Source organism: Peribacillus sp. FSL P2-0133 (genome assembly GCF_037975445.1).
In the GTDB taxonomy this organism is placed as follows: domain Bacteria; phylum Bacillota; class Bacilli; order Bacillales; family DSM-1321; genus Peribacillus; species Peribacillus simplex_E.
Genome location: NZ_CP150254.1, coordinates 3281757 through 3339427, shown reverse-complemented (window position 1 = coordinate 3339427; position 57671 = coordinate 3281757). Strand labels below are relative to the sequence as shown.

The following is a 57671-nucleotide window of genomic DNA, read 5'->3' as shown; positions in this document are numbered from 1 at the left end:
ACACCGAAGAGTATGCTTCGTAATCAAGTGATGGCTTCTACAGCAGGAGAATTCAGTGAAGGCTCTTTTGAATCATTCGTAGAAACCAAAGCTTTGGGCAAAAAACCTAAATCGGTTGAACGCATTGTTTTTGCATCAGGTAAATTGGCGGTTGAACTTCGTGAAAAAGCGGCAACTGAAAAAAATACAGATTGGTTGCAAATCATCAGTATCGAGGAAATTTATCCATTCCCATTCACTGGAGTTCAAGAAGCCCTGAAAAAATATACAAATCTTAAAGAAATCTTCTGGGCTCAAGAAGAACCTAAAAACATGGGTGCTTGGACATTTGTTGAACCACGCCTAAATGCAGCGGCTCCTGGCAATCTTTCAGTAACATATATAGGAAGGAAGCGCAGATCAAGCCCGGCTGAGGGAGATCCACTTGTCCATAAAAATGAACAACAACGGATTATGACTCAAGCAATTACACGCAATAATGAGGGGGAGAAATAAAATGGCTGAAGTAAAAGTACCTGAATTAGCAGAATCAATTTCTGAAGGATCTATTGCGCAATGGTTAAAACAACCCGGTGATCACGTTGAAAAAGGAGAATATGTCCTTGAACTTGAAACGGATAAAGTGAACGTAGAAATCATTTCAGATTATACTGGTACACTTTCGGAACATTTAGCAGAAGAAGGCGATACTGTCCAAGTTGGACAGGCTATCGCCATCGTTGATGAAAATGGATCAGCTGCTGCAGCTCCAAAAGCGGAAGCTCCTAAGGTTGAAGAAGCTAAAGCAGAACCAGCTAAGGCTGAACAATCGGCTCCTGCTAAAGAGGCTCCTAAAGCTGAAGCGAAAGAAGCATCATCCACTCAACAAGTTATTGCATCACCAGCTGCAAGGAAATTGGCTCGCGAAAAAGGAATTGACTTGACTCAAGTGCCTGTAGCCGATCCACTAGGTCGTGTACGTGTACAAGACGTAGAAGCAGCAAGTAATGCACCTGCAGCACCTGCGGCAGCTCCTAAACAAGCTCCTGCCGCTAAAAAAGCAGCAGCACCTGTTGAAGTGAATGATGACCGCATTGAAGTGGTTAAGATGACACGCCGTCGTCAAACCATTGCCAAACGTCTAGTTCAAGTACAATCCGAAGCAGCCATGCTTACTACTTTTAACGAAGTCGATCTTTCTGCAGTCATGGAATTGCGTAGCCGCCATAAGGATTCTTTCGTGAAAACAAATGATGTTAAACTTGGTTTCATGTCATTCTTCACTAAAGCGGTCATTGGCGCATTGAAAAAATATCCGTTATTGAATGCTGAAATCCAAGGCGACCATATCCTGAAAAAGAACTTTTATGATATCGGTGTAGCTGTATCCACTGATGAAGGTCTTGTTGTTCCGGTAGTAAGGGATGCTGACCGCAAAAGCTTTGCTGAAATCGAGAAGAACATTTCGGATTTAGCTGTTAAAGCGCGTAACAACAAACTGGGACTTTCAGATTTATCAGGTGGTACTTTTACTATCACAAACGGCGGGACTTTCGGTTCCCTATTATCTACACCAATTTTGAATGCCCCTCAAGTTGGAATCTTGGGCATGCATACAATCAAGACTCGTCCGATCGCTGTTGGAGATCAAATCGAAAACAGGCCAATGATGTACCTTGCATTATCTTATGATCACCGTATCGTTGACGGAAAAGAAGCTGTTGGTTTCTTAGTGGCTATCAAAGATATGCTGGAAGATCCAGAACAACTTTTACTTCAAGGCTAATAAAATAATACGAACCCCCATGTCATCATGACATGGGGGTTTTTTTTGTGTGAAGAACTGAAAGGATATTTTCATAGAAAAAAGATAAAAGAAAGGTCATATCTATCTATCTAAATGAATGTTTTTGAAGGTATTTTTGAATGAATTTGAGTATTTTTAAACGTTTATGATTGATTATTGCTTCGTTTTCATATATGATGATGATATTAAAGTGAGGTGGGCGAATTGTTGACAACTGAAAGGCACCAGTTCATCTTATCGATCCTTAAAGAACAAGGAACGGTAAAGCTGCAAGAGCTTGTAGATCAGTTACAAGCCTCGGAGTCGACCATTCGGAGAGATTTAGTGCAACTCGAAGAAATGAAGCTCTTGAAACGCGTGCATGGTGGGGCCTCTTTACTTCAAAGAAAAGGCCTTGAACCAACAACTATGGAAAAGCAATACAAAGCAAGAGCTGAAAAACAACTTATAGCAAAGCTGGCGGCTTCATTCATAGAGAAAAATGATTGTATATATCTTGATGCAGGCACGACAACTGCGGAAATGATTCCTTATTTAAAGGATAAAAATATAACGGTGCTGACGAATGGTCTTATGCATATTCCAAAACTCATCGAATTGGAAATCAAAACAGTGTTAGTGGGCGGAACGATAAAATTTTCGACAAATGCTGTTATTGGAAGTAATGCTGTACAGTTTCTGAATGAATACCGTTTTGATAAATGTTTCTTGGGAATGAACGGCATCCATCAAGATCTGGGTTTCACAACACCCGACCCGGAGGAAGCTCTACTGAAGAAGATGGCATTACGCCTCTCTAACGAGACATACGTGCTTGCTGACAGTTCAAAACTGAATGAAGCTACTTTCGCTAAGGTGGCAGATGTAAGCGATGCCATAATCCTCACTGACAGCAATGATGAAGAGGCTATTGCTCAACTCCATAAAAATCCAAAGATAAAGGTCGTGACCATTTAATGATTTATACAGTGACACTAAACCCATCCATCGATTACCTGGTCGAGGTGGAGAGTTTTCAAATGGGCAAGGTGAATCGAACCAGTTATGATGCAAAATTCCCAGGAGGGAAAGGGATCAACGTTTCCCGAGTGCTTAAAAGGCTGGGAAATAGTACGACAGCGTTAGGATTCATCGGTGGACAAACTGGTGAATTTGTAAAAAGGTTTTTAAGACAAGAAGAGATTTACACGGACTTTACAGAGATAGCTGGAGATACAAGAATAAACGTTAAATTGAAAACAGGGCTGGAGACAGAAATAAATAGCCAAGGGCCAATCATTTCAAAAGGGAATTATCAACAATTATTTAGTCAAATCGAACAGATGAATAATAATGATATCCTCATTTTGTCAGGAAGCATCCCTCCAAGCGTTCCTTCGGATGTATACGAAGCCATGGCAAGGTCTTGTTCCCATAACGGCATTAAAGTGGTGGTGGATACGAGTGGCAAGGAATTACTGAATGTCCTTGCACACCGGCCATTTTTAATAAAGCCCAATCATCATGAACTGGGTGAGCTTTTTTCAACCGAAATAAGAACGGTTGATGATGCTAGGGAATATGGCGCTAAATTGGTTGAAGCAGGAGCACAAAACGTTATTGTTTCAATGGCGGGACAGGGGGCCGTGCTTTGCTCCGGTGGAGAGTCATATTCCGCAAATGTTCCAAAAGGGAACGTCATCAATTCAGTGGGTGCCGGTGATTCCATGGTCGCAGGTTTCATCGGGACATATGAAAGTACAGGGGATATTCTATCTGCTTTCCGCTTCAGTCTTGCAGCAGGAAGTGCTACAGCCTTTTCATCCGATCTCGGTACATTGGATAAAATTGAAGAGTTATTACCGCAAATTGCCATCAATCATCTAACAGGAGGCTGACTCTATGAAAATTACAGACTTGTTAAAATTGGATACAATCATCATCAATCTGCAAAGCGTTACAAAGCAAGCAGTCATTGATGAACTATCAGGAAAGCTAGCCGATGCAGACAGGTTAAACGATGTGGAGGGTTTCAAAGCTGCCATCTTAAAACGTGAAGAGCAAAGCACCACAGGGATTGGTGAAGGGATAGCCATACCACACGCAAAAACAAGTGCTGTAAGGGTACCTGCCATCTGTTTCGGCAAATCTGTCAGTGGTGTGGATTATGAATCGCTTGATGGGCAGCCGGCTCATTTGTTCTTTATGATTGCAGCAAGTGAAGGAGCGAATGCAGATCACTTGGAAACCCTTTCCCGGCTTTCTTCATTACTGATGGATGATAAATTCAGAGCCCAATTGATTTCTGCTACTTCTGGTGAGGAAGTGTTGGAGATAATCAATCAAAAAGAAATGGAAGCCGATGAAGAAGAAATAGAAGAGCAGCAATCAAGTAATGCTGCCAGTGGTAACAATAAAGGAGGTAAAATCCTAGCCGTTACAGCTTGTCCAACAGGAATTGCCCATACTTATATGGCTGCCGATGCGTTAAAGGCTAAAGCTAAGGAAATGGGAATCGATTTCAAAGTCGAAACAAATGGTTCCACAGGAATCAAAAATGGATTAACCTCCGCAGAAATTGATGAGGCGGATGCGATTATCGTTGCAGCTGATAAGCAGGTGGAAATGGATCGATTTAATGGAAAACATGTCATTGTGGTCCCAGTAGCCCATGGAATCCGGAAGACCGAGGAGCTGTTAACCAGAGCCTTGAATCAGGATGCCCCTGTTTACAAAGGAACAGGAAACGATAAAAGTGATGAAGGTGATTCAGCAAAAGGAGGATTGGGGATTTACAAGCACTTAATGAATGGCGTAAGTAATATGCTTCCATTTGTCGTCGGGGGCGGAATCTTGATTGCGCTTTCTTTCTTTTTTGGAATCGAGGCAGCCGATCCAGCAAATCCGGATTATAATCCCATTGCCAAAGCATTAAGTGATATTGGCGGGGGAAATGGTGCCTTCTTCTTACTTGTCCCTGTCCTGGCTGGATTCATTGCTTCAAGTATTGCCGACCGTCCGGGTTTTGCTCCTGGTATGGTAGGGGGATTATTGGCAGCACAGGCTAATGCCGGTTTTCTTGGCGGACTGATCGCTGGTTTCCTTGCAGGTTATGTCGTCTTACTTTTAAGAAAATTGTTTTCCAGATTACCGCAAACACTCGATGGCATTAAACCGGTTTTACTCTATCCTGTATTCGGTATGTTAATTACAGGGTTTATCATGTTATTTCTCATAAATGAACCAGTAACCGCAATTAACATGGGCTTGACCAATTGGCTGCAAGGTTTATCTGGTACGAACGCAATATTCCTTGGCTTGATTCTTGGAGGGATGATGGCTGTAGATATGGGTGGCCCCCTAAACAAGGCTGCCTTCACATTTGGGCTAGCGGCCATTGAAGCACAAAGTTTCGGACCGCACGCTGCTGTAATGGCTGGTGGAATGGTTCCTCCTCTAGGGATTGCCTTTGCCACTACACTTTTTAAAAGCAAATTCACTGAAATGGAAAGAAAATCAGGATTCACTAATTACTTCATGGGTGCTTCGTTCATTACAGAAGGAGCGATTCCTTTTGCGGCAGCGGATCCATTGCGTGTTATCGTCAGTAGTGTTGTCGGTGCAGCGACTGCGGGAGCACTGTCAATGGCTTTTAACGTGACTCTCCCTGCACCACATGGTGGAATATTTGTCATCCCACTTGTCAATCACCCATTTTTCTATTTGTTGGCCATTTTAATAGGATCCCTCATCACCGCCTTACTATTAGGGTTCTGGAAAAAGAAACGGATATAAAAAAAACTGAAAGAAAGCGGGTCCAAGTGCATTGGATCCGCATTCAGTTTGTAGACAAAAAGGTTTCGGAATGGCATCATTCCGGAACCTTTTTGAATTTTATTGGATGGAAGCAGTTATAAATAGAGGATCTAAGATGACTATCATGCGTATTTACTGCTGCCGCATGAAACGAATAGGCAAACTGTTTTGTTCTCTTGCACATAGTAGCTACTCTCAGGATCAGTTGCCTTTCTTTAATCTCCTTGTTTTCTTCCTTGATGGCACCTGTTTCCTTATGATAGATGTTTCACTATATCTAAAAATTAAAACCAACTCAAATAATTGTCGAGTTTTTTTTGCTACACCATTGAATCATTGCACCCAGCCTTTTAAACCACTGTGATAATTATTCATTCTGGGTGTGGTAGAGTCCTTTAACACCTTTTGTACCATCTGGTTTAAAGCGACAAGGTTCCAATCCTTTGCTTATTCCAAACGAAGAAAAAGTCATTTAAGCATCTTGGCAGAGCGGATTGTCCGATATCAATTTAGTGCCGATCGAGCTTTGGCTAATTGGGGTTTCACAATATTGAAGTGATAATATATCTATAAGAAAAATCATTGTAGATAGCTGTTTATTACCGTTAACGAAACTTATCAGTCATTAAGAACGTACAATATAGTAATGTGACCTAAAAACAGGGAGGAAGTAATTATGGACTTGACCCCAAAACAACGAAACTTTTTGCTATCATTAACCACTGATTGGCAGACACCGATTCAAATTGCTGGCCGTCTTCCGAAAGAATGGGGAAACCTATCCTGTGTAAATCAGACTCTTAAAGATTTAGTGCGTGAAGGATTGGTGCAAGCTAATCCAGTGATGTTCGGTCTATTCCGATTAACCACGGATGGCATGACCATAAAGGAGTTAGAGTTGGGTGAGAACTAATGATATATGGTCAACTTACACAAGAGGATAAAATTCATTTTATTCGATTAGCTGTTATTTCAATCGTAATTCAACAATGAAAATTAACATAGCCTAAAATAAAAAAACTAAAGACAAACTCGATTTTCATCGAGTTTGTCTTTAGTATGAAAGCGCATCTAATTACAGCGCATCCGCTTTTCTAGTATCCAATCCAAAACTTCAGTCCGGTTGCCGAAAGGGTGATACAAAAATGCGGTTCGCTTCAGGAAACCTCGCTCACTTTAAAAGATATATGATTAATTATTAAATGTGGCTAGAAGCCTATAGCCATCTGATTTTCAACTATCAGAGCTGGATGGGATTTTTCGCGCAGTCCTCAATTGATCGATCCGGATTCAAACCACACTCGCCCTTAGCATTTTAAGGTTGCAGGTTTCTTTTTTAAATAGAATTTCCGTGAAAAACTTCCTCAATCGGTCCACTTTATATGCAGGAGTGGCTAATTGGAAATGTTGACTTAAAATCCCCCCCTCATTCCTTAAATATTAAAACAAAATAATTATAATAAGGTTTGCTAATCTTAATATCGACTGGTTTATTAAAGCATGAATTTTTATGTTTATGGGTAATGGAATATAAAATCGAACAAAAGGAGTGAACGTACATGCTGAAGAAAAATACCTTAAAAACTACGAAAAGAGATGATATGATTGATGTTACGACAGAAGTACAGGCATTCATCAAGGAAAAGGGGATTCAAGAGGGGATAGCTCTTATATATTGTCCACATACGACAGCAGGGGTCACGATTAATGAAAATGCCGATCCCGATGTCAAAAAGGATATGCTAAGAAGACTGGATGAGCAATACCCATGGAATCATACATTGGATTTACATATGGAAGGAAACACGGCAGCCCATTTGAAATCAAGTACGGTTGGCTCTTCACAGCAGGTGATCATCCATAAAGGGAGCTTGATACTTGGCACTTGGCAAGGTGTATATTTTTGTGAATTCGATGGTCCCAGAGATAGGCAATATTTTATTAAATTATGTGTCGACAGGTAAATTGGAAAGTACGGTGCAAGGTTGAAGTGGGAGGAAGCGGATTGGACGATGTTTGGATTGAAGGAAGTAAAGTAATATTGAGGAATGTTAAACAAGCCGATTTAAAACGTTTATGGAGCCTGAAATATGGAGAAGCCGATCCAGAATGGAAAAAGTGGGATGCACCTTATCATCCACTTGAACTCATTGATTTCCAAACATATATCGATAAAGAAGCGAAGCATAGAACCTATGATGAAAAAATGGGGGCTTACTCTGAGCTATTACTGGAAAAAAATGATCAAATAATAGGATCTGTTGTATATTACTGGGAACATGAACCTTCCCGTTGGCTTGAAATCGGAATTACGATATTTGAGCCCAAGTATTGGAATGGCGGTTATGGAACAGAATCGTTAATGTTATTCATAGGCTATTTATTCGAAAAAATGGAGATTGAGCGGGTGGGTCTGACGACATGGTCAGGTAATGAACGCATGATCGCAGTTGGAGAAAAGGTAGGTATGCAAGTAGAGGGAAGAATGAGAAAATGCCGTTATCATGATGGTTATTATTATGATTCAATCAGAATGGGAATGCTACGGGAAGAATGGGAATCATTAAAATTCTGAAGTTAATAGACCCCCGTGAAAATTTTTCCTTCATTTCCTTGGAAAAAATTTAGCACTGTTTTCTCCCATATGGTCTGTTATCCTTGGAAGATGCTTAACGAGGAGGTTACAGGATGAAATTATCAGTATTATTAACCGTGATAATGACTCTAAGTGTCATCATACTTGGGATAGCTTTTCCTAAGGGAACGACCAGTAAAGCTTCGGATGGAGCAACCAAACATGTCATTAAACAAGGTGAATCGATATGGGATATTGCGAAGCAGTACGGTGTTCCAATCGGAAAGTTGAAAGAAGTCAATAATAATGTAAATAATGTTGCCGAGCCCGGTAAAACATTAATTATTCCACATGTAATGAATGAAAAAGATAAAGAATTATTAGCAAGGCTTGTGCATGCAGAAGCTAAAGGGGAGCCATACAGAGGTAAGGTTGAGGTGGCAGGAGTTGTTTTGAATCGTCTTGATAGCGATGAATTTCCTGATACGGTACGGGAAGTGATTTATCAAAAAAACCAATTCTCGCCTGTTGGTGATGGCAGTATAAATAAACCAGCAGGAGATGATGCCAAGAAAGCTGTCAATGAAGCATTGGCGATTCATGGGTATACAAATGATGCCTTGTATTTTTGGAATCCTAGTATTTCGGACAGTGAATGGATGAAACAATTAGATGTAATAAAAATTATCGGCGGCCACCATTTTGCCATATAAACTATATCATAAGAACCGGCTTTCCAAAGGGGAGGCCGGTTTTTTATTTTTGAAACCTTCCGTTAAACGATATCAGCCCACATCTCGCGGGGATTCAATTCATAAATGCTGTTTTCACGGTACATGATACTCCCGATAATTAGTTCACGTCTTATTGTTGCATAATCATCATGGAAAGACTGGATGAATTCATTCAATTCTTTTTCTGGATATTTCCGTCCCTTTTCCAAAAGGCTGGCTATATGATGAAGAACGATCATTTTCTTTTTTCTCTGTGCAGGTATGGTTTTTAATCGACCATCTGGCATCAAAAAGTTTTCAAGGATCTTTTTGTGTTCTAAATTCAGCTTTTGATTATCCATTTTATTGGAATCCCCCTTAGTTGAAACCATTTTAGGTAATGCTGATGAATAATGCTTCAGGACATCTTCATTCAAAAAATAATATACCGTATTTTTTTCCCTTCGATCCTTCACTAAATTAATGTCCTTCAATTTAGTTAAATGGTGTGAGATTGTCGGGGCCGTCAATTTTAATATTCCGGCAAGTGCCTGTCCGTGTTTTGGACCATTTGCCAGGATGGATATAATTCTAATCCTTGTTACATCACCAATCGTTTTATGGAAAGCGACCAATTTTTCTAGTTGCACTTTAATCCCTCCCTTAATTAGATTATCATCTAATTAGATGATAATCTAATTAAGGGGTGATAATCAAGTTAATATTCACTTTTCTATATTGCTTGGAAGATCTAATGTATACTTTAGTTGAATACTAAAAAATTAATGCGGAATTAAGGAGCTGTAACATGGCTAATACACATGTTTATACAAAAAAAGAAGAAGTGGTCAATGCGATAACCCACGGTGTCGGCGTTTTGTTAAGTATTGCAGCACTTGTGTTTTTAATCATATTCTCAGCCCAAACAGGATCGCCTTGGCATATAGTCATTTCAGTCATTTATGGTGTTTCCATGCTACTTTTATACGTCTCTTCCACTTTAGTGCATAGTTTTCCAGAGGGCAAAACAAAGGATATATTTGAAATCTTTGATCATTCAGCCATATATATATTCATTGCAGGAACATACACGCCAATCATGCTTCTTGTGATCCAAGGGTCACTAGGCTGGACACTGCTGGGTATAATTTGGGGAGTTGCCATAGTTGGGGTCGTCTTCAAAGCTTTCTATGTGAAAAAATTCCTCTTCCTTTCGACGATTCTCTATATTGCAATGGGGTGGATGATCGTTATCGTTTGGGGACCACTTACAGCAACGATGCCAACAGCTGGTATCCAGTTACTGATTGCAGGTGGATTGCTTTATACGTTTGGAGCCATATTTTATGTTTGGCGCGGTTTTCCGTTTCATCACGCGGTTTGGCATTTATTCGTGCTTGGGGGATCTGTCACACACTTTTTTGCCGTATTGTTTTATATCCTTCCACTATGATCACTTGGTCGATTTAATGTATATGAGGAAATCTTGAGTTTTATTTGACCTCTATTAGGAAATAGATAAGGTATACAGACTAAAGGAGGAAAAACTCATGAGGAGATCAATCAAAATATTATCAGTGCCGTTTGCCGCTGTGCTTGTTTTGGCTGGATGCGGCGAAGAAAACGATGAAGTGAAAAACCCGCCGGTTCAGGAAAATGAAAATCAAGCTGAAAATAATCCTGAAACAGGAACGGATAATAATGAAAAATTGCCTTTCACTTATAAGGATTTTCAATTGGAAGCGGATTATACAGGCAATGATAACGAATACGAAGCTGAATATGATACCATGGGAGCTCAAACAGAAGCTTCGATCAAGGACAAACTTAACAAACATGAAGTTCACGGTGATGAAGCAATGAAAGAATTGACCCCGATTCTAGAAAAATTGACATTCACCAAAGATTCATCAGAGGAGGAGGTCATTCAAGAAGTGACAAAAGCTTTTAATTTGAAGGATGACTATCAAGAATTTGATTTAGAGGTCGTTTTCGAAGATGGTACGAAAAAAGAATATAAAGTGAATAATAAGTAACTAAAGCCGTTACTATATATCCTTAAGTAATTAAATGGCAGCATGTTCATGTGTGTCCTCAATAGTTGTCAAATTACTGTTACTATAGTAAAATGATTACGGTTAGCAAAGGGGATAATATACATTTGCTATTTATATTCGGACTTATGGGGATAGGACCGCAATAATTACTTGTAAAAAAGATTCTTTTTTAAGAGTCTTTTTTTTGTGCAAGTGTTCGGGAATTTGAATATAAATGAAAGAGAGGGTACCACAAGCAGTACCCTCTCTTTCATTTACCCATCATTGGGAAAGTGGTGCATTTTTTTTTGGTAGCATATTAGCCGAGGCTAACCTTGAACGGATTGTAATGCCAAGCCATGATGCAAGGAATGCCTTTAAAACGCCTACGATTATAAATGGAGCAAAACCGCTGGCAAATGCCACTGGCCAAGATAATGAACTCATATATTTTAACCAAACCGTACCGATGACTAAAGTAATTATCATCCCGATTGTATTGGCAAGGAAAGCCATTGCAACTGAGAAACGGTTTTTTTCCAATATCAGCCCCGTTATATATACTGTCGGGATATAGGATAATAAATAACCGCCTGTCGGACCGAATATCTTAGCTAATCCTCCAGACATTTCAGCGAATACCGGCACTCCCGCTGCCCCTATGAACAAGTATAATAAAACGGAAGAAGTTCCATAACGTGAACCGAGTATCGTTGCTGCCAGTCCGACTGCTAGAGTCTGTCCTGTAATCGGTACTAAGGGCAGTGGAATTGTAATTTGGGCAAGTATTCCTATAAGTGCTGCAAATAAAGCTGTAACCATCATCATTCTTAACTTCTCATGACGCTCCTTCATTGTGCTTCCCCCTAATGTAAACCTATTTATATGACGAGTTAACATATAAAGAATTTTAATATGTTAACTAAACACTGTCAATGATATTATGGATTTTAATTCATTAATGATTTATTAGACTACATTGTTTGTAAGTGAACACAAGGGTAAAATTCAAAACTTGGAAAATAAATGAAACTTTTTTAATGCATAGTTCGTATGAATGGTAAGCGAAGAAAATGGAGGGGATTATAACAATAAACTATCAATGTTGGTAAAACGCTTATCCCAGGTCCTTAAAATAGTATGCGGCTTGGAAAAAATCGAATTTAAAGGATGAAAGAGATGGAGTTATTTGGGGTTCCATTAGAAACAGTCTATTTATATGGATTAATTATATTCGGGGGGCTAACATTCTTATTTATCTTGTTTAATGATATATTTTCCGGCCTTGAATTACCGGATATATTTAATCCTACACTCATTTTTAGCTTTTTGACCGTGTTTTTTGCGAGTGGGTTTTTACTTGAATCTCTTTCAGGACTTCATGCTGGATTGAGTGCCGGCATTTCCCTGATCATTTCATTTACCATCGTCACTTTACTGAATGTATTTGTTTTGCTTCCCATCTCATCAGCGGAAGAAAGTTTGACATTTCATGATAATGATCTGAGAGGGAGGGTCGGCAGGGTTCTGACATCAATCCCGGTTGACGGGTTTGGGGAAGTCCTTATTGAAAGCATCAGTGGAAGCATCGCGAAAACTGCGGCCAGTTATAAGAATGAAGGAATTGTTTCGGATTCAAAGGTCTTGATCATCGAAGTTAAAAACGGGGTTGTCTATGTTATGCCCCACCAGGATTAAAAAAGGTAGGAGGTAGTTTATGTTTAATTTGATTTGGATTGTCGTCGCCATTGTAGCATTTTTACTTATCGCACTTATTGCTGTCTTTATTACGAAATACCGCACGGCTGGTCCTGATGAAGCATTGATCGTGACTGGAAGCTACTTAGGAAGCAAAAATGTTCACATCGACGAATCAGGAAATAAAATAAAAATCGTCCGCGGAGGTGGCGCTTTCGTTCTCCCGGTGTTCCAGCAAGCGGAACCACTAAGCTTGTTGTCAAGCAAACTTGAGGTCTCAACTCCTGAAGTATACACAGAACAGGGAGTTCCAGTCATGGCAGATGGTGTATCGATAATCAAGATTGGCGGTTCAATCACCGATATTGCCACAGCAGCGGAGCAATTCCTTGGTAAATCCAAAGATGACCGTGAACAGGAAGCACGGGAAGTCTTAGAGGGACATCTTCGTTCCATCCTTGGGTCGATGACAGTCGAGGAAATTTATAAAAACCGCGAAAAGTTTTCCCAGGAAGTACAGAGGGTAGCCTCGCAGGATTTAGCTAAAATGGGACTCATCATCGTATCGTTCACCATTAAAGATGTTCGGGACAAAAATGGATATCTTGAATCCCTTGGTAAGCCAAGAATCGCACAAGTAAAGAGGGATGCCGATATAGCTACCGCAGAAGCAGAGAAAGAAACGCGAATCAAGCGCGCAGAAGCATCGAAGGAAGCACAGCGAGCTGAACTTGAAAGGGCAACAGAAATTGCGGAAGCCGAAAAAATCAACAAGCTAAAGGTTGCGGAATTCCGTCGCGAGCAGGATATTGCCAAAGCACGAGCTGACCAAGCTTACGATCTTGAAACGGCTAGATCTAAACAGGATGTAACAGAACAGGAAATGCAAATCAGGATCATTGAACGTCAGAAGCAAATTGAGCTGGAGGAAAAAGAAATCCTTCGCCGTGAAAAGCAATATGATTCAGAAGTGAAGAAAAAGGCGGATGCCGACCGTTATGCGGTAGAGCAGGCAGCCTCCGCTAACAAGATGAAACAGATTACAGAAGCGGATGCCGATAAGTATAAAATTGAAGCCATGGCGAAAGCGGAAGCGGAACGTGTTCGTATGGACGGTCTTGCTAAAGCGGACGCACAAAGGGCACAAGGTACGACAGAAGCGGAAATCATCCGGTTAAAAGGGGTAGCCGAGGCCGAAGCCAAGCAGAAGATTGCAGAAGCCTTTGAACAGTTTGGGCAAGCGGCTGTAATGGACATGATTTTGAAAATGCTGCCGGAGTATGCAAAACAAGTGGCAAGCCCGCTTAGTAATATCGACAAGATCACTGTAGTGGACACGGGTGGAAGCGGTTCGAATGGCGGGGCTAATAAAGTGACCGGGTATGCAACGGATTTAATGGCAACATTGCAGGAGTCATTAAAGGCATCTTCGGGAATTGATGTCAAAGATTTGCTTGAGAATTTCTCAGGAAAGCGAAATTTACCATTTTCCACCATTAGCCAGGAGAATATCGAATCGAACATGAATATGGCAGCAGGCAAGGAAGAGTAACAGAGAAAAATAAAATGAAGAAAGGTAAGAGCACTTATATGCTCTTACCTTTTTTTTGAATAGTGCTCGTTTAAAAAGGCTGGATCAGTTTAACTGGCCTTTTATACTTAACAAATATGTTCGTCATACTCGGTTTTCAAGTAATTTATCATCTTTTGTTTTTGGTGGGGATAATGAAAGCAATTAAAATAAAAGGAAAAGTCGTCAAAAAAAGTGGATTTTTATCATCGAAACCATAAGAATTTAAAATTATGATAGGGCTTCTTATGAAGCTCCTATAGTTAGTGGAAAAGTGAAGAACGCGAAGGTGTTACATTAATAATCCTCAGTTATTTTACTAAAGCTCCCGTGAACCCAAAAAGAAAAACGTCCCCACATCTTGCAGAAACCATAATAAACATTTACTTTTCTGCCGAGATTATTAAGAGCATGGGTCTATGAAGTTCTTCTTTCATTTCGGGAATACTCTTTAACATTTCTTCGGAAGGAATTGGTCTCTGGAAGTAGGAGAAAACCTCATCGTTTTCACACCAGAGAAACCGGGAACCTACATGTGCAGCTGCTGGATGGGAATGATCCGCGGTGTGATCATTGTGAAAGAAACATAGGAGGAAGTAAAGGCTCCATAAAAGAAATCATCTGTATCCAATGGGGGTAGCTGGTTTTTTAAAAAAAATAAAAAATCAAGTTGACAGTCACCATACTACGTGTTACAGCATACCTTGTAGTAAGTAACACTGGATACCAACAGCACTGAATAGTGAAGTTGCAAAAATATTTTTAAGAAAAAGTTGACACCTCTGCTACTCGGTGTTACAGTTTAGAAGTAATAAGTAATACTAAATAGCGTGATTTCCCAATAGCTATTCAGTAAAAATTTCCCTCAATACTAAGTATATAAGTCACAAAATAGAGGAGGCTCTGAACATGGAAAATTTAACTGAAATGCTGAAGGGTTCACTGGAAGGCTGCGTGCTGGAAATCATCAGCCGCCATGAAACATATGGCTACGAGATTACCCGACGCCTGAACGAGCTTGGGTTTACTGAAGTCGTAGAAGGGACGGTATACACCATCCTCGTGCGATTAGAAAAGAAAAAACTGGTGAACATAGAGAAGAAACCGTCAGATATGGGGCCGCCCCGCAAGTTTTACTCACTTAATGAGGCTGGCCGCCAGGAACTTGAATTATTTTGGGAAAAATGGGATTTTGTATCGTCGAAAATCAACGTCTTAAAGTCAATCTAGCTTCATAAGATATTCCGTACGATATTTTTGGAGTGACTTGTTCAGCTTTATAAAAAAGGAGGAAAAATAACATGATGGAATTGTTCAAAAAAATGATTGGTGATAAAAAAGAGTATAAAATGATGATGGCACGGGTTGAAGCCCTGCCAGAGGACTACCAGTTTGTATTTAAGAAAATTCAAAACTACATGTGGAATTTCTCAGCAGGCAACGGGATGGATATGCTGCATATGCAGTATGAATTAATCGAGTTGTTCGAAGCCGGTGCGGCGGAAGGCAGACAAGTGCTGGAAATCACTGGGGACGACGTGGCGTCCTTTGCCGACGAACTAGTGGCAAACGCTAAAACCTATGTCGCCAAGTATCGTGAAGATTTGAATCAAAGTATCATGAAGCGATTGGGAAAAAATAAATTCAATAGATAATACTGACTGAATAGCTGGTTACAAATGTGAATTGCCACCTTCGCTATTCAGTTATATTTTCACCTCAGTAATAAGTAATACTGATTATCAGTCAGACTAAATAGAAGAGTAGAGGCAATCTAGCTCCGCAAGGCGCTCGACCAGATAATTATGGATCTCGCAAGCGGCCTTGCTGCGCTATTTATAAGGAGGAAAAAAGTATGAGCAATGCAGCGATTTCTGTAAAAGGGTTAAAAAAATCTTTTAAAGACAAGGAGGTCTTAAAGGGGGTGGATTTTGAGGTGCGGCGTGGCGAAATTTTCGCACTGCTGGGCTCAAATGGAGCGGGCAAGACGACGACGGTCAACATCCTCTCGACACTGATGAAGGCCGATGGCGGCGAAGTAGGTATTTGCGGCTTTGACGTCCAGCGTCAACCGGATCATGTTCGCCAGAGCATCAGCCTGACAGGGCAGTTCGCAGCTTTAGACGGCATGCTCACCGGGCGGGAAAACCTGATGATGATCGCCAAGTTGCGGGGAGTTTCCAATCCCGCTCAAATCGCTGATAATCTGCTTGCAAGATTCAGCCTGACCGATGCGGCCAACCGCCGGGCGGACAAATATTCCGGCGGGATGAAGCGCCGGCTTGACATCGCCATGAGCCTGATCGGGACGCCAGCAGTCATTTTTCTCGACGAACCGACGACAGGGCTTGACCCCGAAGCGCGGATTGAAGTATGGAATACCGTCAAGGAGCTTGCCGGCGGCGGCACAACCATCTTGCTGACGACCCAGTACCTGGAGGAAGCCGAACAACTGGCGGACCGTATCGCCATCCTGAATGGCGGAAAAATCATATCGACCGGTACCCTTACCGAACTTAAGGAGATGTTCCCGCCAGCGAAAGTGGAGTACATCGAGAAGCAGCCGACATTGGAGGAAATTTTCCTCGCAATCATCGGCAAAAAGGAGGAGATGTAAATGAAAAGCAAAACAGGGGTACTACTAGGGCGTTTAATGCGCAACATCATGCGCAGCCCGGATACAATTATCACGGTGGCGATTACGCCGATTATGATGCTGCTGCTGTTTGTCTACGTATTTGGCGGCGCCATAGAGACAGGCACGGACAACTACGTCAATTATTTATTGCCGGGAATCTTGCTGATGGCTATCGCATCCGGTGTCGCTTACACTTCCGTGCGGCTGTTTACGGATGTAAAGAGCGGGCTGATGGCGCGTTTCATTACCATGCCCATCAAGCGCTCGTCGGTATTGTGGGCTCACGTGTTGACCTCGCTTGTTTCCAATGCGCTTACTGTCATGGTGGTTATCCTCGTCGCGCTCTTGATGGGCTTCCGTTCCAACGCTGATATCCTGGATTGGCTCGCGGTAGCTGGGATACTCGGGCTGTTTACGCTGGCGCTGACATGGCTGGCTGTCATTCCCGGATTGACAGCGGGGTCTATGGAAGGGGCGACAGCCTACTCGTACCCGCTGATTTTCCTGCCGTTTATCAGTTCGGCCTTTGTCCCCACCGAAACCATGCCTAAAATTGTCCGTGCGTTCGCTGAGAACCAGCCCGTGACTTCAATCGTGAATGCGATTCGTGCCCTCTTGTATGAAGGGTCTGTTGGCAAAGATATCTGGATCGCGCTTGCCTGGTGCGTCGGCATCATGGTCATCGCTTACTTCTTCGCCAGTAAACAATTTAAACGCCAGTTAGGGTAAGTACACCATTATGGGATTAGCCATATCAATAGTCAGCCGCTGAGATGAATGCATTTGCAATCACATGGAAGGCTGTTTAAATGCCGGGGCAACCATCGATGAAATCATTGAAACCCTCAAAATTGGTGTGATTGGTGGCGGTTCGATCACTTATCCCAACGCGAGGTTTGCCATGCATGCTTTAGAAGAATTTACAGCGGGTAGTGCTCTTTCGCAGGAGGAGAAATTAAAAGAAGAAAGTGCATAGATATAATTGACTGTAAAAGTGTAGATTCCGAGGTAAAATCGCTTTGGTAAATAATGTGATTAACTTAAGGAACTATGGATTACATTTCAGTTGGAATGTAATTCATAGTATTTTTTCGATTGAAGGAAAAAATTTTAAGGTAGCACGAAAAGAGAGAATTTTTCTCCCTTAAATCGGATTTCGAATCCTTCCAAGTCCTCTGAATGAGGGCTTTTTGCCTCACAGTTTGTGTCAACTCTGCGATAAGTCTTATAGCAAATCATGTTTGAGGTAAAACTATAATCGAAATACCTAAATGGTTTATGCAATTACCACTGTTACCAGTTTTAAAAAGTTGGACGGGGGTTAATTTGCGTACAAGTGGCAAGCCCGCTTAGTAATATCGACTAGATCACTGTAGTGGATACAGGTGGAAGCGGTGTGAATGGCGGAGCTAATAAAGTGACTGGGTATGCAACGGATTTAATGGCATCGTCGGGAATTGATGTCAAAGAATGGCTTGAGAATTTCTCAGGAAAGAAAAATTTACCATTTACCACCATCAGCCAGGAGAATATCGAAGCGAACATGAATATGGCAGCAGGCAAGGAAGAGTAACAGGGGAAATTTTAAGGAGGTAAGAGCTACTTGTATGCTCTTACCTTTTTTTGAATCGTTTTCGTTTAAAAAAGTCTGCCCTAATATAATTAATAAATATGTTCGACATATTTCTGTGAACTCTATGGAATATTCATATTCGAAGGTTACCAAATTTAACAGTAACCTTTTCAGTTTTAGGTTTAGCTTTTTTTTCCACTGGTATTGCTTATCTTCTTTATTTTTATCTTAAAAAAAATGTGGGTCCAACCTGGATAGTAAGCGTTACTTTATTAGTTCCTATATTTGGAATGATTTTTTAGGGGCTTATTTTTAAATGAACACACTAAAATAAGTACTTATCTAGGATTAGCAATAATTATGACAAGTATATTTTTTGTGTTAGGTGTTACGACACTTATGTGTGCACCAATGGGACCAATTCGTGAAAGCGATGGCGGCAGAGACTTTATTAGAAATTTGTTTAAAGAAGCAACAAATATTATGAGAGCGTGTAATCTATTACGAGGTTAGTGGGGGAAGCTCACTCATATAAACAACTCCTTCAGAAAGTAATTACATAGATTTTATTTAGGCCCAACAACCGTTCTGATCATATTCTAAACAAAAGAGGTTCAAGGACAATCGATCCGGTCCTGAGGTATGGGTTCTATACCAGGTAGCGGCCGATAAAAGTACAAATCTTAATCAGGTAAATCAGTGGCTAACGAAAGTACCGTATAGTCCAAAAGATGATTTGGATAAAATGGGAAATTTAATTCTTTCTGGACTAGAAAATCTATAAGGGAGTCTGCCGTCAAAACGGGGATATAATACGTTAAGTCAGTCTAAAAGTCGATTCACTTAATATTCATTTTTTTATCATGGATTTTACCATTTCCGAGCCTATTCTGATTTTCCTAAAATATTCTAATGTTCAAACTTTCACAAATTGTTCACAACAACAATGAAAACGCTTACGATTTTCGTTATATAATATACATATCTTAACTGATTTCATAGTATTGCACCAATTATCATACAATTTTTAATAAATATTTGAATAGACAGAAAGGAGATAATCAGATGATCTTGAAATCGTTGAAAAAAAAGGGCATAACGACCATCATTTATTATAAAGAAGGAGTATTAAAAACATGTAAGGGTCAATTGCATAAACTTAACCTCAATGAACAAACCCTTTCCTTAAAGGATGAAAATCAAAAGATTTTCTCTATTCGTTTATCTCGTATTATGGAAATATACTAACTTAATTACTTTCATTTAACTAATTAAAGTTACAATATATTTATTAATCCCGAATCTTTAGTATATTACTAGAGGTTCTTTTTTCATATATGGAAAGCTAAAGGGGCGTTTAGCATTCCTGTAGTTAGTAATAAAGGAAACTGCCTCGATAATGCCTGTGTAGAATCGTTCTTTTCACATTTTAAAACAGAAATGTTGTATCAAATTGATTGTAAAAAAGAGGAAGAGTTAATACAAGCTATAGAAACATATATGTATCATTACTATTATAAGTGATTCCAAAAACGACTAAACCACCGTGCTCCAGTAGAATACCGAATCATGGTGGCTGCATAGTCTTTTTTAGCACTGTCTACTTGACAGAGGTAAGTTCTCTACCTTGGCCAGAGGTGCGGTCTTTTCTGGGTATTAAACCCTCACGCTGATGATTCATGTTCCATCTTGCTAGATCGCCAAAAAAAGCTGGTTAAATGAAAATAGACAAACCAACAGAACCGTCTGTCCTGGTGGTTGTTTAGTTGCCTTTACTCCTCTTCATAGAGCGTAAGAAAGGAATCCGGCTCGGCACTTCCCTCTGCGATCGCGTTTACCCTGTCGACGAACTCCGGTCGAATCAGATGACGCAACGGCTGGTCTACTTGATTCAATTGTTTGAATGCCTCCCCAGCCAACTCATCCCATTCCTTGTAGCGATACAGATAATCATCCGGCATCACTACGGTGCTAGAAGTCCCTTCCTCCGGTTCACACTCAAAAGGTTCGTCTAACCCGAGCGTAGCATAGTCGCATGTGATTTGCTCTCCGGGAAGAATATCCCTCGACGCCAATTCAATCTCATAGACCGTCGATACCACATTTGGACTGAAGCTATGATTCATGTATCTGGCATGATCCCAGCACAGCACGTAGTTATCGTCATCGTTGAGGTAGGCATATTTATAGACGATTTCCCTTCGCACGAGATCAAGCGATTCAATTTCATCTTCCTCGAGAATGATGTCCAAATCATCCAATGCCCAGATGATCGTTCCTTTGGGGATCATTTTTGTGGCAAAAACACCCACACCAATCTTTTCATTGACAAACCGAATCTCGGTATCTGGATGTATCATCGATTCTGTTCACCCTTTCTCAAAACTTACTATTACTATATACAGCAGTTTCGTTTAAGTGACCGGTCGTTCGCGTATTTTAGCCAAGTTCAATCAGCGGAATGCCCCCCTGGAAAACGAGAAAGCTCTTTTATTTTTGTTCCACAATCGGGAGCTTTTTTACATTCAAAAATCATCCTGCCATAAACGATATCTTTTGAATGCCGAATACACCTTCAAAATATGTTTCTTCAATGGTATAACCCCTTTCTATTTAACTACTGCCATCTTAGTTGAAAAAGCACTTATTCTAAATCTCATATTATTAATTCTAACATCTCTCTTATTCATAGACAGAAGCACATACGTAGCGATCATTAGAATCATATATTGTTTAAGAAATCCTTGCACATGTTTCACGTGCAGCATTAATTGGCGAAAGGAGTGATGAAATGTTAAATGGGACAAGTTCATTGTCCATTTCTATATTAGGCAGCAGTGGAGGTGTTGCAAAAGCGGTATTGGCCATTCTAAATCAATCCGCCCAAGATAAAAATGACCCTATGTACCCCATCATTAGCACTTCCCAGCTTCATCTAATTGATGTTAAACAAAAGGATAAAGAGTATTACGACCAATTATTCCCTAATCTTGCCGATAAAATAAAAATTTACCAGCTTGACCTCACAGTTTTAAGTCACTTTCAGAAACATTTAAAAAAGACAAAAACGAAAGTAGTCATTGATGTTTCATGGGCCGATACAATTGAGATGATGAAATGCTGTAACGAATTAGATGTTTTTTACGTCAATTCTGCCCTCGAGAATACCGAGGTTGATGAGGACGAAAGTCTATATGGTTTCCCATTGACAGAGCGGTATATTAGATTTGAAGATAGCAAAAAAAATCTTACCAATATAAAGGCGATTGTTGGCTCGGGGATGAATCCTGGTGTAGTGCAATGGATGGCCATAAAACTCATAAACGAAAATCCGGATCAAAAACCATTAGCCTGCTACATTGTGGAGCATGATGATTCCTTTTTTAAAGACAAAACGTTAATCAAACCTAACACACTCTATACTTCTTGGTCGGTCGAATGCTTCCTGGATGAAGCGATATTAAGCTACCCTATGTTTGTCCATCATCATTTGCCACAATATTTTTATGAAGAAGTTTATGCAATGGAGTATAAAGTAAGGTTAGGGCAAAAAGAGTTTTATGGTTGTCTAATGCCACATGAAGAAGTGATTACATTAGGTAAATTATTTGATATGCAATTGGGGTTTATTTATCGTGTTAATGAATATACAACGGAATCAATCCGAAATAATTTGGCTAATGTAGACGTTCTCTGGGATTGGAATCAACAATTGCTTGATCCAGATGTAGGTGAAATTGAAGGTGAAGACCTAGTTGGTGTCCTATTAGTTTACGAGGATAGCGAAAAGTATATATATAATGTGATGAAAAGTAGTGAAATATATCCGAAATTCAAAACAAACGCCACGTACTTCCAAGTTGCTTGTGGCATTTATGCTGCTATGGCCAGCATAATCCTGGATGACCTTTCTTTAGGTATCCATTATGTTGATGAGCTTTTGCTAAACACCAAGAGCAAGTACGGAGGGTATTTAACCTACCATATGACTGACTTTGTCACAGGAGAAAATAAAGGCTCCGATGGATTATTGCATCAAAGACTTAAATGGATTGAATAGGCTGATTGATAAGCAGAGACATTGCATTCATTTGTTTTCTAAAGCATCCTAATAAGTTGATGCACTGCTAGTTAATTTGTTATTGACTTCCCTCTTTCATTTACAAAATCTATTTAGTTAGGAGATTAGAATGGGAAAAGCACTTATTATTGTTTGTGGTGGGGTAGCTTCAGTAGCCATTCATAAATGTTGCCCATGATTGAAATCGTTCACATGAAGGGTTATTTAACTAACAGGTGCAATATTCGTCAGAAAAGAGGAATACACGAAGCAGCATTCTTTAATGAGTTATTCCGTAATAGGGCGCTTTTGTTGAATAACGAAATTCTCATTTTATTGTAGTTAAATCTTAATGTTGTTGTAGTAAATAAGGTCATATGTAGTACAAAATAGGATAGATAAAGCTGATAAAGTTCTGACCTTATCTATCCTTTTATTTTACCTTATATAATGTGTGACATTATATATTACTTCCTTTTTATCAAGTCATTTCATCATAACCTTGACTTATAATAAAATTTATATACTCTTATCTTTTTTTTGAATAGTGCTCGTTTAAGGGCAGGATCAGTTTATCTGGCCTTTATACTTAACATATATGTTCGTCATACTCGGTTTTCAAGTAATTTATCATCTTTTGTTTTTGCTGGGAATAATGAAAGCAATTAAAATAAAAGGAAAAGTCGTCAAAAAAGAGAGGATTTTTATCATCGAATCCATAAGAATTTAAAAAATCCGAGATTATTTTTTCTTGATCGACTAAGTCGAACAAGCCGGATACATAAAAATGATAACTGAATTTATCATATAAAAAAAGGTATCCTGTATCATCAAAAATATTTTTCACTGTAAGACCATCCAATTCTAACTCACTCCTTCCTTACCAATATACCTTTTTATCGATGAAATTATTCAGTGCTCATCTTTCGGGGAATATTATTATATTTAATGCAGCGTGTTTTTTATACCTTCAATGTATTAAAGGTATGAAATAAAGGCAGGCAGAAGAATCGGGAACGAAAAAAGCACATCCAATAAGGATGTGCTTTCATAAAAGTATTATTTGTACATTTCAGCTACTTGCTTTTGCAATTCGCTATTTTCAAGGTACTCATCATAACTCATTTGCTTATCGACTGTACCTTTTGGTGTAAGTTCAATGATACGGTTCGATATAGTTTGGATGAACTGATGATCATGAGAAGAGAAGATCATCGATCCTTTAAAGCTGATCAAACCGTTGTTCAATGCCGTAATCGACTCTAAGTCCAGATGGTTAGTAGGTTCATCAAGCATCAGGACGTTCGAACCGCTTAACATCATTTTGGAAAGCATACAGCGGACTTTTTCGCCCCCTGAAAGTACGCTTGCCTTTTTCGTTACTTCATCGCCAGAGAATAACATTCTGCCCAAGAAACCACGCAGGAAGCTTTCGCTCTGGTCATTAGGAGAATATTGACGGAGCCAATCGACAAGATTTAAATCGACACCTTCAAAGAATTCAGCATTATCCTTAGGGAAGTATGCCTGAGATGTCGTAACGCCCCATTTGAATGAGCCGCTATCCGGTTCAATTTCACCTGCCAAGATTTTGAACATTGTTGTTTTAGCAATCTCATCTTTACCGACAAATGCAATCTTGTCGCCTTTATTCATCGTGAAGCTGACGTTATCCAATATTTTTACGCCATCGATCGTTTTCGAGATACCATCGACACGTAGCAGGTCGTTCCCGATTTCACGATCAGGTGTAAATCCGACATATGGATAGCGGCGCGAAGAAGGCTCTATGTCATCCAAGCTGATTTTGTCCAATAATTTCTTACGGGATGTCGCCTGGCTCGATTTGGATGCATTGGCGCTGAATCGAGCGATGAAATTTTGAAGCTCTTTGATTTTTTCTTCTTTTTTCTTATTGGCATCTTGAGTCAGTTTAAGGGCAAGCTGGCTTGATTCATACCAGAAGTCATAGTTACCGATATAAACTTTGATTTTACCGAAATCAAGATCCGCGATATGTGTACAAACTTTGTTAAGGAAGTAACGGTCATGGGAAACTACGATAACAGTGTTTTCAAAGTTGATTAAGAATTCTTCCAGCCATTTGATCGCTTTTAAGTCCAAGTGGTTGGTAGGCTCATCCAGTAAAAGGACATCCGGTTTACCGAATAGTGCCTGGGCAAGCAATACTTTAACTTTGTCGCCACCGTTCAACTCAGCCATTTTCTTTGTATGCAGGTCTTCTGCAATGCCAAGGCCTTTTAAGAGGATTGAAGCTTCAGGTTCAGCTTCCCATCCGTTTAATTCGGCAAATTCACCTTCAAGTTCGGCAGCTTTCATTCCGTCTTCATCCGTGAAGTTTTCCTTCATATAGATGGCATCTTTTTCTTGCATGACTTCATATAATCTTTCATGTCCCATAATGACAACTTTAAGGACTTCTTCCTCTTCATAAGCGAAGTGATCTTGTTTTAGAACGGCAAGGCGTTCGCCAGGTCCCATATGAACATCACCGGATTGCGCTTCAATTTCACCTGAAAGGATTTTTAAGAAAGTGGATTTACCCGCACCATTCGCCCCAATCAGGCCATAGCAGTTACCAGGCGTGAATTTTATATTAACATCTTCAAACAGTTTACGATCGCCATAGCGTAAACCAACATTATTTACTGTAATCATTTATTTACATTCCTCCAAAATACTTTTGTTTCAACGTGTTCAACACTTTGTTTCATTAGTTATACGCTGATTCACACAAACAGCAGTTTACGATCTTGTATGTTTTAAACTGTGCATCATTTAAATTGTATCTTATTTATGCAAAAAGTTAAAGGTTCATTAGCAAAAACCAACATTTATAATCAAAAAAGAGGCTAATAAAAGTCTCTTTTTTTATATCATATCTAATAATTTTCGCTGTTTAGGTTTTCCGAATGCAGTCTTCTCTCGATCCACTCTGTTTAACTCTTCATAGAGTGTATTTATAACTTTAGTTAGTCCTTCAGTTCATCGTTCAAAATACAAGAAGGATTTGAACCGTATGATGAAATTTTAAATGTTTATTTTAAAGTTCTTAATAAGAGTAAATATATTTAACGCGAGGAACTCATCAATCATAAAAGCACTCAGCCTAAATGGTCGAGTGCTTTTTGTGTCTTATTTAATACTTCTTTATTTTTATTAATGAAAACTTTATTTCTTAATATCATTTCTTTATTATTAAGCTCATCATTTAGTTCGGTAGTATTGTTCAGTTTCTCTAGAAGTGAGACTATTGATGGCATTGCTAATAATTCATGGAAAGCTATGTTTGTTTTAGTAGATAAGATTTTTAGCTCAGTAAGTTGACGAGGAGATAAAAAAGACTCAAATGGTTGCCTTTCATTTATTTCCATGATTGTACCCTCCATATGATGTGAATTATTAAATTGTAATTTAATTATAAAATAGATAAGTTCAATAAATGTATTAATCATGTAAAGATTTGATGAATTGCAGAATAAAGGAGGGAATTGAGTAATCGGGCGCTTTAAATGGAAAATGTATAAATTCTTACTCATAGAAACCCTCCGTCCATAACCATTACATCTATTGAACATTAAAAAACCAGGATAAGGGACACTTTTTTATGTGTGTTCGTTATCCGGGGTATAGTTTAACTTAAAGTGTTTTTTTATGAATATTCTCGAAAATACAGCAGATAGTACTAAGGTATCTAATTTTAAAGGAGTGACTAACATGAAATACACATTTTTAACAAGCGCCTTGATTGCTCTATTCCTTACCGGCTGTGGGACAAGTGATGATAATGATAATGGAAAAAATGTAGGAATGAATACTCGAAGCGATAAAAATAATGCCAATACCTTGAATGTAAATGACAGAAACGGCGACAACGATTACAATGCAAGGCAATTAAGCAATGATGACAATGATAATAAAATGCGCGTGGCTGATGAAGTAGCAGATCAGCTAGAGGATTTGAAGGATGTAGAGGGCGCCTCTGTCATAATTACAGATAATAACGCATACGTTGCAGTGAATCTGACAAATGACAAGAACCTGACAAATGACTTAGAAAAGAAAATTGTTGATCAAGTAAAAAAACAGGATGAAGGTACAGACAATGTTTATGTCTCTGCAAATCCAGACTTTGTTAAAAGTATGAAAGGATATGTCAACGATATTCAAAATGGAAAGCCGATTAGCGGAATATTTGATGAGTTTGGTGATATGGCACAAAGAATGTTCCCGGATGCCAAATAGAAGAAGTTTAAATTAGAGAGTTTAAGCGTGATGTTTAGGCTCTCTAAACCAACATTCTGAGGTTATCACTGAACTGGGATCTAGTATGGTTGAGTAGTGTTTTCTCCAAAGAAAAAAGGCAGTCAAGATGACTACCTAATATTCAATATTATTTTTTCCATAATGCTTTTAACGGACTATGTTCAGCATGTAAATCTGCAACGTCATCATGATTGAGGGTCACATAGCGTTTTGTTTGTTCGATGTTCATGTGACCTAATATCGCCTGTAAACTGAATAAATCGCCGCCATTTTTTAAATAGAGTTTTGCACATGTATGTCTAAAAGTATGGGGGCTACAACGAATTCCTTCAACCTTAGCTCGTTTCCCATATTTTTCAATTAGTTGATATAAACCACGATTAGTGAGTTGGTTACCAGCAATATTAATAAATAGTTGCGAGTATTTGCTTTCACCACGGACAGTAAGCCATCTTCGTATAGCATTTTTAGTCCGATGAGTAATCGGTACTTTTCTCATATGGTATGTTTTTGTATGGCGAACCATAATATAATTTTGCTCAAACACCACATCAAAGACGTTTAAATTTAATATTTCATTTTGACGCAGACCACATTCAAGTAACACAAGGCAAATAGCCGTATCTCGAACGCCTATCCAAGTATTATTTTCTATCTCATTCTCATTGAACAATTACGGCGCTTTACGCCATCACCAGCATTAATTGGTACTTTTTTATTGTCATAAAGCCATTTGAGTACTGTTTTAAATGCTCTTAAACGAATGTTAATACTAGAAGGAGACAACTCTTTTTTGTTTTTCATGTAGAGAATTAAATCGGTGATGTGTTCACTAGTTAATTGTTCTGGTGAGATATCTAGTTCTTGTTCTTCCCAGTAACGAAATATCATGCGAGTTTCTTTAACGTAATAGAAAGAAGTTGATTCTCGTAAACCTCTTATCTCGCAATCCTTTAAGAACATTTCCATAGCACTTGTCCAATCGGTAACGTAATGTACCTTTTTATCTACTGAATTAAGCTTTTGTTGTTCATCCTTAGTTAAAAAACGAGTCCTTTTCATAATATTTACGCTCCCTATATAGTTTACGACACACCGTAAACAAGAGCGTAAACTGCACAGCGTAGAATCAGCGTTTTACTCCAATATTAACATCTTCAAACAGTTTACGATCGCCATAGCGTAAACCAACATTATTTACTATAATCATTTATTTACATTCCTCCAAAATACTTTTGTTTCAACGTGTCCAACACTTTGTTTCATTAGTTATACGCTGATTCACACAAACAGCAGTTTATGTTCAATAATTTTTTAAATGCCGTTCGTTAAATTGTATCTTATTTCTTATGTTTCTTATGAAAATTAAAGGCAGATTAGCAAAAACAAACGTTTATAAGCAAAAATTACACAAGGATTTAATTTTGTTTTTAAAATGTCGCGTATAAAAGTATGTTTTATTTTTTCACAGAAGAAATTTATAGGCATAAAGACTCATTACTTTTCAACCTTTTAATTGGTAATATAGGTAACTGTAACTAACAAGACAGGAGGATCATAAATGAGTGATTCAGTAGGTTTTTGGAAACGTTTTTTTGCAGGATTATTGGATGGCATAATAGTATCTTTACCATTAGCGATAATTTTCGGGTTGATTACTGGAGATTGGGAAAATGAAAACTATTCAACGTTCTTCGACTTTCTTTACATGCTGCTTGTCCCGATATTATGGTATGGCTATACAGTAGGTAAACGGATTATGGGAATACGCATAGTAAGGATGGACGGCAAAAAATTAGGAATAGGCACAATGCTATTGAGGTATTTAGTTGCTGCTTTGGTTTATGCCATTACATTGGGGATAGCGTTTATTGTTAGTGCATTTATGGTCGGCCTGAGGAAAGACCATAGAGCGATACATGATTTCATAGCTGGTACATACGTGACATCAAATAAACCATGATTCATTGATAAGAGTTTAATAGCTGTTTCAGACTTTAGGCAAACTTGGAGAATCAAGTTTATCTAAAGTTTTTTGTGGGTTTGTAAAAATCTAATGTTGATTGGAACGGAGGGCACTCGCTTGGACGCGCTAATCTAAGCAAGAGTCTTGCACACCCGTTCCAATCAACTTTGTTTAACATTTAGATAGCACTCTTTTTGAAAAGCAGTTAATAGCTGCTTTTTTTATGCGTAAATACACATTCTAACCGATATGATTTTTTCATGAACCGTACATGGTATCTTCATCATAGGGAATTTTGCAGAATACTTTATTGGGGCTATTTTAAGAAATATTACATTGGAAACCACGATAGAATATTTTATCCATTAAAACAGTGGCAGTTAGGAACCAAAAAGCACTTCACCTTATGGTCAAGTGCTTTGGTTATTCAAAACCTCTTTATTTTGATTGATAATGATTTTATTTCTTAAAATCATTTCCTTATTATTAAGTCCAACATTCAGTTCTTTGGTATTATTCACCTTTTCCAGCAGAGACACTAGAGATATTTCCAATATTTCGGAGATAGGCATATTTGTTTTGGATGATAAAATTTCAAGTTCATGGATTAATTTAGGGGATAGCATTGGTTGTCTTTCATTTATTTCCATGACAGTACCCACTTTCTAAAAAAAATTATTTAATTGTAATTTAAGTATATAATGTGAGTTTCCAATAAAATATTAAATTAGCGTTATTTATGTTAAGAGATGATGACAATTGTAGAAGAAAGGTATAATCGAGCACTTTACCCTAATGGAGGTGCTGATCATTACCAGTGAATCATGATGAGCGACCGAATAAAGGTATCCCAATCCATCATACCTTTCATGATGATGCCTAACGCCCGGACTCAGCTATAGTAATTCCCCGCCCATATTTTATATTTCTATGATGTCCGCCCCTTTTACCGGGGCCATCTTTATTTGATCGTATTCCTTTTTAGGGCTGATGGCTTTCATGGATAAGAAAAAGCCAAATAAAGCCCGCATCACAGACATAATTACACTTATGATCAATCCCAATAGCAATAAAATACCTGAAATGCAGCCTTTCCCAATATATAAATAATATAACAAGTAAGACGGAAGGTATGGTAGCCCCTAAGTAATGCAATATCAGGCTTCGTCTACTTACTAACAACGGAAACTTCTGTGCAGTCGTATAGGAGGTTTGAAGGAAGAGCAGGGTAGGGTTCATTCGTTCCATGGTGCTTGATGGGTTTGACATCTTTTTGATATACAATCAATTCATTGCATATCATGATGTATAAAGAGGATAGTATGATTGTCATTAACATAATTGCATCGGATAATGTGATATCCATATGATGAAATAGAAATAAACTTCCTACTCCCAGAATGGTAAAAAAAGTATTCAATGATTTTCCTCCTGAAGGCATTTTGGAAGCTCCTTCATAAGTCAACATATTATAGCAAAATCCAATCTGGAATATTTAGTGTATTCTTCAAATTATATGAAATATCATGAAAGGTAAATTTCAACTATATAATTCTATGTCTCCAGATTTGTCAACCATTGGATTTTCTGATAGTATAAATGTCCATTTCGTCTTAGCATCGGCATTGTAATGAGTTTGATAACTAAATAAGGAAGGGGAAGTGGTTTCATTGGGTAATCACCCTGATTTTGAACAGGAACGGCAGCGGCTGGATTTTACGAAACGTTATATCGATGTAGTCATCAAAACATCAGAAACAAGCAAGGATCAATTTCAGCGGAATATGCAAGAAGCTTTTGGCGATGCCGATTGGTCTGAATCAGGCTTATATTCACAGTTGCTGACGACGGCCAACTTTTTTGAGATGTCCAAAACCGAACTTGAAAGTTTACGCAAAGCAAGTAAAAAGCCCTACTTTGCAAGAGTGGATTTTGAAAGGAATGACGGTGATAGAGGCGAAGTCCTTTATTTCGGGAAAACATCGCTTTATCAGAGGGAAAGCCAGGAACAGATCATCGTCGATTGGCGATCCCCGATTGCAAACCTCTATTATGAGGGACGGATTGGTGAAATAGAATATGAAGCGGAAGGAGAGACATTCAGCGGGAACATCACTTTAAAAAGACAGCTAATGATCGAAGAAGGTGTCTTGGAGGAGATAAGGGACGTTGATTTGACAACAACGGATGAATTATTGCAGGAATCCCTTTCCAAAAGTTCCAGCAATCGATTGACAGATATCATTACCACGATCCAGGAAGAACAAAATAAAATCATTCGTGCAGATTTGAATAAACCTATCATTGTCCAAGGCGCAGCGGGCAGTGGTAAAACTACAATTGCTTTACATAGGATCTCTTATTTCATTTATCACTATAAAGACTTGTTCGATCCGCGACAATTAATGATTCTTGCTCCGAGCCGGGTTTTCATTGACTACATATCTGAAGCTTTACCTGAATTGGGTGTCGAAAAGGTTAAACAATTCACATTTTCCGAATATGTTCAGGCAGCGATTGGAAAGCAAGTGAAGCTTGTAGCGGATGATAAATTAACTCGATTGCTGGAAAAGGATGATGAAGAAATTAAATCGGCCGTTTGGATATCAGGTCTGAAGGGCTCCCCTGTCTTTAAATATATATTGGACGAATATGTAAAGGATATTTTCAGGGGTTTTCATCCGAATGCTGATTTTTATTGTGATAAATATCGCCTCTATTCCAAAAAGAAGTTCATTAGATTATTGGAAGAGGATTATTGGTATTTACCGTTATACAGCAGGCTGGACAAACTGAAGGCCATTTTACAAAATGAAGTGAAATTGAAAAAGAAAATAATGCTTGAACGTGTTGTTGACCTTTATGATGCCAAAATTGAAAAAGCTCTCTATAAAAATATTGATCCAGTCATTCGTAAGGATTTTGTTACAAAATGCCTCGATAAAAAGGAGGAAAGGATAGGTCAGATCCAAAAGGCAATCCGTACTTCCGTAAAAGGGTATTTTAAGCAATTCAAAAGTAAAGGTCTCCTGGATTACTATCAGGACTTATACGAAGATCCGGAGCGTCTTGCCTCTTACAGCAACGGTAAACTTACTGTTGAAGATGCCAGTGTATTATGTGAGTATAATCATAAATTATTTTCTGTTAAAAGTTACGAGATGGAGGACTTAGGAGCATTATTATATCTTCAGGAGCGGCTTTTTGGTATCGATAAAGAAAACAAAGCAAAAAATGTCGTCATTGATGAGGCACAGGATTACAGCTTCATGCAGTTACAGGCACTAAAGACGGCAGTGGATACCGATATGTTCACACTTGTAGGCGATCTTGCACAAGGCATTCATTCATACCGCGGACTTCAAACATGGGAAGAGGTTCACAGTCGTATTTTCCCTCGGGCGACGTATACCGAATTACAAAAAAGCTACAGAACAACTGTTGAAATAATGAAACAAGCTAATGAAATACTTCAGTTGTTAACATATGATTTCCCGGAAGTTGAACCTGTAGTCCGTCATGGCAAAGAGCCGGAATTCATTTCCATTGAAAAGGAAGGTTGGGAAGAAGAACTTATCGAACTTATTGCAAGCCTTAAAGAAGAAGGATTTAAAACGTTTGCCGTTATTGCTAAAACGATGAAAGATTGCAAACTGGCAAACGAGAAACTAAGGGGATTCCATCAAGGCTTTCATTTAATAGATGAAGAGGGAAACATCCCTAAGGATAAAACGTTGATTGTTCCTTCTTATCAAGCGAAAGGTCTCGAATTCGATGTCGTATTTGCAATATCCCTTGAAGAAGAGTATTTCCATGGAAATGAACTTGATATCAAATTGCTGTACGTAACAATGACAAGGCCATTGCACAGGCTTTATTTTTTAGGTAATGAGAAAAATGCTTTTCTTATCGAGACATGAAAGGGTAGGGTGGAGTGTAACCACCCTCCTCTAAATACGCTTACAAATGCAAAAGGATATCCTGAATATCTTCCCACCCGAAACCGACTTCGATGAGCTCGATGCCTGCCATTTTAACGGTTTTTTCAGCTATAACTTGACCGCCAAGGGTGTTGTAAAAATCGCATGAAGGATTATCCTTTAATGCCCAGATTATTAAATTCTTATGTCCCATTTCAATAAGCTCATGTATGACAGCTTTTATCATTTTTCGGCCGAGTCCCTGTCGTTGATATTCTTTTAAAAAATAAATGGCATATACTTCACCTTGAATACGCGGATCATTCGTTTGTTCAGGCCCGCCGGCAGCGAAACCGATGATTTCCCCATTGGCGCTTTCCGCTACAAAGGTGGCATTATGCAGCATCTTTAAATTTCTTAGCCAGTTTTTCTTTTTGGCTTCCAGATTCATGGAGGACAAATATTGTTCCGGGAGGATTCCTTTATAAGTGGTTTTCCAGCTGTTAATATGTACATTTGCTATTCCATTTACATCTTCTTCTATAGCTTTCCTTATCTTCATGAAAACACCTTCTGATTTCCGTTTTTCCCTAGAATATCATGGAAAAAGTGAATAAGCATATTATTTATGTTTAAAACTGCATGAGAAAGGATAAGAAATAAAAGAGTGATTCAACCAGATGAGGGGAAGGATGAGAAAGATGAAATTGAAAGTTAGTTTTTATTTTCCGGGCGGCAAAGAACTAGAGCATGAGGTTGAGGGCGATGACTCAACTCAAATGATTTCAAATATTCAAAAGCACCGTTATTATAATTTAGTTAAAGGCGATTGCCATTATGTCGTAGATACGGAAAAAGCAGCTTATTTTTCTGTAACGGAAATATTGGATTGAGAATAAACCGCATTGGACATTTGTTCCATTGCGGTTTATTCTTTTTGTTGTAAGGAAACCGGAAAAGGAGTATCGATAATGAAAATCAATTTTACCAAGAAACAGTATGAAACATTATTCAAAATGGTTCAGTACGGATATTGGGTTGCTTCCGATACTGAAGATAATAAAGAATACAGTGAGATGGAACAGTATCTCAATTCCTTTGCCAAAGATTTCGGCATGGAAGGAGTACAGTTTGTGAAGGAATATGAAATTTTTGATTTAAGCAGGGAATTGGAGGAGCAACTTCATGAAGTCATAAATGAGTATGAAGAAGGAGTTTTCAGGGATAAGCTTGCTTACCATTTGGCTAGAAAAGAGTTTGCCGAGGAGTCGGAAAAACATGAATACAATCAGGAGGAAGCGTTTAAACGTATCATGGAGCTCGAAGAAAAATATCATCTTCATATTGAAGAACATGGATTAGTGAAATTGAAAATAGATGAATAAATAGAGAGAGGACTTAATTTGTCCTCTCTTTTCTCATTCTGAGAAGTCATGATTTCCGTGTTCATCACGAATGTCTTCAACCACTTCGCAAAGGTTTTATACACCAGGATTATGGCCTAATTTTTCAACTGTGTATTGGTAAAATGCAATTAAGTCATTTTGTGACGCAAAACCTGCTTGTGCAGTCTGTTCGTTCCCTCCGCCTTTCCCATTATACGAAGCGAGTTCAGCCCTGAAATATTGTCCGCAATGAAAGGGGAAGGCCCCACTGTGCGAAATGATGACCTTTTGCTCCTTACGTGATGCTAATAATACGGTTACCTTTTCCTTTTTTACAATCGTATTTGCAAGGTAAAGCAGTTCTTTCATTGAGCTATCTTCGAAAATATGAGAGATGAATCCCCCTGCATTTTCTGCAAGCAGAGAGTCAGCAAGAAAGTTTGCATTTTCAAGTTTTAAGTTTTCATTTGCCGATAGTAGCTGCTTATAGTCATTCTCCAGTTTCTCCACCCTATTCAGAATCTCTGTACGTCCGGTATTGAACTTATTCGATAATGCTGAAAGAATTCCTAGACTTTCGGAATAATCGTTCAATGCCCTGAAGCCGCACTTAAAATAGAGACGGGTATGTTCTTTCTGCTTTTCCGTTTTGAAAATTTTTATTAAGCCAATCTCACCGGTACGCCCTACATGAGTTCCACCGCAAGGGTTATATTCAATCCCTTCAATCTCAACAATACGGATATTCTCTGAAACTTTAGGCATTTTGACGACAGGAAGTGTCTGTAATTGCTCGTTTGTCACGTAATAGATAAGTATTTCGCGATTCTCGATGATATATTGATTAACTAGCTTTTCAGCAGCAACCGTATGTACTTCAGTCCATTGAAATCCTGACATTATATCGATCGTTAAATATTCTTTTCCAAGGTGAAAGCTGACCGTATTAGAGTCGAACAGTTCCCTGCAGACAGCAGAGAGTAAATGCTGGCCGCTATGCTGTTGCATATGATCGAAGCGGCGGGACCAATCAAGTTCACAGTGAACGATTTCTGAATCTGGCCTTCTCTCCGTCTTATGCAGAATCTTTCCATCATTGCCTTTTTTAACGTCAAGAACGGTGATTCCTTCTATTAAACCAGTATCTGCAGGCTGACCGCCCCCTTCGGGATAAAAAGCGGTTTCTTCAAGAGTGATGTAGTAATAGCCATCTTCTTCAAAGCTCTCCTGAATTTTGGTATCCCATTTGGAAGTTTTTGTGGATGTGTAATACAATTTTTTTGTCATGAATGTTTTCTTTTTCCTTTCAGTTGATCATTAAATTATATCATCGAAATACCTGAGTATGAAATTGCGGGTTTAGAAGATAAGTCAGGTAAATAAGTAAACTTTATGACAAATTTTAAATAAATTGTGCTTAGCGGAACTGCTAAAATATGAATTGATGGACAATGGCTTCCACGTTAGCTATTTCAAAAGTGGTGGAAAGGCATTTCAAAAGCTGAAAACCTCACCTCCGGATGCCATTGTACTGGATATCCTTGTTGAAGGGAGAGATGGACGGCTGGAAGTTCCTGAGGGAATTAAAAGGATCTGCCGACTTGAATGAGATTCCCGTTTTTGTATCGACCGCACTTGACGAATGGGAGAAGGGAATTTCCTTGGGAGCAAAGGATTATTTAGTTAAACCGTATTAACCGAGCCAATTATCCAAAGTGATCATGCATAGCTTGTTAAGTAATGGTAAACAAGGGCAGATTCTGATCCCTCAGGCATTCCATGAAGAAAACAAGGATTAAAAATAAAAAACCGTAATAGGTATACAGAACAACAAAAAAATGATAAATTCAAATATGTTGGAAAAATAAATAATTGGGTACAATTGTAGGTAAAGGTAAGTTACAGGAGGATTTTAATACATGCAAAAAATTCAGGCCGGCATGGCTGTAGAGTTAGAAGTGGAACGTAAGGCTGATTTCGGATGGTTTTTAACGGATGGTTCAGAAGATGTCTTACTTCATCATAATGAAATGAGTGAAGGAACGGAACTTGAGCTTGGCGATGAAGTAACTGTGTTCATCTACCATGACAAACAAGCAAGGCTAACAGCGACAATGAAGATACCTGAAATTCAGATTGATCGATATGGCTGGGCGGAAGTTGTCAATGTGAAAAGGAAACTGGGTGTTTTTGTGGACATAGGTCTTTCCAAAGATATTCTTGTATCCCTGGACGACCTTCCGAATATTGATCGTTTATGGCCTGAGGTTGGTGATCGTCTATATGTATCCCTGAAGACAGATCGTCATGATCGTCTGTTTGGTAAACTTGCAACGGAAGATGTAATTCAGGAGATTGCAGTGACAGCTCCTTTAAAAGGAGTCCGAAACACCAGTATTAAGGGAAATGTCTATCGTTTGCTAATGGTTGGGTCTTTCTTTATTTCACAAGAAGGATACCGCTGTTTCATTCACGAAAGTGAACGCAAGGAAGAGCCCCGTCTTGGTGAATTAGTTGAAGGACGTGTCATTGATAGTAAAGAAGATGGAACGCTTAACGTTTCTTTAATCCCCTTTAAACAAGATTTAATGGGGGAAGATGCTGATGTCATTTTCACTTATTTAATGAATCGCGGCGGTGCAATGCCTTATGGCGACAAAACGCCACCTGATGATATTAAGTTTCACTTCGGTTTAAGCAAGGGAGCGTTCAAGCGTGCTCTTGGTAAACTGATGAAGGAAGAAAAGATTTACCAGGAAGATGGATGGACATATTCTTCAGACCGTAAATGAAAAAGGCAGCGGATTTTCTCCGCTGCTTTTTTTATGTGAATTTCATTAAAAAAACTTCTTTTTACCTTTTTCTTCTTTTAAAATCTCCACAGCTTCCCTGAACCTCATCGAATGGATAATTTCCCTCTCACGCAAAAACCTGAGTGAATCATTGATATCAGGATCATCCGAGATGTCGATCAACCACTGATAGGTTGCTCTGGCCTTCTCTTCAGCGGCGATGTCTTCATATAAATCTGCAATGGGATCGCCTTTGGCTTGGATATATGTGGCAGTGAATGGATTTCCTGCTGCGTCATGATAAAAAAGGGCACTATCATGATTGGCATAATGGTCACCTAGGCCAGCTGCAGCCATCTGCTGAGGGGTGGCGTCTTTTGTAAGCTTATAAATCATCGTGGCGATCATTTCCAGATGGGCAAATTCTTCCGTTCCAATATCCGTAAGCAGGCCAATCACTTTATCGGGAATTGTATATCGTTGATTTAAGTATCGGAGTGCTGCAGCCAACTCGCCATCAGCCCCCCCGTATTGTTCTATTAAATATTTTGCCAATCGGGGATTACAGTCTCTTACTTTAACTGGATATTGCAGCTTCTTTTCATAAACCCACATAGAAATCTCTCCTTATACCTGCCATGGCCAAGGGCCTTGGCCCCATTCCCATTTATTTTCACCGCCTGAATTGTTTCCAAAACCCAATAATGGACCATATTTAGGCTCAAAAACCGATTTCAATTGTTTGGAGTATTCATGAAATTGATTGAATTGCTGTAATGCTTGCTGATCATTAGGATGTGTATCCAAATAAAGAGTCAACTCGACAAGTACGAAATCCGCTGCCTGGATTTGCTCAAGCAACTGATAATATTCATCATCCAGTTTCTTATTCATTTATGTCTCCCTTTCCCGATATGGATTATCATAAAAATCATAAAAGAATTTCCAAAGTGTCCCGTATTTCAAAGCTTCCTCCGGTGTGAACTGCTCCAAATTCGGCGGTTGGAAATTAATATACAAATTAGGAGGTGTCCTGTAGTACTTTCTCCCAATAGGCGGGCACGGATCGAATTTACTATGGAAAGGTTTATATGACTTAACTAAGGTAAAAGTCTTTTCGCGAGTCACAAAAATACCTCCTTTGTAAAGATATAGCCTTTAATTTTTATGTCTGGGTAATGCATAATATGACTCATCTGGTCTCGGAAGGAAATTTTATGGGAAATGATGTTTTTTCAGAATATTATAAATTATTGTTATAGTCCCGTTATCTTACTGTGATGTTTGTCATCTATTCTTTATCTGTTTGTTCTTTGTATAGAAAAAAACTATGTTAAGATTTAACTCGTAGCTTATAAAGCAGCTCACAAGGAGGTAACAACATATGAAAAAATCAATCTTATCGTTAGCGGCAGCGGCTGCAATATCCGGTGCATTCACAATTCCGGTACAAGCAGAAGATGTCAAAGTGAAAGATGGAGACACATTATGGGGGATATCTCAAACTTATAAAGTATCAATAGAAGATGTTAAGTCTTGGAACAATTTGTCTTCAGACGTGATTTATGCCGGAGAAACCATACATATTTCTCAAGAAGAGCATCATAAAGTAAAGTCAGGGGACACATTATCGGAAATTGCAGACAAATATGATGTAGCGGTAAATGATATTAAATCTTGGAACGGTTTAAATTCAGATACAATCCATCCTGGTCAGAAACTGGTCATTAAACCTGCAGCTAATAAAGTCGAAGCTGCGAGTGTAGGGCCTGCGCAGGAATCTGAGCAAGCTGCACCAGCAGAACAATCGGAACCAGCAGAACAATCAAAACCAGCAGAACAAACAAAGCCAGTGGAACAATCGAAACCAGCAGAACAAACAAAGCCGGTTGAACAATCGGAACCAGCAGAATCATCAGAAAAAGCAGACACAAACAATGAATCCAGCAATCAAGCAGGAATCGAAAAAGAAATCACTGTTAGAGCAACTGCCTATACGGCTGATTGTCAAGGCTGCAGCGGTACTACAGCCACAGGAGTTAACTTGAAGGCTAATCCTAATGCAAAGGTGATTTCAGTGGACCCATCAGTCATTCCGCTTGGATCTAAAGTTTATGTAGAGGGTTATGGCTACGCGACTGCAGCTGATACAGGCAGTGCCATCAAAGGGAATAGAGTGGACATTTTTGTACCTAACGAAAAAGATGCCGTGAATTGGGGCGTTAAAAACGTCAAAGTTCAAATCCTGAATTAATTAAACCATACAAAACATGTTTATATATTGAAAAAAGTAGACACAGACATAATGTGTCTGCTTTTTTTGTCCTTTTGGTTAACGGGAAAAGCAGGTACAATGAAAGAAATAGATTCTTATAAATCCTAACAAGGTAAATAGGAGGAGTAGTAAATTGATGGAAAAAGCACGTGAATATTTACAAGAATACTTTGGTTATGAGTCATTCCGAAAAGGTCAGGAACAGATTATCGAACAGGTTTTGGGAGGAATAAACACAGCGGGAATCATGCCTACTGGCGGAGGTAAATCAATATGTTACCAAATTCCAGCCCTTCTGTTACCAGGTGTAACACTCGTGATATCCCCACTTATTTCCTTGATGAAGGACCAAGTAGATGCCCTCGAACAAAATGGAATTGATGCCACATTTCTTAATAGCTCCATTTCTGGGTTAGAATCATCCAATAGAATGAACGATATTAAGCACGGTAGATATAAGCTGGTTTATGTTGCACCTGAACGGTTGGAAAATCCTGCATTTCAACAGGATCTATTTAATGTGGAAATTTCATTGGTTGCCATTGATGAGGCCCACTGTATATCTCAATGGGGACATGACTTCAGACCAAGTTATTTAAAAATCAAAACCTTATTGAAAAACATGCCATCAGCTCCGACTGTACTGGCATTAACGGCAACAGCCACACCGCATGTGACCGATGATATATGTCAGTCACTAGGAATATCAGTGCAGCATACAGTATCAACGGGATTTTCGAGAGATAACCTGTTCTTTTCCGTTGTGAAAGAAGAAAATCGCGGACGGTTTTTAATGCGCTATTTAGAGAAAAACAAAAGTGAATCGGGTATCATATATGCAGCCACTAGGAAAGAAGTCGATACCTTGTATGCCAAGCTTATTAAAGCCGGATTCAAAACAGGTCGATACCATGCTGGCATGAATGAACAAGACCGGTCGGAACAGCAAGACCAATTCATTCGTGATGACGTTCCCTTGATGGTGGCAACATCCGCCTTTGGGATGGGAATCGATAAGTCGAATGTTAGATACGTCATCCATTACCAAACTCCAAAGAACATGGAGAGTTATTATCAGGAAGCGGGCCGTGCAGGGAGGGATGGTTTGGATAGTGAATGTATCCTCTTATATTCCCCTCAGGATATGCAAATACAGCGTTTCTTGATTGATCAATCAAATCCCTCGCAGGAGTGGCAATCCCAGGAATTGAAGAAATTGAACAGGATGAAGGATTATTGTTTTACAGAAGGGTGCTTGCAAGCCTTCATCCTTCGATACTTTGGAGAAGAAAACCCGGAAGATTGCGGTCATTGCGAAAATTGTACAGATAAACGTGACTCTGTTGAAGTAACTACACAGGCACAGATGGTCCTTTCATGCATGTTGCGAATGGGTGAGCGATTCGGTAAAACGATGATTTCCCAAGTGCTTACGGGATCACGCAATAAGAAAATTGAAGAGTTCGGATTCCAGAAACTTTCAACCTATGGCATCATCAATGATCAATCTGCAAAGGATGTAGGTGATTTCATTGATTTCCTGACAGCAAAACAGTACATCGAAATGACGGGCGGTCAGTTTCCGGTCCTCAAGGTTACCAATGCTGGCAGGGAAGTGCTACTGGGACAGAAAAAAGTCCTGCGTAAGGAAATAAAAAAAGTAAGCAGCATCAGTGCGGATCATGGGTTGTTCGAAGAGTTAAGACAGTTAAGAAAAGAATTGGCAAGTAAAGAAAATGTACCTCCATTCATTATTTTTTCCGATGCATCTTTGAAAGATATGGCCGTCAAACTGCCGAGGACGGAAGAGGAATTCCTGGAAGTTAAGGGCGTAGGGATGCAGAAATTTGAACGCTTCGGATCCGTGTTCTTACAAGGGATTTCCCAATATGTACAGGCACATTCTGAATTAGAAACGAATACTATGGTTACAAAGGAAACGGTAAAGCGAGCTACTAAACCATCTCATTTAGAAAGCTATCGCTTATATCGGGAAGGCAAATCAATCAAGGAAATAGGAACATTGAGAGGGCTGTCTTCCGTATCAATTGAAAATCATTTATTAAAGTGTGCAGAAGAACACTTGGATATTAAATGGGATGATATTTTCTCGGATAAAGAGTTTGATCTTGTTTTGGAAACTGCGAAACAATTGGATTCCGAAAAATTGAAACCACTAAAAGAAGCCCTGCCTGAGCATGTTTCCTACTTCATGATTAAAGCGATCTTGGTTAAAGCAGGGTTGGAAAACGAAAGGTGTTAAGGTTTTTTTGATAATTTCTTCATTGAATAAATAAGAATTTAGTTTAATGCGTATACTAGGAATGATAAAAAGGAGAAATTTTGTGCCTTTAATCAGAGTCTTTATATAAAAAAGAGGAGGTTGCTCATGTATTTTGGTAAAAAGAATTCAGAGGAACCAGAAATCATTATGGAAGATACGATAGTATATGCATGTGGATCAGCTGATTGCAATGGTTGGATGAGAAAAGATTTTGCCTCGGAAAACTATGATTGCCCAATGTGCGGAAGTCAATTAGTTGAGGAAGTCAGGGAACTTCCAAAAATTGAAAATGAGTATAATGCGTTTAAATAAAAGAGGTGAATCATAGCCTCTTTATTTTTTATTTTAAGAAAGAAGTATGACGGAGTAGTTTCATTTTGGATTAAGGCTTTACATATAAAAATATTTATGGTATTATTAAGTTTCAGTGTTATGAAAAGAAAACACTGGAGGGTAATTTAAAGTAACATTTTTATTAATAAAATAATTTTTCATCGTTTTCATGATGAAGTAGAAAAAAGTTAAACACATCTAGAAAAAAGAACTACATGTAACCATTTTCCTCGATCCATTTCTGTTCTTCATTAACTTACTTCTATGTACCATTTGTCTTTTGGAATTTAATCTACCCAATTGGAATTACGGACGGTTTTAATTAATAAACATGTACTTACAAGCTTTTATCTGATTCTCGCAGGCACGGTCTAGGAACCGTATGGATGGGAGAGAGGCAGGGCTTTCATTGTTTTAGGTTTTGGCATTAAAAATTACTCTCATGCTCGATTCGCTTTGAAATGTTCATTGAACGAGCAGGAAGAACCATATGGAATGGATTCTTAAACAGCGCAGTCTCGATTATCTTGAAGGGTAAGTCAGGGACTGTGTTTCATTTTGGGGAATCGTTTCTTTTTTGAATCTTTCTTCAAATATATAAAGCATATATATGATATAATGGTTACTGAGATATGAAAAATTCATGTCGTAATCTCAAGTTCTTACCATTCAAAAGTTTGTTTGAAAGAACAATAATCATACTTAGATTTGCGAATGGTTATTTACTCACAATTTAGATTAAACGCCATCTATTCTTTCTTTTATCTTTATGGCTTGTGATCTGTTATGCAGGACGGAGTCAATTCAATTCTAAGGAGTGAGATATATGTATAGAAGAAATAATACGGAAGAAATCATTCCTGAAGAAACAAAAGTGTGGGAATGTACATCAGAAGATTGCAAAGGTTGGATTCGCGATAACTTTACAAGTAATGATGAACATGTTTGTCCGTTATGTAGCAGCGAGATGAAACCCGGCACCAGAATGCTTCAAGCAATCAACAATCCAAGAAACTATTAAGGCTATATAAAAAAAGCTGAAGGGGATTCTCCCTTCAGCTTTTTTTATCTTTTTCCCAATTGGATGAAGCAAAAAGCAGGTGAGGTTAGTGGATATCTTTTTTCTTGAATCGACCGCCTCGAACTTCCGCGATATCCCCTACGGCAAGAAATGCAGATGGATCGAAGCTTTTGACTATTTCTTTAAGTTTTGCTTCCTCAAGCCTGTTTATTACACAAAAGATGACTTTTTTATCATCACCGGAATAAGCACCTTCGCCAGCTAAAAAGGTTACGCCCCGTCCAAGACGATTCATTATCGCTTCGCCGATATCATTAAATTCATCACTTATAATCCAAACGAATTTGGATTCGTCCAAACCTGCGATTACGATATCCATTGTTTTATATGCCACGAAGTAAGCTATGATCGAATACATGGCACGATCCCACGAGAATACGAAGCCCGCACTGCCAAGGATGAATAAATTAAAAAACATGACGATCTCCCCAACGGAAAAAGGGAGCTTCTTGCTAGCGAGAATAGCAAGTATTTCTGTACCATCCAATGAGCCGCCATATCGAATGACCATTCCAACACCAATGCCAAGAATCATTCCGCCGAAAGCGGACGCTAGGAGGATATCTTGAGTGAAAGCTGGTACATGATGAAGCAATGTAGTGGTAATGGAAAGGACTAAAATTCCATAAAGGGTAGATAATGCGAAGGTTTTTCCGATTTGTTTATAACCGATAAAAAAGAAAGGAAGATTCAAAATGAAAAGAAAGATTCCAAGCTTCCATCCAGTGATGTAAGATAACATAATCGATATACCCGTTATGCCCCCGTCGATTACGTTATTCGGCACTAAAAAAATCTCGAGGCCGACAGCCATTAAAACCGCACCGATTGTAATTAAAAGACCTCTCTGTAAAATTTGTCTAAGTGTTAATTTTTTATGCTGGGTCTTCTTTTGCATAATTTCTGTTGTGCTTGCACCTGCCAGGTCTGACATAATCATGCCCCCCACTCCTTCTCTCTATATAAGTTCTATTTAATTATAAACCTATAGGTATAATTAAATAAAGAAATTAACATTCTGATTAATATATTCCTGAATAATTATTGGTAATATTGATCATGTCCTGCAATGATGAAGCAGGGTTGTGGATGCTTGTCATTATCATGTATTTATATTCTACTCCATACAAAACAATAGTATTTCTTATTTTATTGATTTTATGAAAAAACCTGCATTTTCTTGAGAAAGGGGGTGCGCAGAAAGAATCAGAGTGTAAATATACAGGAGTAAGGAAATAAAAAACCTTTGAGGTCCTTTGAATTTACATTACAATATAGGAGAATAGAACGGTAGAGGTGATCAAGTAAAAAAATGGAACAATCAATTGTGGCATCAAATCCTGTCCTCTTTATGATTGCAGTACTATTGATAATAATGGCGTGTTATACGGCCTTGGATTTACTTACAACATTACTGACGATAGAGAGATATAAACGCCTGGTATATATAGGGAGCAGCTGCTCTATGGGAGTGGCTATCTGGACGCTTAATTTTGTGGTCATATACACCCTCGATAATTCAGGAATGGCAGCATACAACTTTTCTACAATAATTTTTTCGTTAGCATTAGCGATAGCTCTCGCAGGCGTTGGGTTATTGGCCATTTCGTATAAAACACAAGTCCTGCAAATTGTTTTTTGCGGCTTCATGTTTACGATGGCCATTTTATCCAATTATATAATGGGAACATCATCTTTAAATCACTCTTTGCATTTTAGCCCATTGTCGGTTCTCAGTACGCTTTTCAGTATCTTTATTTTATTTGTAGCAGCGCTTGCAATATTATTTTATTTTAATAAATTAAGTCAATCTTCGCTAAAGCCAGTCAGTACGCTCATGATGAGTGGGGCAATCATTGAAGGCTATTATCTTTTTGTGAGAGTGTTACCGATGAACGTTAAAAATGAAACGGGTGAATTTGTTCCACTCACTCCATTTATGCTTTATCTTACGTGCTTCGTTTCATTATTCATTCTTGCCAGTTTGATAGCTTCAAGTACGATCGTAGGCCGTCGGTTAGCAAAAAGCGATAATACTGTGAGTGATATCCGTTATGCTTTAGATCAATCGGCAATCGTCGCCATCACGGATGCAAAAGGAATTATTACATATGTTAATGAAAAATTCCTGGAAATATCACAATATGAAAAACATGAACTAATAGGGAAAAATCATTCCATAATCAATTCTGGTTATCATGCAAAAGAATTTTTCACTGACTTATGGCTAACGATCAGCCAAGGGAGAACATGGCATGGTGAAATATGCAATCGGGCTAAAGATGGTAATGTTTATTGGGTGGACACAACTATCGTTCCTTTTATGAAAAAGGGGAAACCATATCAATATATTTCCATCCGTTCGGATATTTCCAGTCGTAAAAAAGCAGAAAATGCTTTAAAGGGGTCAATCAAGGAACTAGAAGATATGCATTATGCAATCAACCAATCTTTGATTGTGGCGATAACTGATGATAAAGGAGTCATTATTGAAGTGAATGAAAAGTTCTCGGAGGTTTCAGGTTATGGGAAAGGTGAATTGATAGGCCAGACCCATAAAATGGTTAATTCTGGATACCATTCAAAGGAATTCTTTGAACAAATGTGGAAGACCGTCCATGAACGGAAAGTTTGGAAAGGTGAAATTAGAAACAAGGCGAAAGATGGCAGTTTTTATTGGGTCGATACAACAATTGTTCCATTTTTCAACGAAGAAGGAAAGCCATTTCAGTTTTTGGCACTTAGATATGACATAACTGAGCGTAAACAATCTGAAGAGATGCTCCATCGGCAGGATAAATTAGCCGCTGTCGGTCAGCTTGCTGCTGGGGTGGCACATGAAATACGGAATCCGCTGACCTCCATGAAAGGGTATACGGAATTTTTGCAATTGGATGAAACGGACGAAAATAAACAAGAATATCTAGAAATAATCATGGATGAAATCAATCGTGTGAATGAGATAGTTGAAGAGTTCTTACAATTGGCCAAACCACAGGCATTGATATTGGAAACGAAAAATCTTGTGTCGATCATTCAAAACGTTGTATCTTTGACGGAGTTTGAAGCCAGGAAGAAGAACATCACGCTGATTTCGGATTGTAATGATGAAGAAATCCTCGTTCGTTGTGATGAGAATCGGTTAAAACAAGTCATATTGAACTTCATTAAAAATGGTATGGAAGCTATGCCTGACGGTGGGTTCATAAAAGTCATTACTGAACTTAAAGAGGATAATGTGCATATATCCATTACCGACACAGGAATTGGGATGCCGCCAGAGCAGCTTAAGAGACTCGGAGAACCATTTTTCACAACGAAAAAATCTGGTAATGGGTTAGGTCTCATGATCAGCTTTAAAATCATAGAAAGCCATTCGGGAAATGTCTTTGTCGAGAGCGAAGTCAATAAAGGAACAGTCTTTAATATCGTGCTCCCTATTTAAAATGCCTAATAGGTAGCAATGAAAAAAATCAACAACTTTGTAGAAGATGTCTACGTGGGGGAACTGGATTTGGAAAAACAAAAGCATGTCAATATTATTAGCTTGAAGGTATTTTACCTTTTTTCTTTTTTTGCAGTGGGAAGTTTAACACCGCTATTAAGGGTTTATTTGGCCAATGAGGCAGGTTTATCCGGTATTGAAATAGGTACGATCATGTCTGTTGGACCGATAGTGATGATCGTTTTTCAACCTTTTTGGGGAATTGTCTGTGATTGGAGCGGAAGACCAGCAAAAATACTTGCAATCACATCGTTTCTTGCTGGTGTATTCGGTTTAGGCTACTTGCTGTTCGAACACTATTTCCTTTTAGTATCCGTCGCAATCGCTTTGGCCATCTTTCAAAGTGCGATAATACCAGTTTCTGATAGCATCACCCTTCAATATACAACAAAAATCAAATCGAATTATGGGAAAATCCGTTTATTCGGATCACTTGGTTACGGTGTGGCGGTTTTTGTAATGGGAAAGTTATCTGAATCCTTCATGGGTCCTTCCGTCATATTTTATGCCTTTTTCTTCGGCCTGTTGATCGCGGCTAGTCTGGCTCTTCGTTTGCCCGAAGAGCCACCTGGGGGAAAAGTGAAACTTTTCGGTGGCATGAAAGAATTGATCACCATGAAACGTTTTCTTATCTTTCTTGCTATAACGTTCTTGCTTTTTGGTCCTAATCTTGCAAATAATGTATACTATGGTTTGTTTGTCGAGGCAAGAGGAGGAACATATACAGGAATTGGCATTGCGTTCCTATTAGCTGTATTATCGGAAATCCCCTTTATGAGAATGGCAGGTGCCTGGATTCATAAGATAGGCCTGCTGCCAATTACCTTATTGGCTGGCACTGCTTCATTGGTCCGCTGGGGTTTGTACTTCACCGAACCAAGTTTGGCTACTGTATATGTGACTTCGATAATTCAAGGGTTTTCACTTGGCTTATTCATTCCAGCAGCTTTACAATATATCAGGGAAGTTGTCCCTGCACGTATAACAGTAACAGCAATAACGCTTTATTCGGCCATTGGCAACGGTTTGGGGAACTGGTTCAGTACCTTCAGCGGCGGGATAATATTGGAAAAATCAGGGATATATTCAGTCTATTTATTTTATGGTTTACTCACACTAATCGGGATGCTGCTTACAATTTGGCTCATGAGGTTAGAAAAGAATTTAAAAGTAATGGGGAAACCCTTAGGTATAATTGAAAAATGATGAGTGGCCAGTTCTAATAAGGAGAAGATACTTAAATCAGGGCCTGCTATATTCGGAGTGATGGTCCTGTATAATTCGTTTGGATTATTACTTGGTTTTCTTGCTGCTAAATTGTTAAAACTTCCATACGAAGATCAAAATCAATTGAAGTGGGCATGCAAAACTCAGGTTTAGGTGCTGCATTAACGACAGTTCATTTCTCTTCACTAGAGGCCGTCCCGGGTGCCATCTTTAGTGTGTGGCATAATGTTTCCGGGTCAAAAAGAGTAGACAAAATCAAAGGGAATTCCGTAGTTGGTAAGGAATCGATTAAACAGTAAATCAAAAAAAGGCAGAAAGGGATTAAATGAGTCCCATTCTGTCTTTTTTATTGATAAGAGGGGAAGAGTGCGGTTTATTAAAGAAATGCTGTTAATAATTAAGTTATTGGGAATTTTAACCATAAGTAAACGCTTTTTTGTTTTTGGAAATAATATGATTTAATGGAAGATAGAGAATGAATGGAAGATAGAGAATGAATGGAAGGGTGAGTGTTTTTGAGTAAACCAAAAGTGTTGGCTACTACCATCGTATCAGCTCTTATCGGCCTGTTTTTTGTATTTTGCCTAGGATGGGCGATAATGGACCATTATGGAAAAAAATCATCCGATATGGAAGTAATTGAAGAAACTCCCTTTAAAAATGATCTTCCCGATGATTTTACGGTAGTGGCGATAGGCGATTCATTAACACGTGGCACAGGTGATGAAACAGGCAAAGGCTATGTTGGACTTGTTGTTGAAGATTTGAAGAGTCAATATAATAGAAAACCAATCATTCATAACCTCGGAATTAATGGACAAGTGTCTAACGAATTGGTGCAGCAAGTGAAACAACCGGAAGTGAAGCGCCAAATCCAGGCAGCTGATGTTATTTTAGTTACAATCGGGGGTAACGATTTATTTCAAAAAGGGAAGACCCTGCTTGAATATGATCGTGAGGCTACATCCGTATCACAAAAGAATTTCTTGGGAAATTTACATGAAATTTTTAAAGATATAAATAAAGTCAATGATTCCGCTACTATTTTGTTGCTTGGCCTGTATAATCCATTTATAGATTTGGATAAAGACTTTGATACGAACCGCATCGTACGGGACTGGAATAATGAAACGGCAGAAGTCGTGGCTCATTATGACAATGCAATTTTCGTTCCAACATTCGATTTATTTCAATTGTCGGTAAATGAGTATTTGTATTCGGACAATTTTCACCCTAATAAGAAGGGGTATCGTTTAATTGCTGATAGAGTTGCTCCTTTAATAAAATGGGAGGATGTGGAACGATGAAAAAGGTGACATTGTCTGTTAGGGACTTGAGAAAAAAGATTGGCAAAAGGGAAATTATTAAAGGAATAGATTTTGAGTTGCATGAAGGTGAGGTTTTCGGCTTTTTAGGACCGAATGGAGCAGGGAAGACGACGACAATCCGCATGTTGGTCGGATTGATTAAGCCATCCTCGGGTTCCATCCATATATGCGGGTATGATGTTCGTCAGGAATTTACGAAGGCTATGAAGCAAATGGGCTGCATCGTTGAAAATCCAGAGTTATATCCATTTTTGAGTGGGTGGGATAATTTGCTCCACTTTGCAAGAATGTTACCTGAAGTCGATGAAACAAGAATGATCGAGGTTGTTGAACTCGTTGGTCTGCAAGCGAGAATTCACGATAAAGTGAAGACCTATTCGTTAGGGATGAGGCAGCGTTTAGGAATCGCGCAGGCAATGCTGAACAGCCCTAAGCTGTTAATTTTGGATGAACCCACTAACGGTCTAGATCCTGCCGGAATCCGTGAAATGCGACAATTCATCAGGAAGTTGGCTGAAGAAGAAGGTATGAGTGTTCTGGTTTCTTCACACTTATTAGGTGAAATACAGCAACTTTGTGACAGGGTCGCAATTATTAAAGGCGGGGAAATTATTAAAACGGATACAGTGGAAAGCTTATTATCCGCGCAGGAGCGGATAATTTGGCGGGTGGAACCTATTCAAAAAGGAGTGGAAATTCTTAGCCGCTTCACCGATATTACCTTAGATCAAAAATATATCATTACAGCTTATGATGAACTCAAAACACCTGAATGGAATGCTGCACTTAACCATGCAGGGGTGAGGGTACATGAAATGAATCGAAAGCTCCCGGGATTGGAAGAGTTGTTTTTGCAAGTTACCGGTGTCGGAGGTGCAGGCATTGAATAACTTGGTCCAAAATGAAATGATGAAGATGTTGGCAAAAAAGCGGCTGATCATAATCGGTATCATCGTTGGAATTTTAGTGTTGATGTTTACATATGCCCAATACAAACAAGTGGAAGAGCAGCGGGAGAAGTTGGGAACTGATGATTGGCGTGCAGCTCTTCAGCAGCAAATCATTGATACTCAAAATCGGTTGGGCTCGAATAGGATGCTGGATGAGTGGCGTGAACAGCTGCAAGTAAGTCTGAAGCAGCAGCAATATTATCTCGATCATGATATCAATCCCTCAGAACCAGGCGCAGCTACTTTTACACGCATGTTTTTGGAAAATTCAATCGATTTATTCATTCCGCTGTTGATCATGATTGTGGCCAGTGATTTGGTTTCTTCCGAAAATGGACAAGGCACGATCAAGCTTCTGCTGACAAGGCCAGTGGAGCGCTGGAAAATCTTATTGAGCAAATATGTAACATTATTATTATCGGTTTCGATTATCGTTGCGATGACAGCCTTATTGTCTTACCTTTTATCAGGAATCGTTTTCGGTTATCAAGGATGGGGAGCCCCCGTAATAACCGGATTCGAATTGAATGGTGCTGATGTGGATGTCAGTCAAGTAAGGTTAGTTGAACAATGGAAATTCCTATTGATGGATTTAGGACTTGTCTGGCTGGTGGCGGTAGTTGTAGGGACCCTTTCTTTCATGCTTTCGGTTTTAGTGAGGAGCACCCCTGCAGGCATGGGCATCATGCTGGCTGCATTAATTTCCGGGGCTATATTGAACAATATGGTTTCATCATGGGAATCAGCGAAATATTTCTTTATGGTGAATTTGAAGTTGACCGCTTATATTAGCGGGACGGCTCCACCGATAGAAGGGATGACTTTATTATCATCTGTCATTACCTTGCTCGTTTGGTGGGCTCTTGCTTTAATTGTATCTTTTACAGTATTTACCCGGAGGGATGTATACTGATAAGCAGCCAATATAAATTATTGGTTGTTTCAGTTTGTTTACAAAAGGGCTTCCGGAAGTGTCGCACACCGGACCGGATTTCAAAAGAAGACTCGGTTTAATGGCTAGCCGAGACCCCGCTAGATGCTCGCGGGGTCTCGGCAGAAAGGGAGCGGATTTCTGAAATTATCTGCAACCTTTTTAAAAATAAAAAAACTGCAGGTAAACTGGTCTTTCTTCGAATTTGTCGACCTTATGGGGATCGGAACGGTCATCCCGTATCCTTTTCACGATTTTATCGTGGGAATGATTACCATGATTTTTAAAACAAGACTTGGTTATACTGATTTATTTTTTACTGTTTTATAGGAACTGAAAACTCACTGGATGAAGAAATTGGTGACACTCCTGCCGAATAACTGTCAGCCGAGACCCCACAGACGCATGCTTTGATGAGGCTTGGCAGACAGTAGGCGGAAAGGGAGTGGATTTCTGAAATCATCTGCAACTTTTTTTAAAATAAGGTTCTGTTATATGTTAATGTTGAAATTTGAATATTAAATAGGGTAAACCCCTTTTATCAGGCTTGCCCCTATTATTGTTAAACTACGGGTGCGATTGTTTAACAAGATAACTTAATCTTCTTTCACAACTTTTAACTTTTCAGGAAGAACAGCAATCAATTCATCCATATTTTTCAATTGGTTTGTTACCAAATAGGTAGAGGGGATATCGTATTCCAATTTACAAAAAGTTGTAGATTCATTCATATTCAACTTTACGCCGTCCTCTTGGTCAAACCTTTCACCAAATGTTACATTATTCTGATTTGAAATTATAAAGAGATGATATGGAATAAGGGATTTATAAATAATTTCAGATAGTTGATTTTTATCTTTAACCTCGACACTAAAAATCAATATATCGAAATGGATTTCTCCATATTCGGTCATTCTATATGCTGTTTTTTGAGGGACGAACTTATGCGTATAAATTACCCCAAGTTTATCTAACTGGTCTCTCATTCCATCAACATCCCAGTCATACCATTCAAAGGTAATAAACAACGGAAACTGATTTAAGCTGGAGAAAAATAGGATAAAGAATTCCTCAATCCCAATGTCTTCTGCATCAATTTCGTATACTGTCTTAGGTGAAGGATTTACCAAAAAGTCGTGTTCTTGATTAAAAGAATACACTTGTTCTCTAATATATATTTCCACTTTACCACTCCAAATGTACTTCGTTAGTCGAATATGGACTACAAATTGAATTTTGACAAGCGTAAACTATCATAAGTATCTGTCATCATTTCAAATACAAATGATTTTAATAAAAATTCTTTGATATTATGTCTCGTACTTTCGTTACTACGACTATCAATAAACAAGAACCAAGCGAGGTAATTGTCGAGGTATTTGGTAGCCACACCTTTTAATCGGTCTATCCATTGTTTCATACGAGAATGGAGACCATTGACATTTTGAATGTGATATAAGCCTTTGAGAACGTACTTACCATCAGTGGATTTAATTCTATAATGTTCTAATCCTTTTTCTTTCGCATACGTTTTATAGGCTCTCCAAGCATCTGTTACAAGTACGTTGTCAGCGGTTAACTTAGAACCAATCATTTTATCTACTTTATCTTTCACAACTCGCCCCATACAAGCAACTTTAGAAACAGTTGCTTTGGTACGGTCTCTGGCAACAAGAACGCAAACTTGCTCGTGGCTGATACCTCTATGTTTAGATTTTCCGCCACGCTTTCGAGGTTTTCGGTCTGTAATGCCTCGTTTTCCTTTTTCAGAGTATAGGAAATAGGTCTCGTCAATTTCAACGATACCTTCAAAATGTTCAAAGTCCATTTGTTTGAGAGCGTTTAGCAACTTGTGTCTCCAATAGAAAAGTGTAACCCAAGTAACCCCTACAAATTCAGCCGATTTTCGTAGGGAATAACCTTTAAACATACATTCAACAAATGTAATCCACTCGTCTCCTTTTCGGGCAATATAAAACAGTGTTAGTCGTATCAGTAAAGGTTTTACTACAACATTTACAACGATAACGTTGGCGACCATTATATTTTCCGAACCGAACAACGTGTCCAGATGCACAATGAGGGCATTCAAACCCTTCTTTGAAACGAGTTTCTCTCATTTCGTTGATTAGACGACCACCGACAGAGGAAGAAGGCTGAACATAGCGTTTTACCCATTGATATACTTGTTCTTTTTTCGTATTTGGTAATTTATCAATGTGCTTTAGTAAATTGCTAAACGCTTTGCTCATTTTTCGTTACCTCCCGAATATTTGTTCTTATATCCATAATACTAAGTATTCGGGTAAGTATCAAATAATCAACATTTTGCTTTAACAGAGCCAAAAATAAAAAACTGCATGCAAACTTGTTTTTTCTTCGAATTTGTTTTCTGCCTGAAACAGCCTATACAAATAGTAGGTTGTTTTTTATTTTCTTGTACAGGGTATCCTTTTAAAAAAAGTATGTTCAAATTTAGGAGGATTATAAATGGATGATAATCATTTGAATGAAAAATTGATGCCAATGACTTCAGTCTCCAGTGGTGAAGTACATATAATAAATTTAGAATATACATTGTCTTTCCGTCCAAATCGTTAATGTGATTTTTATAGGGTCACCCAAAGATGATAAATGGGTATTTTATAGATGCAGGGATGTCACGCACAGCAGAGGTAATAAAGAAAACTGCTGAAAAAATATATGGACCACAAAATCCACCAGCTGCTATTATTTTGACACATGGACATTTCGATCATGTTGGTGCACTGATTGAGTTAATGGAGTATTGGAAAGCTCCAGTTTATGCCCATATAAAAGAAATGCCTTATTTAACGGGACAGGAAAATTACCCCAATCCGGACCCTGCTGTTGAAGGAGGGATGGTCGCAAAAATTTCATGGATTTTTCCGAATGAGGGAATCAACCTTGATGAAAAAGTTCAGCCATTGCCTGATGATCATAGTGTTCCCGGGCTTCGTGATTGGAAATGGGTTCACACCCCTGGCCATTCAAAAGGACATATTTCACTTTTCCGTGAAAGTGACCGAAGTTTGATTGCTGGAGATGCTTTTGTGAATGTCAGGCAAGATTCCCTATACAAGGTAATCACTCAGGAGAAAGAAATAGCGGGCCCACCGCGGTATTTGACAACCGATTGGAAGGCTGCAAAAGAATCTGTAAAGTTATTGGAAAGTATAAAGCCGGCTGTTGCCATAACGGGGCACGGGTATCCTGTTGAAGGGCAAGAACTGGAAATGGGTTTATCAAAGCTTGCAAAGGAATTCGATTCATTAGCTAAACCGGATCATGGGAAATATGTGGAATGAAGCATAAACGTGTTCCATGAATAATTTCTCTTCAGAAGTCAAAAATAAACAAGCAACTTATGAAAATGGAGGGATTTCCGTGACTACATTAAGAGATATCATGACAACAGACGTGGATTGTTGCACTGCGGAAGATAATATATATGAAGCGGCAGTCAAAATGAAGAATGAAGATGTTGGTGTCATTCCTGTATTGGAGAATAACCATTTAATTGGTGTCATCACAGACAGGGATATCGTCATTCGCTGTGTTGCCGAGAAAAAGCCGAATTCAACTAGAATTACTGATGTCATTTCCACGAACCTTGTAACAGGTACGCCTGATATGTCAGTGGATGAAGCTGAAGAGTTAATGGCTACCGAACAAATCAGAAGGCTCCCTATCATTGAGAATGACAAGCTGGTGGGAGTCGTGGCATTAGGTGATCTTGCTGTACACCAACAGACAAATTCAATGGCGGGAAATGCTTTAAGTTCAATTTCCGAGGACAGAGACCAAATTCAACACTAAAAACAAAAACTCTGTTAGCTTTTGCTAACAGAGTTTTTGTTTTTAAAGATACTTATTGAACCATCCTTTGATTTCCTCAACATGTTGCAGGCGCATTTTTGGAGATCCGCTTCGGGATACTTCATGAGTTTCATCTGGGAATGAAACAAGCACTGCTTCTTTTTTTTGCCGTTTTAAAGCGACAAAAAATTGCTCGCTCTGTTCAATGGGACAGCGGAAATCCTTTTCCCCGTGAAGTAAAAGTAAAGGGGTATTCACATTGGAAACATATTTTAAAGGAGAGTGCTTCCATAATTTTTCAGAAGAGTTAACGATATCGCCGCCTACTTCCCACTCTGTAAAATAATAGCCAATGTCGCTGACCCCATAAAAACTTAGCCAGTTACTTATGCAACGCTGAGTCACAGCGGCCTTGAAGCGGTTGGTATGTCCAATGATCCAATTTGTCATGAACCCTCCATAACTTCCTCCGGATACCCCTAAATCTTCATGCTCGATAAAATCATACGAAGCTAAAACGTGATCAACTCCAGCCATTAAGTCCTTATAATCCATGCCTCCATAATCGCCCCGGCAGGCATTTACGAAGTCTTGGCCATATCCTACACTCCCGCGCGGGTTAGTGAACAATACAGTATACCCTTCATTAGCCAAGGTCTGGAATTCATGAACATAGGTATTGGCATACATCATATGCGGACCGCCGTGGATTTCTAAAATGAGCGGATATTTTTGATTACCATTAAAATCGGTCGGTCTCATGATCCAGCCGTGGATGGTAAGTCCATCAACAGATGGAAATGTAATGGGTTCAGCCATGGACAAATGTTTATCCTTCAAAAAATCCTCATTAACAAAACTGATTTGTTGTTTATCGCCATTGGTAAGGTTATAAGTAAAGAGATCGCCGGGATGAACAGGTGTACTGATGGCTACGACAGCACGATGGCTTTCGGGATCTATAGTAAAGCCGTAAATATGCTGCGGGTCAAGGATCGATGGATACATGGCTCCTTCAATGGAACCATAATAAACTCCGGTATTTCCGTAATCGCTTATTAAAAAGTAAAAGCCTTGGCTATCGTTTGTCCATAAGATACCTGGGTCGACGGCTCCGATTTGGAAATCCCCAATTGCGGAATCTCCAATTTGGACGTCCCATCCATCGGTCAAACACTGTGTCGTTTGATCGAAAATGGAATATAACCAGATATTTGAAAAGGTGGCACCGGCAAATTCTTTATTATGGCCAATGAAAGATATATATTCGCCATTTGGTGACCATTTCGGATCTCTAAAGAACCCTTTGCCATCCGTTATCCTCTCTAAAGCTTTCGTTTCTAGTTCCATGATGAAAATATCGGAAAAAAGTTCATCATCACTTCTTTCTGCATCCCCGCTTATGAATGCAATATGCTGTCCGTCTGGGGACCATGCATTCGGATGATGATCAATATTGTTTTCCGTTAGCAATGTGGAATCTCCCTTAAAAATTTCCACTATAACCAGCTGCTGATATAACTGATCAAAATAGCCTCTCCCATCCCATTTATACTTAATCCGGTCATACCTATGAACTTCTTTGGACAAATCATTTTCCTTAACCGTATTAAGGTTTTCGCCCACCTTTAATCCGGTTGAAAGCAGCAACTTGGTGGAACAAGGAGACCAAATAGGCTTTGTTACGCCGTTAACGAAATGTGTCAGCTGTCGAGCTTCCCCACCAATGCTCCCGATAATGTGGACTTGTTTTTTACCAGATCTGTCCGATATAAAGGCGATATGCTTGCCGTCGGGGGACCAGGCTGGTGATGTATCACGATTATCCCCAAACGTCCATTGCTTTGTTTCATTCGTGATCAGGCTGAACATATACAGATTGGAAATGTATTTTTCCGTTTTTTCATCTATTCTGGTTTGGACATAAATCGCCATGCTGCCATCCGGGGATAGCTTTGGATCGGTTACTGATTTCAAGTGAAATAAGTCTCTTGCTGTTATACCTATTTTGTTCATCCTTTTCACCCTTTCATTTCTCATAGTTATGTATTTCGCTAAAGAGAAATATAAATCCTTTAGTAAATGGTAAACGCGTAATGTTTATTTATCAAGGACAAGAGAATGAAAATAATCCGGCCTATTCATCAGGTCGGATTATCAGGCTATATAGGCAAAAAAACATACAATTACTTATGCATGTGTCGAGTATGTGGGCGGTGCGGCGGAATTTGGAAATTATGTTCTTCCATCATTTTATAATGTTCTTCAAAATGTGAAACCATTTTATCGGCTTCTTCTTTCGAGAGCGCGCCATACTCGACATATTTTTCGATCAATATCTTTTTGTCAGCGAGTATCTGCTTTTGGATCTTAGCGATTTCCGATTTTTGAGCTTCAGTGAATTGGACACTTTCCGGTTTTGCTTTATTTTCCTGTCCAGCCGGATGATTCAGGTTAACCAAGAACAGGGAACATGCTGTTAGACAGATGATTAAAAACTTTTTCATGAATGAACGACTCCTTCTAATTGATTTTTGTGGAACCTATAAAGCTTGTAAGTCTCTTCCTAATGGTGGATGTTTTTCAATATGGAAGATTCCTTATTTCTTTATTATCATTTACAGAATTTACAGTTTTATGTAAAAAAATAGGGTGAAGGTTTGTTACAGAAAGATATGGGTAATTTAAATGTAAGCAGAAAATTTCATTGTAGCTTCTAAATAAAAACCATTTAAAGAAGGGAAGAAGGGGGATTATCATGATTTGGACAATTATTGGTTTAATAATATTATTATGGGTTCTTGGTTTAGTCTTTAAAGTGGCTGCAGGATTTATACATATCTTGCTTATCATCGCGGTCATTCTCATTTTGGTTAAAGTTTTTAAGGGAAGGAATCGAACATAGATGTGTATAGAAAGCTAACGTGGAAAGCTTTATAAATTCCCATGTAAAGGCGGCCTGGTGGACAGGTCGCCTTTTAATTTTCCATCAGGTTGTCAATCATAAGGAAGTGGCTGGCCTAACAGCCTCTTATGAATCCATATCGCTGCTTGGGTACCATCCCCCATCGAAATGGTGACTTGTTCGGAATGGGCAACGAGGTCGCCGCCTGCCCAGACTCC

At 38.8% G+C, this 57671-nt stretch carries 57 protein-coding genes and 7 pseudogenes (2 of these 64 cut by a window edge); 42 read left to right on the top strand and 22 right to left on the bottom strand.

All coding sequences use genetic code 11. From position 1 onward, the window contains the following. The 5 genes from MKY17_RS15955 to MKY17_RS15935 form a co-directional block, all read left to right on the top strand. Nucleotides 1-495: the final stretch of a 2-oxoglutarate dehydrogenase E1 component gene (locus MKY17_RS15955; protein WP_098369381.1), read on the top strand. Its footprint begins 2358 nt before the window's first position; the window shows 495 of its 2853 coding nt (coding positions 2359-2853); its start codon lies off the left edge, out of view; the stop codon is at nucleotides 493-495. Nucleotide 496: 1 nt separating this feature from the next. Next, nucleotides 497-1765, top strand: coding sequence for a 2-oxoglutarate dehydrogenase complex dihydrolipoyllysine-residue succinyltransferase (odhB, locus tag MKY17_RS15950; protein WP_098369382.1), 1269 nt, complete (start codon nucleotides 497-499; stop codon nucleotides 1763-1765). Between the two features lie 225 nt (nucleotides 1766-1990). Further along, a complete protein-coding gene (locus tag MKY17_RS15945; protein ID WP_098369383.1) occupies nucleotides 1991-2743 on the top strand; it encodes a DeoR/GlpR family DNA-binding transcription regulator in 753 nt (250 codons plus the stop codon). Beyond that, a complete protein-coding gene (gene pfkB, locus MKY17_RS15940) occupies nucleotides 2743-3663 on the top strand; it encodes a 1-phosphofructokinase (RefSeq protein WP_098369384.1) in 921 nt (306 codons plus the stop codon). Before MKY17_RS15945 ends, pfkB begins: the two co-directional genes overlap by 1 nt. 4 nt (nucleotides 3664-3667) lie before the next feature. After that, entirely contained in the window at nucleotides 3668-5560 is a 1893-nt protein-coding gene (locus tag MKY17_RS15935; RefSeq protein WP_098369385.1) for a PTS fructose transporter subunit IIABC, read from the top strand. A gap of 308 nt (nucleotides 5561-5868) precedes the next feature. Here MKY17_RS15935 and MKY17_RS15930 read toward each other — a convergent pair. Beyond that, nucleotides 5869-6104 (bottom strand): annotated as a pseudogene (locus MKY17_RS15930) (IS1595 family transposase); the annotation flags it as partial. Nucleotides 6105-6257: 153 nt separating this feature from the next. Between MKY17_RS15930 and MKY17_RS15925 the strand changes: the two are divergent. The 4 genes from MKY17_RS15925 to MKY17_RS15910 all read left to right on the top strand — a co-directional run bounded on the left by MKY17_RS15925 (nucleotide 6258) and on the right by MKY17_RS15910 (nucleotide 8869). Next, nucleotides 6258-6494 carry a hypothetical protein gene (locus MKY17_RS15925; RefSeq protein WP_098369386.1) on the top strand — a complete coding sequence of 79 codons (237 nt, stop codon included), beginning with the start codon at nucleotides 6258-6260 and terminating at the stop codon, nucleotides 6492-6494. Nucleotides 6495-7140: 646 nt separating this feature from the next. After that, complete coding sequence (locus tag MKY17_RS15920) at nucleotides 7141-7545, top strand: secondary thiamine-phosphate synthase enzyme YjbQ (protein WP_098369387.1); 405 nt, start codon at nucleotides 7141-7143, stop codon at nucleotides 7543-7545. Between the two features lie 41 nt (nucleotides 7546-7586). Continuing rightward, nucleotides 7587-8156, top strand: a complete 570-nt coding sequence (locus MKY17_RS15915) for a GNAT family protein (RefSeq protein WP_098369388.1) — start codon at nucleotides 7587-7589, stop codon at nucleotides 8154-8156. A gap of 113 nt (nucleotides 8157-8269) precedes the next feature. Further along, complete coding sequence (locus MKY17_RS15910; RefSeq protein WP_260398125.1) at nucleotides 8270-8869, top strand: cell wall hydrolase; 600 nt, start codon at nucleotides 8270-8272, stop codon at nucleotides 8867-8869. Between the two features lie 62 nt (nucleotides 8870-8931). Here MKY17_RS15910 and MKY17_RS15905 read toward each other — a convergent pair whose 3' ends face one another. Then, nucleotides 8932-9519, bottom strand: a complete 588-nt coding sequence (locus MKY17_RS15905) for a metalloregulator ArsR/SmtB family transcription factor (RefSeq protein WP_098369389.1) — start codon at nucleotides 9517-9519, stop codon at nucleotides 8932-8934. A gap of 158 nt (nucleotides 9520-9677) precedes the next feature. Between MKY17_RS15905 and MKY17_RS15900 the strand changes: the two genes are divergently transcribed. Both MKY17_RS15900 and MKY17_RS15895 read left to right on the top strand, forming a co-directional pair. Beyond that, nucleotides 9678-10322, top strand: a complete 645-nt coding sequence (locus MKY17_RS15900; RefSeq protein WP_098369390.1) for a hemolysin III family protein — start codon at nucleotides 9678-9680, stop codon at nucleotides 10320-10322. A 97-nt stretch (nucleotides 10323-10419) separates the two neighbouring features. Further along, nucleotides 10420-10905 (top strand): YusW family protein, encoded by a 486-nt coding sequence (locus MKY17_RS15895; protein ID WP_098369391.1) that lies wholly within the window; start codon nucleotides 10420-10422, stop codon nucleotides 10903-10905. Between the two features lie 282 nt (nucleotides 10906-11187). Here MKY17_RS15895 and MKY17_RS15890 read toward each other — a convergent pair whose 3' ends face one another. Next, nucleotides 11188-11760 (bottom strand): biotin transporter BioY, encoded by a 573-nt coding sequence (locus tag MKY17_RS15890; protein ID WP_286176847.1) that lies wholly within the window; start codon nucleotides 11758-11760, stop codon nucleotides 11188-11190. A gap of 324 nt (nucleotides 11761-12084) precedes the next feature. On the opposite strand from MKY17_RS15890, the gene MKY17_RS15885 reads away from it, so the two are divergent. Both MKY17_RS15885 and MKY17_RS15880 read left to right on the top strand, forming a co-directional pair. Further along, nucleotides 12085-12603, top strand: a complete 519-nt coding sequence (locus tag MKY17_RS15885; protein WP_098369392.1) for an NfeD family protein — start codon at nucleotides 12085-12087, stop codon at nucleotides 12601-12603. 19 nt (nucleotides 12604-12622) lie between these two features. Next, complete coding sequence (locus MKY17_RS15880) at nucleotides 12623-14155, top strand: flotillin family protein (RefSeq protein WP_098369393.1); 1533 nt, start codon at nucleotides 12623-12625, stop codon at nucleotides 14153-14155. A 401-nt stretch (nucleotides 14156-14556) separates the two neighbouring features. Here MKY17_RS15880 and MKY17_RS15875 read toward each other — a convergent pair. Next, nucleotides 14557-14655 (bottom strand): annotated as a pseudogene (locus tag MKY17_RS15875) (SAM-dependent methyltransferase); the annotation flags it as partial. Nucleotides 14656-15082: 427 nt separating this feature from the next. Here MKY17_RS15875 and MKY17_RS15870 point away from each other — a divergent pair. The 8 genes and pseudogenes from MKY17_RS15870 to MKY17_RS15835 all read left to right on the top strand — a co-directional run bounded on the left by MKY17_RS15870 (nucleotide 15083) and on the right by MKY17_RS15835 (nucleotide 19632). Further along, nucleotides 15083-15403 carry a PadR family transcriptional regulator gene (locus MKY17_RS15870; protein WP_033796096.1) on the top strand — a complete coding sequence of 107 codons (321 nt, stop codon included), beginning with the start codon at nucleotides 15083-15085 and terminating at the stop codon, nucleotides 15401-15403. Between the two features lie 71 nt (nucleotides 15404-15474). Continuing rightward, nucleotides 15475-15828, top strand: a complete 354-nt coding sequence (locus MKY17_RS15865) for a DUF1048 domain-containing protein (protein WP_098369394.1) — start codon at nucleotides 15475-15477, stop codon at nucleotides 15826-15828. Nucleotides 15829-16028: 200 nt separating this feature from the next. Beyond that, nucleotides 16029-16790, top strand: coding sequence for an ATP-binding cassette domain-containing protein (locus tag MKY17_RS15860; protein WP_098369395.1), 762 nt, complete (start codon nucleotides 16029-16031; stop codon nucleotides 16788-16790). After that, nucleotides 16791-17540, top strand: coding sequence for an ABC transporter permease (locus MKY17_RS15855; RefSeq protein WP_098369396.1), 750 nt, complete (start codon nucleotides 16791-16793; stop codon nucleotides 17538-17540). It abuts the gene before it with no gap. 52 nt (nucleotides 17541-17592) lie between these two features. Then, a complete protein-coding gene (locus MKY17_RS15850) occupies nucleotides 17593-17787 on the top strand; it encodes a carboxymuconolactone decarboxylase family protein (RefSeq protein WP_339202406.1) in 195 nt (64 codons plus the stop codon). 357 nt (nucleotides 17788-18144) lie between these two features. Next, nucleotides 18145-18384: pseudogene (locus tag MKY17_RS15845) on the top strand (flotillin family protein); the annotation flags it as partial. 378 nt (nucleotides 18385-18762) lie between these two features. Continuing rightward, nucleotides 18763-18876 (top strand): annotated as a pseudogene (locus MKY17_RS15840) (oxidoreductase); the annotation flags it as partial. A 573-nt stretch (nucleotides 18877-19449) separates the two neighbouring features. Then, the gene (locus MKY17_RS15835) at nucleotides 19450-19632 is read left to right on the top strand and encodes a YolD-like family protein (RefSeq protein ID WP_034307388.1); all 183 of its coding nucleotides are present in this window, start codon (nucleotides 19450-19452) and stop codon (nucleotides 19630-19632) included. Nucleotides 19633-20156: 524 nt separating this feature from the next. On the opposite strand, the gene MKY17_RS15830 is transcribed toward MKY17_RS15835, so the two are convergent. Further along, nucleotides 20157-20744, bottom strand: coding sequence for an SET domain-containing protein (locus MKY17_RS15830; RefSeq protein ID WP_098369397.1), 588 nt, complete (start codon nucleotides 20742-20744; stop codon nucleotides 20157-20159). Between the two features lie 431 nt (nucleotides 20745-21175). On the opposite strand from MKY17_RS15830, the gene MKY17_RS15825 reads away from it, so the two are divergent. Then, complete coding sequence (locus MKY17_RS15825; RefSeq protein WP_098369398.1) at nucleotides 21176-22444, top strand: saccharopine dehydrogenase NADP-binding domain-containing protein; 1269 nt, start codon at nucleotides 21176-21178, stop codon at nucleotides 22442-22444. A gap of 1059 nt (nucleotides 22445-23503) precedes the next feature. On the opposite strand, the gene MKY17_RS15820 is transcribed toward MKY17_RS15825, so the two are convergent. Further along, nucleotides 23504-25123 carry an ATP-binding cassette domain-containing protein gene (locus tag MKY17_RS15820; protein ID WP_098369400.1) on the bottom strand — a complete coding sequence of 540 codons (1620 nt, stop codon included), beginning with the start codon at nucleotides 25121-25123 and terminating at the stop codon, nucleotides 23504-23506. A gap of 446 nt (nucleotides 25124-25569) precedes the next feature. Next, nucleotides 25570-25839: a hypothetical protein gene (locus tag MKY17_RS15815; protein WP_076369090.1), complete on the bottom strand. Its 270-nt coding sequence runs from the start codon at nucleotides 25837-25839 to the stop codon at nucleotides 25570-25572. Between the two features lie 343 nt (nucleotides 25840-26182). Here MKY17_RS15815 and MKY17_RS15810 point away from each other — a divergent pair, with 343 nt between their 5' ends. Next, on the top strand, nucleotides 26183-26710 hold the full coding sequence (locus MKY17_RS15810; protein WP_098369402.1) for a YhcN/YlaJ family sporulation lipoprotein: 528 nt from the start codon (nucleotides 26183-26185) through the stop codon (nucleotides 26708-26710). Nucleotides 26711-26858: 148 nt separating this feature from the next. On the opposite strand, the gene MKY17_RS15805 is transcribed toward MKY17_RS15810, so the two are convergent. Both MKY17_RS15805 and MKY17_RS15800 read right to left on the bottom strand, forming a co-directional pair. Then, nucleotides 26859-27404 carry a site-specific integrase gene (locus MKY17_RS15805; RefSeq protein ID WP_098369403.1) on the bottom strand — a complete coding sequence of 182 codons (546 nt, stop codon included), beginning with the start codon at nucleotides 27402-27404 and terminating at the stop codon, nucleotides 26859-26861. Further along, nucleotides 27383-27793 (bottom strand): phage integrase N-terminal SAM-like domain-containing protein, encoded by a 411-nt coding sequence (locus MKY17_RS15800; protein ID WP_098369404.1) that lies wholly within the window; start codon nucleotides 27791-27793, stop codon nucleotides 27383-27385. The genes MKY17_RS15805 and MKY17_RS15800 overlap by 22 nt, the downstream gene beginning before the upstream one ends. A 499-nt stretch (nucleotides 27794-28292) precedes the next feature. Here MKY17_RS15800 and MKY17_RS15795 point away from each other — a divergent pair, with 499 nt between their 5' ends. Continuing rightward, entirely contained in the window at nucleotides 28293-28694 is a 402-nt protein-coding gene (locus tag MKY17_RS15795) for an RDD family protein (protein ID WP_098369405.1), read from the top strand. 413 nt (nucleotides 28695-29107) lie between these two features. Here the strand turns inward: MKY17_RS15795 and MKY17_RS15790 are convergent, their stop codons facing one another. Continuing rightward, nucleotides 29108-29347: a hypothetical protein gene (locus MKY17_RS15790; protein ID WP_098369406.1), complete on the bottom strand. Its 240-nt coding sequence runs from the start codon at nucleotides 29345-29347 to the stop codon at nucleotides 29108-29110. Nucleotides 29348-29865: 518 nt separating this feature from the next. Then, nucleotides 29866-30117 carry a hypothetical protein gene (locus MKY17_RS15785; RefSeq protein ID WP_142323925.1) on the bottom strand — a complete coding sequence of 84 codons (252 nt, stop codon included), beginning with the start codon at nucleotides 30115-30117 and terminating at the stop codon, nucleotides 29866-29868. Nucleotides 30118-30358: 241 nt separating this feature from the next. Here MKY17_RS15785 and MKY17_RS15780 point away from each other — a divergent pair, with 241 nt between their 5' ends. Continuing rightward, nucleotides 30359-32617, top strand: coding sequence for a UvrD-helicase domain-containing protein (locus MKY17_RS15780; RefSeq protein WP_098369409.1), 2259 nt, complete (start codon nucleotides 30359-30361; stop codon nucleotides 32615-32617). Between the two features lie 40 nt (nucleotides 32618-32657). Here MKY17_RS15780 and MKY17_RS15775 read toward each other — a convergent pair whose 3' ends face one another. After that, nucleotides 32658-33179 (bottom strand): GNAT family N-acetyltransferase, encoded by a 522-nt coding sequence (locus MKY17_RS15775; protein WP_098369410.1) that lies wholly within the window; start codon nucleotides 33177-33179, stop codon nucleotides 32658-32660. 139 nt (nucleotides 33180-33318) lie between these two features. Between MKY17_RS15775 and MKY17_RS15770 the strand changes: the two genes are divergently transcribed. Then, nucleotides 33319-33510 carry a hypothetical protein gene (locus tag MKY17_RS15770; protein ID WP_098369411.1) on the top strand — a complete coding sequence of 64 codons (192 nt, stop codon included), beginning with the start codon at nucleotides 33319-33321 and terminating at the stop codon, nucleotides 33508-33510. A 78-nt stretch (nucleotides 33511-33588) separates the two neighbouring features. Then, nucleotides 33589-34002, top strand: coding sequence for a hypothetical protein (locus MKY17_RS15765; protein ID WP_098369412.1), 414 nt, complete (start codon nucleotides 33589-33591; stop codon nucleotides 34000-34002). Nucleotides 34003-34098: 96 nt separating this feature from the next. Here the strand turns inward: MKY17_RS15765 and MKY17_RS15760 are convergent, their stop codons facing one another. Further along, the gene (locus tag MKY17_RS15760) at nucleotides 34099-35289 is read right to left on the bottom strand and encodes an alanine--tRNA ligase-related protein (protein ID WP_098369413.1); all 1191 of its coding nucleotides are present in this window, start codon (nucleotides 35287-35289) and stop codon (nucleotides 34099-34101) included. 257 nt (nucleotides 35290-35546) lie between these two features. Between MKY17_RS15760 and MKY17_RS15755 the strand changes: the two genes are divergently transcribed. After that, a complete protein-coding gene (locus tag MKY17_RS15755; protein WP_179890959.1) occupies nucleotides 35547-35699 on the top strand; it encodes a hypothetical protein in 153 nt (50 codons plus the stop codon). A 222-nt stretch (nucleotides 35700-35921) separates the two neighbouring features. Beyond that, nucleotides 35922-36794 carry a S1-like domain-containing RNA-binding protein gene (locus tag MKY17_RS15750; RefSeq protein ID WP_098369415.1) on the top strand — a complete coding sequence of 291 codons (873 nt, stop codon included), beginning with the start codon at nucleotides 35922-35924 and terminating at the stop codon, nucleotides 36792-36794. Nucleotides 36795-36839: 45 nt separating this feature from the next. Here the strand turns inward: MKY17_RS15750 and cotJC are convergent, their stop codons facing one another. The 3 genes from cotJC to MKY17_RS15735 are packed head-to-tail and all read right to left on the bottom strand — an operon-like array spanning nucleotide 36840 to nucleotide 37922. After that, on the bottom strand, nucleotides 36840-37409 hold the full coding sequence (gene cotJC, locus MKY17_RS15745) for a spore coat protein CotJC (RefSeq protein WP_034307306.1): 570 nt from the start codon (nucleotides 37407-37409) through the stop codon (nucleotides 36840-36842). A gap of 12 nt (nucleotides 37410-37421) precedes the next feature. Then, the gene (locus tag MKY17_RS15740) at nucleotides 37422-37688 is read right to left on the bottom strand and encodes a spore coat protein CotJB (protein WP_098369416.1); all 267 of its coding nucleotides are present in this window, start codon (nucleotides 37686-37688) and stop codon (nucleotides 37422-37424) included. Beyond that, nucleotides 37689-37922: a spore coat associated protein CotJA gene (locus MKY17_RS15735; protein WP_063234475.1), complete on the bottom strand. Its 234-nt coding sequence runs from the start codon at nucleotides 37920-37922 to the stop codon at nucleotides 37689-37691. Nucleotides 37923-38178: 256 nt separating this feature from the next. Here MKY17_RS15735 and MKY17_RS15730 point away from each other — a divergent pair, with 256 nt between their 5' ends. From MKY17_RS15730 to MKY17_RS15715, 4 genes are all read left to right on the top strand, one after another. After that, nucleotides 38179-39048, top strand: coding sequence for a LysM peptidoglycan-binding domain-containing protein (locus tag MKY17_RS15730; RefSeq protein WP_098369417.1), 870 nt, complete (start codon nucleotides 38179-38181; stop codon nucleotides 39046-39048). 154 nt (nucleotides 39049-39202) lie between these two features. Further along, on the top strand, nucleotides 39203-41332 hold the full coding sequence (recQ, locus tag MKY17_RS15725) for a DNA helicase RecQ (RefSeq protein ID WP_098369418.1): 2130 nt from the start codon (nucleotides 39203-39205) through the stop codon (nucleotides 41330-41332). A gap of 126 nt (nucleotides 41333-41458) precedes the next feature. Continuing rightward, nucleotides 41459-41665, top strand: a complete 207-nt coding sequence (locus MKY17_RS15720) for a cold-inducible protein YdjO-related protein (RefSeq protein ID WP_053346482.1) — start codon at nucleotides 41459-41461, stop codon at nucleotides 41663-41665. 847 nt (nucleotides 41666-42512) lie between these two features. After that, nucleotides 42513-42707, top strand: a complete 195-nt coding sequence (locus MKY17_RS15715) for a cold-shock protein (RefSeq protein ID WP_034307294.1) — start codon at nucleotides 42513-42515, stop codon at nucleotides 42705-42707. An 85-nt stretch (nucleotides 42708-42792) separates the two neighbouring features. Here the strand turns inward: MKY17_RS15715 and MKY17_RS15710 are convergent, their stop codons facing one another. Continuing rightward, nucleotides 42793-43707 carry a YitT family protein gene (locus MKY17_RS15710; protein WP_230303410.1) on the bottom strand — a complete coding sequence of 305 codons (915 nt, stop codon included), beginning with the start codon at nucleotides 43705-43707 and terminating at the stop codon, nucleotides 42793-42795. A 372-nt stretch (nucleotides 43708-44079) separates the two neighbouring features. Here MKY17_RS15710 and MKY17_RS15705 point away from each other — a divergent pair, with 372 nt between their 5' ends. The 6 genes and pseudogenes from MKY17_RS15705 (at nucleotide 44080) to MKY17_RS15680 (ending at nucleotide 50690) form a co-directional block, all read left to right on the top strand. Further along, entirely contained in the window at nucleotides 44080-46212 is a 2133-nt protein-coding gene (locus MKY17_RS15705) for a PAS domain S-box protein (RefSeq protein ID WP_098369420.1), read from the top strand. A 69-nt stretch (nucleotides 46213-46281) separates the two neighbouring features. Next, on the top strand, nucleotides 46282-47478 hold the full coding sequence (locus MKY17_RS15700) for an MFS transporter (protein WP_339200157.1): 1197 nt from the start codon (nucleotides 46282-46284) through the stop codon (nucleotides 47476-47478). A gap of 3 nt (nucleotides 47479-47481) precedes the next feature. Then, nucleotides 47482-47798, top strand: a pseudogene (locus tag MKY17_RS15695) (hypothetical protein); the annotation flags it as partial. A 216-nt stretch (nucleotides 47799-48014) separates the two neighbouring features. Beyond that, nucleotides 48015-48806, top strand: coding sequence for an SGNH/GDSL hydrolase family protein (locus MKY17_RS15690; protein WP_142323927.1), 792 nt, complete (start codon nucleotides 48015-48017; stop codon nucleotides 48804-48806). After that, nucleotides 48803-49717, top strand: a complete 915-nt coding sequence (locus MKY17_RS15685; protein ID WP_098369423.1) for an ABC transporter ATP-binding protein — start codon at nucleotides 48803-48805, stop codon at nucleotides 49715-49717. The genes MKY17_RS15690 and MKY17_RS15685 overlap by 4 nt, the downstream gene beginning before the upstream one ends. Next, nucleotides 49710-50690 (top strand): ABC transporter permease, encoded by a 981-nt coding sequence (locus MKY17_RS15680; protein ID WP_144527818.1) that lies wholly within the window; start codon nucleotides 49710-49712, stop codon nucleotides 50688-50690. Before MKY17_RS15685 ends, MKY17_RS15680 begins: the two co-directional genes overlap by 8 nt. A gap of 614 nt (nucleotides 50691-51304) precedes the next feature. Here MKY17_RS15680 and MKY17_RS15675 read toward each other — a convergent pair. Next, complete coding sequence (locus MKY17_RS15675; RefSeq protein WP_098369426.1) at nucleotides 51305-51892, bottom strand: hypothetical protein; 588 nt, start codon at nucleotides 51890-51892, stop codon at nucleotides 51305-51307. A gap of 38 nt (nucleotides 51893-51930) precedes the next feature. Continuing rightward, nucleotides 51931-52960: pseudogene (locus MKY17_RS15670) on the bottom strand (IS1595 family transposase). Between the two features lie 238 nt (nucleotides 52961-53198). Here MKY17_RS15670 and MKY17_RS15665 point away from each other — a divergent pair. Together MKY17_RS15665 and MKY17_RS15660 are read left to right on the top strand one after the other, a co-directional pair. Then, a pseudogene (locus MKY17_RS15665) lies at nucleotides 53199-54037 on the top strand (MBL fold metallo-hydrolase). Nucleotides 54038-54116: 79 nt separating this feature from the next. Next, nucleotides 54117-54548: a CBS domain-containing protein gene (locus tag MKY17_RS15660; protein ID WP_098369624.1), complete on the top strand. Its 432-nt coding sequence runs from the start codon at nucleotides 54117-54119 to the stop codon at nucleotides 54546-54548. Between the two features lie 42 nt (nucleotides 54549-54590). On the opposite strand, the gene MKY17_RS15655 is transcribed toward MKY17_RS15660, so the two are convergent. Then, nucleotides 54591-56564, bottom strand: a complete 1974-nt coding sequence (locus tag MKY17_RS15655; protein WP_260398128.1) for a S9 family peptidase — start codon at nucleotides 56562-56564, stop codon at nucleotides 54591-54593. 170 nt (nucleotides 56565-56734) lie between these two features. Further along, nucleotides 56735-57055: a YckD family protein gene (locus MKY17_RS15650; RefSeq protein ID WP_098369428.1), complete on the bottom strand. Its 321-nt coding sequence runs from the start codon at nucleotides 57053-57055 to the stop codon at nucleotides 56735-56737. A 251-nt stretch (nucleotides 57056-57306) separates the two neighbouring features. On the opposite strand from MKY17_RS15650, the gene MKY17_RS15645 reads away from it, so the two are divergent. Further along, nucleotides 57307-57453, top strand: coding sequence for a lmo0937 family membrane protein (locus MKY17_RS15645; RefSeq protein ID WP_141993711.1), 147 nt, complete (start codon nucleotides 57307-57309; stop codon nucleotides 57451-57453). 92 nt (nucleotides 57454-57545) lie between these two features. Here the strand turns inward: MKY17_RS15645 and MKY17_RS15640 are convergent, their stop codons facing one another. Continuing rightward, nucleotides 57546-57671, bottom strand: the end of a protein-coding gene (locus tag MKY17_RS15640; RefSeq protein WP_098369625.1) for an NAD(P)/FAD-dependent oxidoreductase. 792 nt of this gene lie beyond the right edge of the window; only the last 126 of its 918 coding nucleotides appear in the window; its start codon lies off the right edge, out of view; it ends in the stop codon at nucleotides 57546-57548.

Excerpts from the sequence above, each read along its gene's own strand:
- odhB (WP_098369382.1), top strand. The coding sequence starts at position 497 with ATGGCTGAAGTAAAAGTACCTGAATTAGCAGAATCAATTTCTGAAGGA.
- pfkB (WP_098369384.1), top strand. The coding sequence starts at position 2,743 with ATGATTTATACAGTGACACTAAACCCATCCATCGATTACCTGGTCGAG.
- MKY17_RS15935 (WP_098369385.1), top strand. The coding sequence starts at position 3,668 with ATGAAAATTACAGACTTGTTAAAATTGGATACAATCATCATCAATCTG.
- MKY17_RS15925 (WP_098369386.1), top strand. The coding sequence starts at position 6,258 with ATGGACTTGACCCCAAAACAACGAAACTTTTTGCTATCATTAACCACT.
- MKY17_RS15920 (WP_098369387.1), top strand. The coding sequence starts at position 7,141 with ATGCTGAAGAAAAATACCTTAAAAACTACGAAAAGAGATGATATGATT.
- MKY17_RS15910 (WP_260398125.1), top strand. The coding sequence starts at position 8,270 with ATGAAATTATCAGTATTATTAACCGTGATAATGACTCTAAGTGTCATC.
- MKY17_RS15900 (WP_098369390.1), top strand. The coding sequence starts at position 9,678 with ATGGCTAATACACATGTTTATACAAAAAAAGAAGAAGTGGTCAATGCG.
- MKY17_RS15895 (WP_098369391.1), top strand. The coding sequence starts at position 10,420 with ATGAGGAGATCAATCAAAATATTATCAGTGCCGTTTGCCGCTGTGCTT.
- MKY17_RS15890 (WP_286176847.1), bottom strand. The coding sequence starts at position 11,760 with ATGAAGGAGCGTCATGAGAAGTTAAGAATGATGATGGTTACAGCTTTA.
- MKY17_RS15885 (WP_098369392.1), top strand. The coding sequence starts at position 12,085 with ATGGAGTTATTTGGGGTTCCATTAGAAACAGTCTATTTATATGGATTA.
- MKY17_RS15880 (WP_098369393.1), top strand. The coding sequence starts at position 12,623 with ATGTTTAATTTGATTTGGATTGTCGTCGCCATTGTAGCATTTTTACTT.
- MKY17_RS15870 (WP_033796096.1), top strand. The coding sequence starts at position 15,083 with ATGGAAAATTTAACTGAAATGCTGAAGGGTTCACTGGAAGGCTGCGTG.
- MKY17_RS15865 (WP_098369394.1), top strand. The coding sequence starts at position 15,475 with ATGATGGAATTGTTCAAAAAAATGATTGGTGATAAAAAAGAGTATAAA.
- MKY17_RS15860 (WP_098369395.1), top strand. The coding sequence starts at position 16,029 with ATGAGCAATGCAGCGATTTCTGTAAAAGGGTTAAAAAAATCTTTTAAA.
- MKY17_RS15855 (WP_098369396.1), top strand. The coding sequence starts at position 16,791 with ATGAAAAGCAAAACAGGGGTACTACTAGGGCGTTTAATGCGCAACATC.
- MKY17_RS15835 (WP_034307388.1), top strand. The coding sequence starts at position 19,450 with ATGATCTTGAAATCGTTGAAAAAAAAGGGCATAACGACCATCATTTAT.
- MKY17_RS15830 (WP_098369397.1), bottom strand. The coding sequence starts at position 20,744 with ATGATACATCCAGATACCGAGATTCGGTTTGTCAATGAAAAGATTGGT.
- MKY17_RS15825 (WP_098369398.1), top strand. The coding sequence starts at position 21,176 with ATGTTAAATGGGACAAGTTCATTGTCCATTTCTATATTAGGCAGCAGT.
- MKY17_RS15820 (WP_098369400.1), bottom strand. The coding sequence starts at position 25,123 with ATGATTACAGTAAATAATGTTGGTTTACGCTATGGCGATCGTAAACTG.
- MKY17_RS15815 (WP_076369090.1), bottom strand. The coding sequence starts at position 25,839 with ATGGAAATAAATGAAAGGCAACCATTTGAGTCTTTTTTATCTCCTCGT.
- MKY17_RS15810 (WP_098369402.1), top strand. The coding sequence starts at position 26,183 with ATGAAATACACATTTTTAACAAGCGCCTTGATTGCTCTATTCCTTACC.
- MKY17_RS15800 (WP_098369404.1), bottom strand. The coding sequence starts at position 27,793 with ATGAAAAGGACTCGTTTTTTAACTAAGGATGAACAACAAAAGCTTAAT.
- MKY17_RS15795 (WP_098369405.1), top strand. The coding sequence starts at position 28,293 with ATGAGTGATTCAGTAGGTTTTTGGAAACGTTTTTTTGCAGGATTATTG.
- MKY17_RS15790 (WP_098369406.1), bottom strand. The coding sequence starts at position 29,347 with ATGGAAATAAATGAAAGACAACCAATGCTATCCCCTAAATTAATCCAT.
- MKY17_RS15775 (WP_098369410.1), bottom strand. The coding sequence starts at position 33,179 with ATGAAGATAAGGAAAGCTATAGAAGAAGATGTAAATGGAATAGCAAAT.
- MKY17_RS15770 (WP_098369411.1), top strand. The coding sequence starts at position 33,319 with ATGAAATTGAAAGTTAGTTTTTATTTTCCGGGCGGCAAAGAACTAGAG.
- MKY17_RS15765 (WP_098369412.1), top strand. The coding sequence starts at position 33,589 with ATGAAAATCAATTTTACCAAGAAACAGTATGAAACATTATTCAAAATG.
- MKY17_RS15760 (WP_098369413.1), bottom strand. The coding sequence starts at position 35,289 with ATGACAAAAAAATTGTATTACACATCCACAAAAACTTCCAAATGGGAT.
- MKY17_RS15750 (WP_098369415.1), top strand. The coding sequence starts at position 35,922 with ATGCAAAAAATTCAGGCCGGCATGGCTGTAGAGTTAGAAGTGGAACGT.
- cotJC (WP_034307306.1), bottom strand. The coding sequence starts at position 37,409 with ATGTGGGTTTATGAAAAGAAGCTGCAATATCCAGTTAAAGTAAGAGAC.
- MKY17_RS15740 (WP_098369416.1), bottom strand. The coding sequence starts at position 37,688 with ATGAATAAGAAACTGGATGATGAATATTATCAGTTGCTTGAGCAAATC.
- MKY17_RS15730 (WP_098369417.1), top strand. The coding sequence starts at position 38,179 with ATGAAAAAATCAATCTTATCGTTAGCGGCAGCGGCTGCAATATCCGGT.
- MKY17_RS15720 (WP_053346482.1), top strand. The coding sequence starts at position 41,459 with ATGTATTTTGGTAAAAAGAATTCAGAGGAACCAGAAATCATTATGGAA.
- MKY17_RS15715 (WP_034307294.1), top strand. The coding sequence starts at position 42,513 with ATGTATAGAAGAAATAATACGGAAGAAATCATTCCTGAAGAAACAAAA.
- MKY17_RS15710 (WP_230303410.1), bottom strand. The coding sequence starts at position 43,707 with ATGATTATGTCAGACCTGGCAGGTGCAAGCACAACAGAAATTATGCAA.
- MKY17_RS15705 (WP_098369420.1), top strand. The coding sequence starts at position 44,080 with ATGGAACAATCAATTGTGGCATCAAATCCTGTCCTCTTTATGATTGCA.
- MKY17_RS15685 (WP_098369423.1), top strand. The coding sequence starts at position 48,803 with ATGAAAAAGGTGACATTGTCTGTTAGGGACTTGAGAAAAAAGATTGGC.
- MKY17_RS15655 (WP_260398128.1), bottom strand. The coding sequence starts at position 56,564 with ATGAACAAAATAGGTATAACAGCAAGAGACTTATTTCACTTGAAATCA.
- MKY17_RS15650 (WP_098369428.1), bottom strand. The coding sequence starts at position 57,055 with ATGAAAAAGTTTTTAATCATCTGTCTAACAGCATGTTCCCTGTTCTTG.
- MKY17_RS15645 (WP_141993711.1), top strand. The coding sequence starts at position 57,307 with ATGATTTGGACAATTATTGGTTTAATAATATTATTATGGGTTCTTGGT.